General features: G+C 45.4%; 49 protein-coding genes, 1 pseudogene and 2 other annotated features. Of the genes and pseudogenes, 43 read left to right on the top strand and 7 right to left on the bottom strand.

Going from position 1 to position 57,671, the window contains the following annotated elements; all coding sequences use genetic code 11:
- Positions 1-147: 147 nt before the first annotated feature.
- The 3 genes from gltB (at position 148) to IFO66_RS08450 (ending at position 6,546) form a co-directional block, all read left to right on the top strand.
- Positions 148-4,746: a glutamate synthase large subunit gene (gene gltB, locus IFO66_RS08460; protein ID WP_192024734.1), complete on the top strand. Its 4,599-nt coding sequence runs from the start codon at positions 148-150 to the stop codon at positions 4,744-4,746.
- Positions 4,747-4,888: 142 nt separating this feature from the next.
- Entirely contained in the window at positions 4,889-6,193 is a 1,305-nt protein-coding gene (locus tag IFO66_RS08455) for an MFS transporter (RefSeq protein WP_337912728.1), read from the top strand.
- A 173-nt stretch (positions 6,194-6,366) separates the two neighbouring features.
- A complete protein-coding gene (locus IFO66_RS08450; RefSeq protein ID WP_192024733.1) occupies positions 6,367-6,546 on the top strand; it encodes a hypothetical protein in 180 nt (59 codons plus the stop codon).
- 70 nt (positions 6,547-6,616) lie between these two features.
- Here IFO66_RS08450 and IFO66_RS08445 read toward each other — a convergent pair whose 3' ends face one another.
- Positions 6,617-6,991, bottom strand: a complete 375-nt coding sequence (locus IFO66_RS08445) for a helix-turn-helix domain-containing protein (protein ID WP_192024732.1) — start codon at positions 6,989-6,991, stop codon at positions 6,617-6,619.
- Positions 6,992-7,262: 271 nt separating this feature from the next.
- Between IFO66_RS08445 and IFO66_RS08440 the strand changes: the two genes are divergently transcribed.
- The 23 genes from IFO66_RS08440 to IFO66_RS08330 all read left to right on the top strand — a co-directional run bounded on the left by IFO66_RS08440 (position 7,263) and on the right by IFO66_RS08330 (position 32,511).
- The gene (locus IFO66_RS08440; RefSeq protein WP_192024731.1) at positions 7,263-7,724 is read left to right on the top strand and encodes a PilZ domain-containing protein; all 462 of its coding nucleotides are present in this window, start codon (positions 7,263-7,265) and stop codon (positions 7,722-7,724) included.
- 337 nt (positions 7,725-8,061) lie between these two features.
- Positions 8,062-8,823, top strand: coding sequence for a YveK family protein (locus IFO66_RS08435; protein WP_192024730.1), 762 nt, complete (start codon positions 8,062-8,064; stop codon positions 8,821-8,823).
- A complete protein-coding gene (locus IFO66_RS08430; protein ID WP_192024729.1) occupies positions 8,807-9,532 on the top strand; it encodes a CpsD/CapB family tyrosine-protein kinase in 726 nt (241 codons plus the stop codon). The genes IFO66_RS08435 and IFO66_RS08430 overlap by 17 nt, the downstream gene beginning before the upstream one ends.
- 256 nt (positions 9,533-9,788) lie before the next feature.
- Positions 9,789-11,729 (top strand): polysaccharide biosynthesis protein, encoded by a 1,941-nt coding sequence (locus tag IFO66_RS08425; RefSeq protein WP_192024728.1) that lies wholly within the window; start codon positions 9,789-9,791, stop codon positions 11,727-11,729.
- Between the two features lie 18 nt (positions 11,730-11,747).
- Positions 11,748-13,082: an MATE family efflux transporter gene (locus IFO66_RS08420; protein ID WP_192024727.1), complete on the top strand. Its 1,335-nt coding sequence runs from the start codon at positions 11,748-11,750 to the stop codon at positions 13,080-13,082.
- 3 nt (positions 13,083-13,085) lie between these two features.
- On the top strand, positions 13,086-14,540 hold the full coding sequence (gene wzy / locus IFO66_RS08415; RefSeq protein ID WP_192024726.1) for an O-antigen polysaccharide polymerase Wzy: 1,455 nt from the start codon (positions 13,086-13,088) through the stop codon (positions 14,538-14,540).
- Between the two features lie 23 nt (positions 14,541-14,563).
- On the top strand, positions 14,564-15,904 hold the full coding sequence (locus IFO66_RS08410; RefSeq protein WP_192024725.1) for a glycosyltransferase: 1,341 nt from the start codon (positions 14,564-14,566) through the stop codon (positions 15,902-15,904).
- 40 nt (positions 15,905-15,944) lie between these two features.
- Complete coding sequence (locus IFO66_RS08405; RefSeq protein WP_192024724.1) at positions 15,945-17,156, top strand: glycosyltransferase; 1,212 nt, start codon at positions 15,945-15,947, stop codon at positions 17,154-17,156.
- Positions 17,153-18,199 (top strand): NAD-dependent epimerase, encoded by a 1,047-nt coding sequence (locus IFO66_RS08400; RefSeq protein WP_192024723.1) that lies wholly within the window; start codon positions 17,153-17,155, stop codon positions 18,197-18,199. The genes IFO66_RS08405 and IFO66_RS08400 overlap by 4 nt, the downstream gene beginning before the upstream one ends.
- Before the next feature lie 56 nt (positions 18,200-18,255).
- Positions 18,256-18,912 carry a sugar transferase gene (locus IFO66_RS08395; protein ID WP_192024722.1) on the top strand — a complete coding sequence of 219 codons (657 nt, stop codon included), beginning with the start codon at positions 18,256-18,258 and terminating at the stop codon, positions 18,910-18,912.
- 29 nt (positions 18,913-18,941) lie between these two features.
- Positions 18,942-20,288: a glycosyltransferase family 4 protein gene (locus IFO66_RS08390; RefSeq protein ID WP_192024721.1), complete on the top strand. Its 1,347-nt coding sequence runs from the start codon at positions 18,942-18,944 to the stop codon at positions 20,286-20,288.
- Complete coding sequence (locus tag IFO66_RS08385) at positions 20,285-21,232, top strand: NAD-dependent epimerase/dehydratase family protein (protein ID WP_192024720.1); 948 nt, start codon at positions 20,285-20,287, stop codon at positions 21,230-21,232. Before IFO66_RS08390 ends, IFO66_RS08385 begins: the two co-directional genes overlap by 4 nt.
- 52 nt (positions 21,233-21,284) lie before the next feature.
- Entirely contained in the window at positions 21,285-22,229 is a 945-nt protein-coding gene (galU, locus tag IFO66_RS08380) for a UTP--glucose-1-phosphate uridylyltransferase GalU (RefSeq protein ID WP_051217153.1), read from the top strand.
- A 1-nt stretch (position 22,230) separates the two neighbouring features.
- The gene (locus IFO66_RS08375) at positions 22,231-23,574 is read left to right on the top strand and encodes a UDP-glucose dehydrogenase family protein (protein ID WP_192024719.1); all 1,344 of its coding nucleotides are present in this window, start codon (positions 22,231-22,233) and stop codon (positions 23,572-23,574) included.
- A 19-nt stretch (positions 23,575-23,593) separates the two neighbouring features.
- Positions 23,594-24,757 (top strand): aminotransferase class I/II-fold pyridoxal phosphate-dependent enzyme, encoded by a 1,164-nt coding sequence (locus IFO66_RS08370; RefSeq protein ID WP_273015211.1) that lies wholly within the window; start codon positions 23,594-23,596, stop codon positions 24,755-24,757.
- 85 nt (positions 24,758-24,842) lie between these two features.
- Positions 24,843-25,460: a sugar transferase gene (locus IFO66_RS08365; protein WP_192024718.1), complete on the top strand. Its 618-nt coding sequence runs from the start codon at positions 24,843-24,845 to the stop codon at positions 25,458-25,460.
- Positions 25,461-25,496: 36 nt separating this feature from the next.
- Complete coding sequence (locus IFO66_RS08360) at positions 25,497-26,258, top strand: formyl transferase (protein ID WP_192024717.1); 762 nt, start codon at positions 25,497-25,499, stop codon at positions 26,256-26,258.
- A gap of 22 nt (positions 26,259-26,280) precedes the next feature.
- Positions 26,281-27,402, top strand: a complete 1,122-nt coding sequence (locus IFO66_RS08355) for a lipid II:glycine glycyltransferase FemX (protein WP_192024716.1) — start codon at positions 26,281-26,283, stop codon at positions 27,400-27,402.
- Positions 27,403-27,547: 145 nt separating this feature from the next.
- A complete protein-coding gene (locus IFO66_RS08350) occupies positions 27,548-29,401 on the top strand; it encodes a glycosyl hydrolase family 28-related protein (protein WP_192024715.1) in 1,854 nt (617 codons plus the stop codon).
- A 194-nt stretch (positions 29,402-29,595) separates the two neighbouring features.
- On the top strand, positions 29,596-30,474 hold the full coding sequence (rfbD, locus tag IFO66_RS08345; RefSeq protein WP_225445608.1) for a dTDP-4-dehydrorhamnose reductase: 879 nt from the start codon (positions 29,596-29,598) through the stop codon (positions 30,472-30,474).
- Positions 30,475-30,501: 27 nt separating this feature from the next.
- On the top strand, positions 30,502-31,161 hold the full coding sequence (locus IFO66_RS08340; protein WP_192024714.1) for a hypothetical protein: 660 nt from the start codon (positions 30,502-30,504) through the stop codon (positions 31,159-31,161).
- Between the two features lies 1 nt (position 31,162).
- Entirely contained in the window at positions 31,163-32,197 is a 1,035-nt protein-coding gene (locus IFO66_RS08335; protein ID WP_192024713.1) for an LCP family glycopolymer transferase, read from the top strand.
- Positions 32,198-32,298: 101 nt separating this feature from the next.
- A complete protein-coding gene (locus IFO66_RS08330; protein ID WP_192024712.1) occupies positions 32,299-32,511 on the top strand; it encodes a diaminopimelate decarboxylase in 213 nt (70 codons plus the stop codon).
- Between the two features lie 85 nt (positions 32,512-32,596).
- Here the strand turns inward: IFO66_RS08330 and IFO66_RS08325 are convergent, their stop codons facing one another.
- Entirely contained in the window at positions 32,597-33,118 is a 522-nt protein-coding gene (locus tag IFO66_RS08325; RefSeq protein ID WP_192024711.1) for a polymer-forming cytoskeletal protein, read from the bottom strand.
- A 29-nt stretch (positions 33,119-33,147) separates the two neighbouring features.
- Entirely contained in the window at positions 33,148-34,191 is a 1,044-nt protein-coding gene (locus IFO66_RS08320) for a M23 family metallopeptidase (protein ID WP_192024710.1), read from the bottom strand.
- A gap of 337 nt (positions 34,192-34,528) precedes the next feature.
- Between IFO66_RS08320 and cls the strand changes: the two genes are divergently transcribed.
- A complete protein-coding gene (cls, locus tag IFO66_RS08315) occupies positions 34,529-35,950 on the top strand; it encodes a cardiolipin synthase (RefSeq protein ID WP_192024709.1) in 1,422 nt (473 codons plus the stop codon).
- Here the strand turns inward: cls and ligD are convergent.
- From ligD to ku, 3 genes and pseudogenes are all read right to left on the bottom strand, one after another.
- A complete protein-coding gene (gene ligD, locus IFO66_RS08310) occupies positions 35,936-36,823 on the bottom strand; it encodes a non-homologous end-joining DNA ligase (RefSeq protein ID WP_192024708.1) in 888 nt (295 codons plus the stop codon). The genes cls and ligD overlap by 15 nt on opposite strands.
- A 178-nt stretch (positions 36,824-37,001) precedes the next feature.
- The gene (locus IFO66_RS08305; RefSeq protein WP_192024707.1) at positions 37,002-38,150 is read right to left on the bottom strand and encodes an ATP-dependent DNA ligase; all 1,149 of its coding nucleotides are present in this window, start codon (positions 38,148-38,150) and stop codon (positions 37,002-37,004) included.
- A 598-nt stretch (positions 38,151-38,748) separates the two neighbouring features.
- Positions 38,749-39,693: pseudogene (gene ku, locus IFO66_RS23775) on the bottom strand (non-homologous end joining protein Ku); the annotation flags it as partial.
- 315 nt (positions 39,694-40,008) lie between these two features.
- On the opposite strand from ku, the gene IFO66_RS08295 reads away from it, so the two are divergent.
- From IFO66_RS08295 to IFO66_RS08260, 8 genes are all read left to right on the top strand, one after another.
- A complete protein-coding gene (locus IFO66_RS08295) occupies positions 40,009-40,200 on the top strand; it encodes an H-type small acid-soluble spore protein (RefSeq protein WP_192024705.1) in 192 nt (63 codons plus the stop codon).
- A gap of 377 nt (positions 40,201-40,577) precedes the next feature.
- Positions 40,578-41,054, top strand: coding sequence for a tRNA (adenosine(37)-N6)-threonylcarbamoyltransferase complex ATPase subunit type 1 TsaE (tsaE, locus tag IFO66_RS08290; RefSeq protein WP_192024704.1), 477 nt, complete (start codon positions 40,578-40,580; stop codon positions 41,052-41,054).
- A gap of 4 nt (positions 41,055-41,058) precedes the next feature.
- Positions 41,059-41,922: a tRNA (adenosine(37)-N6)-threonylcarbamoyltransferase complex dimerization subunit type 1 TsaB gene (gene tsaB, locus IFO66_RS08285; protein WP_192024703.1), complete on the top strand. Its 864-nt coding sequence runs from the start codon at positions 41,059-41,061 to the stop codon at positions 41,920-41,922.
- Positions 41,923-42,011: 89 nt separating this feature from the next.
- On the top strand, positions 42,012-42,503 hold the full coding sequence (gene rimI, locus IFO66_RS08280) for a ribosomal protein S18-alanine N-acetyltransferase (RefSeq protein WP_420488658.1): 492 nt from the start codon (positions 42,012-42,014) through the stop codon (positions 42,501-42,503).
- An 82-nt stretch (positions 42,504-42,585) separates the two neighbouring features.
- A complete protein-coding gene (tsaD, locus tag IFO66_RS08275; RefSeq protein WP_192024908.1) occupies positions 42,586-43,614 on the top strand; it encodes a tRNA (adenosine(37)-N6)-threonylcarbamoyltransferase complex transferase subunit TsaD in 1,029 nt (342 codons plus the stop codon).
- 235 nt (positions 43,615-43,849) lie between these two features.
- Positions 43,850-44,473, top strand: a complete 624-nt coding sequence (locus IFO66_RS08270; RefSeq protein ID WP_192024702.1) for a TetR/AcrR family transcriptional regulator — start codon at positions 43,850-43,852, stop codon at positions 44,471-44,473.
- Positions 44,470-45,735, top strand: a complete 1,266-nt coding sequence (locus IFO66_RS08265) for a glycosyltransferase (protein ID WP_192024701.1) — start codon at positions 44,470-44,472, stop codon at positions 45,733-45,735. The genes IFO66_RS08270 and IFO66_RS08265 overlap by 4 nt, the downstream gene beginning before the upstream one ends.
- 115 nt (positions 45,736-45,850) lie before the next feature.
- Positions 45,851-46,233, top strand: a binding site (T-box leader).
- 628 nt (positions 46,234-46,861) lie between these two features.
- Positions 46,862-47,118: a binding site (T-box leader), on the top strand.
- Between the two features lie 102 nt (positions 47,119-47,220).
- Complete coding sequence (locus IFO66_RS08260) at positions 47,221-48,831, top strand: 2-isopropylmalate synthase (RefSeq protein ID WP_225445607.1); 1,611 nt, start codon at positions 47,221-47,223, stop codon at positions 48,829-48,831.
- Positions 48,832-49,373: 542 nt separating this feature from the next.
- On the opposite strand, the gene IFO66_RS08255 is transcribed toward IFO66_RS08260, so the two are convergent.
- Positions 49,374-51,359, bottom strand: a complete 1,986-nt coding sequence (locus IFO66_RS08255) for an ABC-F family ATP-binding cassette domain-containing protein (RefSeq protein ID WP_192024700.1) — start codon at positions 51,357-51,359, stop codon at positions 49,374-49,376.
- Between the two features lie 229 nt (positions 51,360-51,588).
- Between IFO66_RS08255 and IFO66_RS08250 the strand changes: the two genes are divergently transcribed.
- From IFO66_RS08250 to IFO66_RS08215, 8 genes are all read left to right on the top strand, one after another.
- A complete protein-coding gene (locus IFO66_RS08250) occupies positions 51,589-52,263 on the top strand; it encodes a 5-formyltetrahydrofolate cyclo-ligase (protein ID WP_192024699.1) in 675 nt (224 codons plus the stop codon).
- A gap of 3 nt (positions 52,264-52,266) precedes the next feature.
- Positions 52,267-52,749, top strand: coding sequence for a cyclic pyranopterin monophosphate synthase MoaC (moaC, locus tag IFO66_RS08245; RefSeq protein WP_192024698.1), 483 nt, complete (start codon positions 52,267-52,269; stop codon positions 52,747-52,749).
- Positions 52,750-52,776: 27 nt separating this feature from the next.
- Positions 52,777-53,268 (top strand): MogA/MoaB family molybdenum cofactor biosynthesis protein, encoded by a 492-nt coding sequence (locus IFO66_RS08240; protein ID WP_192024697.1) that lies wholly within the window; start codon positions 52,777-52,779, stop codon positions 53,266-53,268.
- 155 nt (positions 53,269-53,423) lie between these two features.
- Complete coding sequence (locus tag IFO66_RS08235; protein ID WP_036604299.1) at positions 53,424-53,723, top strand: twin-arginine translocase TatA/TatE family subunit; 300 nt, start codon at positions 53,424-53,426, stop codon at positions 53,721-53,723.
- Positions 53,724-53,792: 69 nt separating this feature from the next.
- Complete coding sequence (gene tatC / locus IFO66_RS08230; RefSeq protein WP_192024696.1) at positions 53,793-54,575, top strand: twin-arginine translocase subunit TatC; 783 nt, start codon at positions 53,793-53,795, stop codon at positions 54,573-54,575.
- Positions 54,576-54,901: 326 nt separating this feature from the next.
- Positions 54,902-55,183, top strand: coding sequence for a co-chaperone GroES (gene groES / locus IFO66_RS08225; RefSeq protein ID WP_028593286.1), 282 nt, complete (start codon positions 54,902-54,904; stop codon positions 55,181-55,183).
- 93 nt (positions 55,184-55,276) lie between these two features.
- Positions 55,277-56,905, top strand: a complete 1,629-nt coding sequence (groL, locus tag IFO66_RS08220) for a chaperonin GroEL (RefSeq protein WP_028593285.1) — start codon at positions 55,277-55,279, stop codon at positions 56,903-56,905.
- Positions 56,906-57,316: 411 nt separating this feature from the next.
- On the top strand, positions 57,317-57,583 hold the full coding sequence (locus IFO66_RS08215; protein WP_192024695.1) for a hypothetical protein: 267 nt from the start codon (positions 57,317-57,319) through the stop codon (positions 57,581-57,583).
- Positions 57,584-57,671: the final 88 nt, after the last annotated feature.

Raw genomic sequence — 57,671 nt, 5'->3', positions numbered from 1 at the left:
TTTTGTGTAAAACAAAAATTATCAAGCGCATAAAAAGTTTGAATTGCCTTCAATTTGGGGCGGTGATAAAATGATACAATAATTCAAATGAATAATTATAAATAAATGCATGAATACCTACATTAACATATAGAAAGGTTGCATCCTATGAAAGCATACGGCTTACCTCAGAAGCAGGGTCTATACGATCCACAGTACGAGAAAGATGCATGTGGTATGGGATTTGTCGCCCATATCAAAGGGCAGAAGTCCCATGACATCGTTCGCCAAGCGTTAACTGTCTTGGTTAGTATGGAGCATCGTGGCGGTCAAGGAAGCGAACCTAATACGGGGGATGGGGCAGGCATTATGCTGCAGCTGCCGCATCGTTTCTTTGCACAACAGATGCAAGAGCAAGGCGTGGAATTGCCGGAAGCGGGACGCTACGGCGTTGGTATGTTGTTTATGTCCCAAGACGTCCGCATCCGGGAGCGTCACGAGGCGGAGCTTCGTCGAATTGTAGAAGACGAAGGTCAAACCTTCCTAGGTTTCCGCACCGTGCCAACAAACGATGAAACATTAGGTCAGTCCGCTAAAGCCGTAAAGCCATACGTTCGTCAACTGTTCATCGGTCGCAGTGAAGCTATTAAGAGCGATCTGGCATTCGAACGAAAGCTTTATCTCATTCGTAAGCGTGCGGAGCAGGCAATCCGTTATACGAACGAGGAAGGTGCAGATACGTTCTATATTCCGAGCATGTCTTGCCGTAAGATCGTGTATAAAGGAATGCTTACAACGGAGCAGGTAGGTCATTTCTACTTGGATCTGCAAAATCCGACTTTAGAGACCGCGATTGCTCTTGTGCATTCGCGCTTTAGTACAAATACGTTCCCAAGCTGGGAGCGTGCCCATCCTTACCGCTTTATGATTCATAATGGAGAGATCAACACACTGCGTGGTAATGTGAACTGGATGAATGCTCGTCAAACGCTCTGTCAGTCCGAAGTATTTGATGCTGATCTAGAGAAGATCAAACCGGTTATTAATCCAGACGGTTCCGATACAGCGATGTTCGATAACACCTTTGAATTCCTCTATTTATCTGGACGTTCGCTGCCGCATGTGGCAATGATGATGGTGCCTGAGCCATGGTCCAATCACGATAGCATGGATCCTGCCAAACGCGCGTTCTATGAATACCACAGCTGTATGATGGAGCCATGGGATGGCCCTGCTGCAATGGCGTTCACAGATGGCGTGCAGATCGGTGCAATTTTGGACCGTAATGGTCTTCGACCATCCCGTTATTACGTCACAAAAGACGACTTGATCATTCTTAGTTCTGAAGCAGGTGTGTTGGATATTGCACCTGAACAAATATTGTATAAAGACCGCCTTCGCCCAGGTCGTATTTTACTCGTTGATACGGAGCAAGGTCGAATTATATCCGACGAGGAAGTTAAGCAGCAAATTGCTAACGAAAACCCCTATCAAGAGTGGCTTGATGAGCACTTGATTGGCCTTGATGATCTCCCAGAGGCACCAGAAGTACCGGAGCCGAAGCATGAGAATGTTCAACAACGACAACAGGCGTTTGGCTATACATTTGAAGAGCTGCGCAAAGTGCTTGAGCCGATGGCATCAAGTGGTGTTGAGCCGATTGGATCAATGGGTTATGACGCACCGCTCGCCGTACTTTCTGAGCGTCCTCAGCGCCTATACAACTATTTCAAGCAATTGTTCGCACAGGTTACGAATCCACCTATCGATGCAATTCGTGAGGAAATTGTTACGGCTACAGGAACAACGATTGGACCTGAGCGCAACTTGCTGCATCCAGAGCCAGAGAGCTGTCGTCATGTTCGATTAGATACACCAGTCTTATCGAATGAAGACTTTGCGAAGCTGCGTCATATTAGGCGCCCGGGATTCAAGTCCATTACAATTCCTATTCTGTTCTCAGCGAATGAAGGAGCAAATGGCTTGAGTGAGGCTTTACAGACAATGTGCGAAGCAGCAGATCGCGTTATAAGTAAAGGACATAACATTATTATTTTGTCCGACCGTGGCATTGACGCAGAAAATGCTGCAATTCCAGCTTTGCTGGCTGTATCTTACCTGCATCATCATTTGATTGAAACAGGCACGCGTACGAAGGTTGGATTGCTGCTTGAGTCTGGTGAGCCGCGTGAGGTTCATCATTACGCATTGCTGCTCGGTTACGGTGTTAGCGCGGTCAATCCATATTTGGCATTCGAGACATTGGATGATATGATTCGCCAAGGCTTAATTCGCAAAATATCGCATGATAAAGCAGTGAAGAACTATATTAAGGCAGCAACGAAAGGTGTTGTCAAAATTTTATCCAAAATGGGTATTTCTACGGTGCAGTCGTACCGCGGAGCTCAAATATTTGAAGCACTTGGCTTGGAACAGTCCTTTATTAATAAATATTTCAGATGGACACCTTCACGTATCGGTGGCATTGGTCTCGAAGAAGTAGCGCAAGAAGCGCTTGCACATCACAATCGTGCTTATGCTGTACAAGAGGGACGCGATACGGAGTTAGATTCCGGCGGTGATTATCAATGGCGCAAGAACGGGGAAGAACATCTGTTCAATCCGCAGACGATACACACATTGCAGGAAGCGTGCCGCAAAGGCGACTACAAATTGTACAAAAAGTATGCTGGTCTCGTACAAAAAGAGTATGGCCAAAACGGTACATTGCGCTCTCTATTTGAGCTTAAGCCAATTGGCGCACCAGTGCCTATAGAAGAAGTGGAATCGTTACAATCCATCTTCAAACGATTCAAGACAGGAGCGATGTCGTTCGGCTCTATCTCTAAGGAAGCGCATGAGACGCTAGCGATAGCGATGAATCGTATCGGCGGGAAGTCGAATTCCGGTGAAGGTGGAGAAGACCCGGCACGCTTTGTAAAGGACCCTAACGGCGACTGGCGCCGCAGCTCGATTAAGCAGGTGGCATCAGGACGCTTCGGTGTAACGTCTAACTATTTGGTTAATGCGGATGAAATTCAGATTAAGATGGCGCAAGGCGCGAAGCCAGGTGAAGGTGGACAGCTGCCAGGGCGTAAAGTGTACCCTTGGGTAGCGGAAGTTCGCGGTTCTACACCGGGTGTAGGTCTTATCTCACCGCCACCGCATCATGATATTTATTCGATTGAAGATTTGGCGGAACTTATTTATGACTTGAAAAATGCGAATCCACGTGCAGCGATTAACGTGAAGCTTGTATCTGAAGTCGGTGTCGGCACGATTGCTGCTGGTGTAGCAAAAGGTCGCGCAGACATTATTCTTGTCAGTGGTTATGATGGCGGAACAGGGGCATCCCCTCAAGGTTCGATTCGTCATGCGGGCCTCCCATGGGAGCTTGGATTGGCTGAGACGCATCAGACGCTAATTCTCAACAATTTGCGTGACCGTATTCGTCTTGAGACAGATGGAAAAATGATGACAGGTCGTGATCTTGCGATCGCAGCATTGCTCGGAGCTGAAGAATACGGCTTCTCTACAGCACCGCTCGTTGTAGTAGGCTGCATTATGATGCGTGTATGTCAGTTGGACACTTGTCCAGTTGGCGTAGCGACACAGAACCCAGACCTTCGTAAAAACTTCAAAGGCGACCCTGACCATGTTGTAAACTTCATGAGATTCGTTGCCGAAGAGCTGCGTGAATTAATGGCAGAGCTTGGATTCCGTACGTTGGACGATATGATTGGTCGTACAGAGTGCTTGAATGTGAAAGAAGTAAGTGACCACTGGAAAGCGAAGCATATCGATTTGTCTACAGTGCTGTATCAGCCAGAGCTTCCAGCAGGCTCTGCTCGCACGAAAGTTCGGGAGCAGAACCACGGTCTTGAAGAGACGTTGGATATGCTTCATCTAGTGCCTGCGGCTCAAGCGGCGTTGGAGCATGCGCAGCCGGTAACGGGAACATTCCCGATTACGAACGTGAATCGTGCAACAGGTACGATTCTAGGCAGTGAAGTCACTCGTAAGTACGGCGCACAAGGCTTGCCAGAAGACACGATTTCCTTCACTTTTACAGGTTCAGCAGGTCAAAGCTTCGGTGCATTCGTACCGAAGGGAATGACGCTAAAGGTGGAAGGCGACAGCAATGACTACGTCGGTAAAGGATTGTCCGGCGGTAAGTTGGTTGTGAAGCCGTCACCGCGCGCTACATTTGCAGCAGAAGAAAATATCATTATCGGCAATACCGCATTCTATGGAGCGACTAGCGGTCAAGCATATATAAATGGTATAGCAGGAGAGCGATTCGCTGTTCGTAACTCTGGTGTAAATGTCGTTGTTGAAGGCGTAGGCGATCACGGCTGTGAGTATATGACTGGTGGACGCGTAGTTGTGCTAGGTTCTACGGGCAGAAACTTTGCAGCAGGTATGTCGGGTGGTATTGCTTACGTACTTGATACAGACAATACATTCGTTCATAACTGCAACTTGGAAATGGTACTTTTGGAGCGTGTAGAGCTTGATAGCGAAATCGAGCAACTGCGCCATATGATTGAGAAGCACGTGCATTACACGGGCAGTTCAATTGGTAGTAAAGTACTGGACCAGTGGCAGGAGTTATTGCCTAAGTTCGTACGCGTTATCCCTAAAGACTATAAGCGCATGTTAGAGCTAATTGAGAAGGTTGAAGCAAAGGGCTTAGTGGGGGAAGCTGCTTTACTCGCGGCTTTCGAAGCGAATATGCGTGAGTTGTCCCGTGTTGGCGGCAACTAGTTAATAACTTTCGGATTCATATGATAACGATTTAGCTTGTATAACCTTAATCCATCATCTACCATTATATATGGTAGATAGGATTAAGGTTATTTTTGCTTCTATTACATAGGACGACGACAAAGACAGGAGTGACATCTAAGTGGAATCACCGTGGTCTATATTCAGACAGAATACTCGTGAAATGAATGTTTTTATTTGGGCCAGTATGATTCATTCGGCAGGATCGGCTCTGATGTGGCCGTTAACGACGATATTTGTCCATCAACAACTAGGGCGCAGCTTAGCAGAAGCAGGCTTTGTCATCACCATGCAATTTTTAGGAGGAATGATAGGACAAGTTGCTGGCGGTTCTTTTTATTATAGATGGGGAGTTAGGAACCTTTTAATTGGTTCATTAGCTGCATCGGCCATTCTTCAAGCTTCGCTCGTAGTGACAGCCTATACAAGCTGGTGGGGCTATATCATTACGATGTTTGCGATCGGTTTTACTTCTAACTTATCCATGCCGGCGATGCAATCGTTTATTGGATTCCGTTGGCCAGAGCGCAGAGATGAATTATTCAATTCTTTCTATGTAGCGAACAATATTGGTGTGGCTTTAGGAACAGCAGTGAGCGGTGTGCTGGCTGACATTTCTTTTAATTTGACTTTTTTAATGAATGCAGCAGCTTCAGTGGCTTTCGCAGTATTCTTTCACTTTTATATGAACAATGAACTTATTTCTAACCGCATGGCTACCATTTCTAGTGTGAGATCGAAGCCTGACAGCCGGGAGGTTGGAAATATCCAGTCGTCAGATAGCAGGGAGATAGGCGCGATGCCGCATCTTTCACTTTCGACCAAACTTCGCTCCATTCACATTTATTTGTTCATCGGCTGCGGATCTATGTTTATTTGGCTCGCGAACTCGATGTGGGGGACAGGTGTCGCTCCGCACTTGACCGATCAAGGAATGGAGATGAAGATGTACAGCTGGTTATGGACCATTAATGGCATTTTCATTTTTGCTGGACAACCACTTCTGAGTTGGTTGAAACGAACATGGGCAGCCAAATCTACTTCTCAGTTGACTTGGAGCGCGGCCTTGTACGGCGTTGCTTATTTAATGATCTGGATATGGCCAAGTTATATTGGATTCATATTTGCCATGATTGTAGCTACGTTGGGTGAAATGCTAGTATCACCTGCTGTTCCAGCTTATATAAGTAAAGTGGCAGGTAGAGAAGCTCCTTTTTACTTAGGGTTAGTAGGAGGAATCAGCTCCATAGGGCGAATGATTGGACCGCTAGCTCTAGGAATTGCTTACGATACAGGTGGATTAAACATGGTCGTCATTGTATCTATTATTGTAGCGGGCTTGTCTTTAAGCAGCTATATGTTGCACGCTTGGATGCAGCGCGGACGACAAGTTCATGACTCTAGTTCTATCACGTGTGACAGGTAATTACTCATTTCCCATACGATTCGACAAAAATAGAAGGGATAATTCGTATTCGACCCTCCATTGTCCGACAGTTTAAGCGTTTCTATATGGATATAATAGGGTTATCGTAACTGGATACTTTAATAGAGAGATACCATAAGTTGCGGGATTCTGAGAGAAACGAGGTTTGGTGAATGAAGGTAGGACACGATGTAACTGGTAAGACCCAGCGCACGGTAGCAGAACAAACCGAGGACAATCCGCTAACGATTACAGTAGATATTAAAGAGATCCTCAATCAACTAGAAATTCCTTTAGAACGATGGGATGAATATAATAAAAAGAATATAAAGGGGCCTCATCCTAACACATAGAAACAAGCGTGTAGACCGTACGAATGTACAGTGTCTGCACGCTTGTTCCGTGTTTAGCAACATGTTAAAATTAGCTGCCGCGCATTAAACGCTCAGCTCGTACAAAGGCGATGAATCGTCTCGCTTCCTCTTCGGTTAATTCATCCCCATCCACCGTTAATTTGAAACGTTGTAGTATCTCTTCTTCAGCCAATTCCAAATGCTCTGCAAAAGCCTGGACTTCTGGTGAAAGTTCCATTTGAGGAAGAGAAGTACGACCAACGAGATAATCAATCGATACCTCAAATAAGTCCGCTAATTGTGTAAGTGCCTCAAAGTCCGGTTTACGTCGATTTTTCTCATAATGAGACAATGCTGCTCTCGTAATACCTAACTTGTTGGAAAGTTCCTCTTGAGTCCACCCTTTTGACTCTCTTAACTGTGATATTCGATTCCCAGTTGTCATCTTGCTTCCTCCTCTGTGGCGGGTAACTGTTAACATTTTTATTCTTACGTGACGAAATGTATCGTTGAAGGCATGAATTAAAAAATAGAACTTAAAAAGGATTGACATGCTACATTATGTATCGTAAAGTAAAGAAGTGAAAAGTTACAAATCGTATCAAAATTAACCTTCTAATCCCAATAACATTCTACAAAATGTATCGCAATTTGCGCTCACCAACACTCATCATCGGCTCCGTGATTTATTTTTTCTCAGTAAAGGGGATACAACCATGTCGATAAATGGGTTTCCTCATCATCTAAGTCTAAGGCTTACATTAAAGCGTCCTGTATTAGCATCCATGGGCGTAGAGCTCGTCAACCAGAAACCGGTTAATTCTTCTCTTACATGTCCCGTCTTAGTCACCTCTGTAAGTCCTTATGGACTGTATCTGTTTTCACATCTAGATTTGCCGCTTCAGCATGAACGTGATTATGTTCTGAGCTTCACCCTTCGTTTACATGAACAGGAAATCGTGCTGTATGGCCGTGTAGTATGGTGTGATGCTAATCAACATTTATTCTGTTACGGGATTCGTCTTCAGCTTCAGTCTGAAGAACGTTCGCGCTTATTGCGTTTGCTTAATGATGAATTGGTTCGTATGATGCCAACACAAAAAGGCATTCATGAGATGTATCAACGAGCAAGCGATCAAGTACTGAGAACAATATATGATAGGGCATGGAAAATATAGATGTCCCAGTACATATTATACCATTTTTACAAATGAAATGTCATTGCATCCATCGTTAATTGTAACCACATCTTCTATTCGACATCAATAGGTTTGATTCCTTGTAAAAAAACGATGAACACGAAGCATTCCGCTTGTTTTCTATAGAGTCACGAAGTAAGGGGGAGGCATCGAATCATTTTATAGACGGCTTATTATATCATTACGGTTCTGTAAATGAAGTTACTTATGCAAGCATTTTAGCGAAATTTTAATAATTAGGCTATCGATGTAAGGAGAAAGTCTCTAAAAAAGACTAGCACTGTATTCATTAATCATAAGGAGGATAAGTCAACAGATGGAACTCGATCTTAAACATATGCTGCAGACGATATGGAAGCGAAAGGGGATAATAGCTTTCTTTGTAGTTATCGGCATAATTGCTTCATCTTATTACAGCTATTTGGTGCTAAAGCCTGTTTATCAAGCATCGACCAAATTTATTGTCAATAAGACGCAATTCGAAGAAGGGCAAGGAAGCATCAACATTAACGAGCTTAATGCAAACATTAAGTTGATACAAACTTACAAAGAGTTAATTCGTACGGATTGGATTTTAAAAGAGGTACTGCGTAAAAATCCGGACATCCCTTACACGACCGCTCAATTGCTCTCCATGATTAAGGTGTCTTCTACGAATGATACACAAGTGGTAACGATCTCCGTAGAAAATGAGTCCTACCAGATGGCAGCAAGGGTTGCCAATGAAGTTACGCTTCTGTTTATTGCCAAAATACCAAGTCTCATGCACGTCGACAATGTCACTTTATTAACCTCAGCGGATAAAAATGCGGAGCCAAGCCCCATTAAGCCAAATCGACTCATGAATGTCATTATCGCTGCTATCGCTGCATTTGCTGCAGGGATTAGTTTGGCACTTGTCATCTCTTTCTTCGACGACAGTGTGTACACCGAGGAAGATATTGAAATGGCAACGGGTCTTACGACATTGGCTGTTATTCCTAAGATGAATCGGAAGCATGTGCGCGCTAAGCATGATAGAGCGTCGAGACAAAGACAGACAACATCAGGAGGGGATGCTTATGTTACGACTCAGTGATAAGTATGCGCGGATTATGGAACGGCAGCCCTTTTCCCCCATTGCTGAATCTTACCGTTCTCTGTGTACGCAGCTTCAGTTCGTGCAGCGAGGTGAAGAGATGTGGGCACCGCGTGTAATTACCGTTACATCGTCACGTTTGAGTGAGGGAAAAACGACGACAGTATCCAATCTAGCTGTGGCCTTTGCTGCAGAAGGCAAAAAAGTGCTGCTTGTAGATGGGGATCTTCGAAGACCTCGTCTGCATGAAGTGTTTGGCATGGATGGTTCAAAGGGATTGCTGCAGTTATTGCAGACTTCAACTCCCCCGTCACAATTTGCGAAAGAAACATCGATTCACAACTTAGACCTCATCAGCGCGGGAGATCTCTTGGATGATCCAGGTAGAATTTTTGCCTCTTCTCAGTTTGATCAATTTATTGAACAAGCCCGTGAAGCCTATGACATCGTGCTGTTCGATGCGCCGCCAGTACTGCTTGTAAATGAAGCGAAACAAATTGCAGTCCGTTCAGATGGTGTGCTGCTCGTTGTCCAACCTGGCAAGACCAAATGGAAGGCACTGCAACAGGCGCAATCTCAATTGGAACGCGTTCACGCGCATATCCTTGGCACGGTACTGAATGCGAGTGAAGAACATATGGATAAGAAATGGATGAAAAAAGGGGCTCGACCCCAACAAGGGTTAAAGATGTCTGTGTTAAGCAAGTAGTTGGCTAATATCGCTTGTGATTATTTTCGCAGGTAAGGTAATATCTCCTACACCTATATCATTGGAGGTACTCGGTCGTGCTGTGGGCGAAATTTCGCCTTAGACGTATATCGTCGGTAGTGCGATGTGAGGAAGGGTTAAATGCCCTATGGCTCTTGTAAAAGAGAGAGTTGTGTCGTTTACGACCATGGTATGGCTTAAACGACATAGCTGTATCTTTTAATAGGTCAAAAGGGAAGAAAGGACGATTCATAGCATGAACAAAGCCAAGCGGTTATTCGTTCTGATGAGTCTGGATGCAGCAGTCGTCAGTAGTAGTATTGTTCTCGCTTTTTATTTGCAATACGGGAGCGAATGGAAAGAGCAGTTTATGCCGCACGGAATGCTGTTCGGAGGATTAACAGTCATCTTCTCGCTAGCAAGCTTATACATATGTAAGCTCTATCATCGAGTATGGCAATATGCAAGTGTAGGAGAACTATATTCCATTGTTAAGGCGCTCTGTACAAGTGTATTGATCGCCTTTTGTGTTACATGGTTGTGCTTGGGTGGCAATATGTCGGTTGGCATTATTCTATCCTTGTTGGAAACGATGCTGCTAGGAATTGGTGGAATTCGATTTATACGACGGTTGATCCAAGTGCGTACAGGTCGTGAACATTCCAATATGAAATCCGAACGAACGAGGACACTCGTTGTTGGAGCAGGAAGCTGCGGCAGTCTTATAACAAGAGAGATGCTTAAACAGAAATCTACTTTTCTGGAGCCGATGGAACCGATATGTATCGTAGATGATGACATTTCCAAGCTTCATTGTGAAATTCATGGGGTTCTAGTGGCTGGGATGCTGCGGGATATTCCCCAACTTGTGGAGGAGTATAACGTTGAAGTTATCGTCATTGCCATCCCATCGCTCTCCATGTCGCAGTTGAAGCCTATCGTAGATATTTGTATCGCAACGAAAGCAAGAGTGAGGATGATTCCGCTGTTGAATGATCTGATTCAAGGAAAAGTAACGATTAATAAAATTAGTGATGTCGATATTGAAGTGCTTCTTGGAAGAGAGCAGATCCGTCTTGATATGGGTCATATTTCTACGTATTTGCATGAGAAAACGGTGCTTGTTACCGGAGCAGGAGGTTCGATAGGCTCGGAGCTTTGTCGGCAAATTGCTCATTTTGAGCCGAATGCTTTGCTGCTGCTCGGACAAGGAGAGAACAGCATTTATGTCATCGAGCGCGAATTACGCTCCAAGTATCCTAGATTGAAATTGGAAACGGTCATTGCAGATGTGAAAGATGCAGCGCGGATAGATCGCATATTTGCTACGTATGAGCCGCAGGTTGTATTCCATGCAGCAGCTCATAAGCACGTGCCATTAATGGAGCGAAATCCATCGGAGGCAGTGAAAAACAATTTATTTGGTACGATCCATGTTGCACTGGCTGCTCACCGCTATGGTGCAGATCGCTTCGTCTTTATTTCTTCTGATAAAGCGGTCAATCCGACGAGCGTTATGGGAGCGACGAAGCGCGCAGCGGAAATGTATATTCAAAGTTTAAGCAAACAAAGCTCGACGGTGTTCGCCGCTGTTCGATTTGGCAATGTGTTAGGAAGTCGCGGTAGTGTCATTCCGTTGTTCAAAGAACAGATTCAACATGGAGGGCCTGTCACGGTTACACATCCTGATATGATTCGTTATTTTATGACCATACCTGAAGCAGTTCAGCTTGTTATGCAAGCCGGAGCTTATGCGGAGGGTGGGGAAGTGTTCGTACTCGACATGGGTGAGCCCGTTAAAATTGTAGATTTGGCAAGAGCGGTTATCCGCTTGTCCGGCTATGAGCCTGAGGTGGACATCCCTATTGTATTCACAGGTATACGGCCAGGTGAGAAGTTATTTGAAGAAATGCTAACAGCGGAAGAAGGTTTGAACGTAACGAAGCATTCGCGTATTTTTGTAGGACGGCCACCTATCGTACCGCAGCAAGTACTAGAAGAGGAAGTCGTTGCTATAAAAGAAATACTTAATGAAGAGAATCCGCCTATACGTGAAGCACTAAAGCGGCTTATCCCTACTTATATGCTGCCTAACGAAGATGGATTTACGAATCAGGTTGCAGCGACGGTATGCACGGATCAGGATGAGAAGCAAGCGGTTGTCGATTGGAGAGAGAAGAAGTTGTCTTTGGTTTAACGAAAAGGAGAGAAATGGATGGGAAGTCTTCTAAGTAGACGGGGCAAGCGCATCGCAGGGGCGGATCATAATGCGCACACACGAAGGACTTCCTTATGGCATCTGTTCTCGTGGACGCTTACAGGAAATGTGTTGTACGCTGCTTGTCAGTGGGCGTTGTTGATCATACTGGCACAACGTGGATCTGTGGAAGATGTAGGTGTATTTTCGTTAGCTTTGGCGATTAGCGCGCCTATTTTTTTATTTACCAATATGCAGCTTCGAGGAATACTAGCTACGGATACAGAGCAATTATACGCTAGTGGTGTTTATGTTCAGCTCCGTGTTATTAGTTCTTGCTTGGCGTTGATTGCTACACTTGGATGTGCGGCGATGTATATGTCAAGTTGGGAAACCTGTATCGCTATTGTATTAATCGGCATATCAAAATGGTTCGAATCGATTAGCGAATTATTGTATGGATGGTGGCAGCAGCATCATCGCATGGATTGGAGTGCACAGTCTCTCATCCTGCGGGGGCTGCTGTCTTTATCTTTATTTGGTGGGGCATATCTTTACACGCAAAGTTTGCTTGCTGCTTTGACGGTGTACGCGCTAACATGGGGCGGCATATTGATTGCCTTCGATATACCGAGAGCAAGGCGGCTCGAAGGTTTTACATGGAGTGGAAGTAGACGGGCAGGGCTGCAGTTATTGCAGCAATGTTGGCCGATGGGTATCGTTATGATGCTTGTATCTCTGCAAGCAAATGTGCCTCGCTATTTCATCTCGGATGCGTATGGAGAAGCTGCACTTGGCTATTTCTCTGCTCTTATGTATGTAATGGTGGCAGCTACTACAGTCGTCTCAGCCCTCGGGCAAAGCATTAGCCCACATCTTGCAAGAGCATGGTCAGCGGTTGATCGCCATGCGCTTCGTGCTGTACTTCGGAAGGCTACGTATATAATTGTTGCGATTGGAGTGGGCATGACCCTTGGAAGCTGGTTATTGGGTTCGTGGTTGTTAACGATGTTGTATGGAGCAAATTATGCACAGTATAGTGACTTGTTCCTGATCCTTACGATTTCAACCGCTTTTAGTTGTCTGGGGTCGTTGCTTGGATTTGCTTTAACCGCTGCAAGAGTGTTCCGGGCACAACTTGTTATTCATTTATGTACGGTGCTTATAACCGTTGTGCTGCAATATACAGTAACGGCTCTGAATATGCCGATGCAAAGTACAGGCTACACACTGCTTGCTTCCAATTTATTATCCTTGGTGCTGGCGGGAATTGCTTGGCGTAACTGTATGAAAGCACTGATGCGTCAAAAATTGAAAACTAACGTACTTCTTTCTGAAAAGACAGGTGGGTGACAAATGGGACGTACATGCAAACTAGCCATTGTAACGGTTCTATCCAGCCTCGTCATGCTGGCTATCATTTATGGTCTCTACCAGTGGCTGGACAAACAGCCCTTGCTATTTTATATCGTGTTGATTGTGTTTATGAATATATCATTTAGTATTTGGTATGGAAAACGCAATCACATTCGCTCTATGTTCAATAATTTGATTACGTTATTTTTGTTGTTTTTCACTCTTTATAGTATTACGTACCCGTTGGATCATCTGATTGGTTCGCTTCATGAAAGAACCGAAGAAGAACTCGTTCAGGTTATACAGCTGTATGTACTGGCGAATATTTGTATGTTGATCGGTATTACGGTTGCCTCGGTTATTCACTTGAAAAAAGGGCGTCCGAAATTTAGCAAACCGCTGTGGACACCTGAACTTATCGAGAAAAAAGAAGCAGAGCAGCGTCTCTTCCGACCGCTGCTGTTCTGGCCGGCGCTCATTGTGTTGCTTATAGGGATTGTGATTATGGCCTATGATCAATCACGATTAGGTGGATTCGCATCTTTAGGAGCTGCTAATCGAATTGAACGATTTAAAGCAATTAGTACGGTAGAAGGAATATCGCTGCCTTGGAAATCGATTATAACGAGTTCATTGCTGCTGTTGGCGATGTCGGTGCGCACGCGTGCCCAGCTGAAACTGTTTGGCTTTATTGTATTGCTGTTAACGTTCTTTTTCTTTTTCTTAATAGGTAGTCGGCTTTATGTTGTTATCGCTCTGCTGCCGAGCTTGGCGCTATTTATCGACCGTGGCTATATTCGAATAAGTCGTTTCCAGCATGTCGTCCTTATTTTAATTATGATGGTATTTATTTCGTCGCTGTTCAACAATGCAAGACTCAGTCTTATTGAAGATGTTCCGCTATCTTCTTTTCCTCCTGAGAGATGGGCGTTTTCTACCGGGGAGACAGGGGCGGGGTTTCTTGTTACATCAGATATTATACGTGTTGACCATTATCCAGAGGCGGATCCTTCTTATTTAACATCAGTGGCGTATATGCTGCCTTCTGTCATCTATCAATCTGTATTCGGGCATGGCAAACCAAAAACGTTGGGTGATTGGTATGTGTGGTATTTCTATCCGTACATCTTTAATGAAGGTGGAGGAAGAGGGTTCTCCCCGATAGCGCAAGCGTGGATGGTTGGTGGACACACAGGAGTTGTAATTCAATTTTTCGTTGTCGGTGTGTTGTTAGTGTGGATATCCCGAACTTCGATGCTCAAATATATTTGTTTGCCGCTAGCGATTATGTTCCAGCGAAGTCCGATGAACGTTGTCGTGATGGATATAGCCTATGCATTTCTATTCGTCATATTTATTGTTGTATTGGCGGCGATTATGAGACCGAAAGTGCTGGAGCAATTGATGAACAGGATTCCAGAGCGTCATAAAGCAAATACGTTGCGTGTTCGATGAAGTAGCTGAGTTGAGGTGAGAATATGATTGAGAAGACGGGCAAGAAACCGAAACCGCGTGTCGCGATGCTAATTACGTCATTAGCTGGCGGCGGGGCAGAGAAGGCTGTTAGTATGCTGCTTCAGGGATTTGATCCTGAGCGATATGAACTTCATCTTATCGTAAATCGGAAGGAGGGACCTTATATGTCCCTCCTTCCTTCTTATGTACAAGTATCAGAAATGAATGCTCCTCGACTTCGAAGTGCGTGGAAGGCTTATATGCGAACGCTGCGCCAAGTTCGTCCTGATGTCGTCATTTCGCATATGTGGGAAAACAATGTGTTGAATGTCATAGGACGTCGCTTATCAGGTTTGCGGTTTGCTACGGTACTGTGTGAGCACAGTTCCATTAGCCGTCATCGAGGTAAAGGTGTAAACATCATGAGACGCTGGTGTTATAAAAGAGCCGATGCGGTTGTTGGCTGCTCGCAGATGATGGGTGAGGAATTGAAGGACATTCTTCAGGTTCCTCGTTCGTTAGTGCATGTCATTTATAATGCGGTGCTGAATGAAAGCTTCTATAGTCGTGCTAATGAAAACGTTGAGCATTATTGGCTGCAGCAGGGGCCAGTGGAAGCTGGAGCAAGCAACGATAGCTGGGTTATAGAAGATGAGGTTCATATAGCTGATCGTGATGAAGTCGTGGCATCGAATATACCCGTATTATTAGGACTCGGCAGATTGTCGCCTGAGAAGCGATATGATTTGCTCATCGAGGCAGTACATCGCCTTCACCAGCGCGGGTGCAAAGTAAGAGCGCTTATTATCGGTGAAGGTGCGGAGCGTGAACGTCTAACCAAGCTTATCGCTGATAAAGCTTTAGAGTCATGGGTAGAACTTCCGGGATATGCCTCCAATCCACTGCCTTTTTTGCGTCAGGCGGATATTTATGTTCAGAGCTCGGATGTAGAGGGATTGCCTACAGCGCTCATCGAAGCGGTCGCTTTGGGCACAAGCATCGTCGCTACGCGTACAGCAACAGGTACAGAAGAAGTATTGGAAGGAATTCATTCTGCTTTACTGGTCCCTTGTGATGATGTGGAAGCAATGGCAAACGCGCTGGAAAAACAAGTGATGGACTTGGCTATCCGACGACAGCATAACGAAGAGCTGAATGTACCGAGTAAGCACATTGTTGACCATTTTATAGCACCTGAGTCCATTCGAGAAATTGCGGCTTCTTATGTAGATTCTTTGGATACTCAGTTTCAGCGCTTAAACAAATTTACGTTATCTTATGTTGTTGAACAGTACGAGTCGCTTATCCGCGATGTACTGAAGAAATATGGAATAGAAGAAAACGCCGTTTCCAGACAACTTTAGTCCGACTGAAATCATTATTAGTGAGGAAGGGAGTATCGCGATGAAGTTCGTTTTTGCCTATGATGTGCGTATTGAACAAGTAAGAGGTACAGAGCAGTACTATCATAATTATTTTGATTACACCGTATGGCAGCGGTACTTGGAAGTGTGTGAGAAACTAGCCATTGTAACGAGAGTGGTGGAGGTTGGCAAGGATGAACCACGCTTGAACCGTAAGTTGTCGAGCGGTCCTAACGTCAGTTTTCACCATGTGCCCTCGATAAGCAATCCTGTCTCACAGTTGACTAAGCGTAAAGAAGTCATTCGCATATTAGAGGAACAGCTGCAAGAAGCTGATGGATTGATTGCACGCTTGCCAAGTGAGATAGGGACGGTAGCGATTGGTGTTGCGAAGCGGCTAGGCAAGCCATGGGCTGTGGAAGTTGTCGGCCATGCTTGGGATGCACTGATGAATCATGGCTCATGGCAGGGCAAGTGCTATGCGCCGATTATGACGTGGCGAACGAAGAAAGCGGTGCGACAAGCTCCCTATGCGCTCTATGTAACCCGTGCGTTTCTACAGCATCATTATCCAAGCTGGGGATACCATATCAATTGTTCCAATGTCGAAGTTCCGCCAGTACCTCAACAGGTGCTCGATCTTCGTTTGCAGCGCTTGGATGAACATACAGATGGCTGGCAGACGGTAGGTATTGTTGGCTCATTGGCATCGAATAACAAAGGTGTTGATACTGCCATCGAAGCATTATCCATGTTAAAAGGGCAAATGCTCCGGCTTCGCGTGCTAGGTGAAGGGGATAAAGGAAAATGGGTCGAGCTAGCTGAACGTTGGGGGGTAGCGGATCGTGTGGAGTTCTGTGATCCTGTCCCGAGCGGTGAAGAAGTTTTCCGTTGGCTGGATGAGTTGGATTTCTACATGCAACCGAGCTTCCAGGAAGGGCTTCCTCGCGCGTTAATTGAGGCTATGAGTCGCGCCCTACCAGCTATTGGTTCTACCGCAGGAGGAATCCCAGAATTGCTGCCAGAGGAATGGATATTCCGAGCTGGTGATGCAACTGGGTTAGCGGAGAAGATGCAACTGATGACAAATAATCGTGACATAAAGCGGAATGCAGCAGCAGCAAACTTTGCGACTGCACAACAATATACAAAGGATGTCTTGGATAAAAGACGTACAGCTTTTTGGAAGTCTTTCAAGGAAGAAGCGGTGCGTCGTTCCATGTTAACCAATCCGGGGATGGTGAAAGGATGAATATTTGGATTACAGGTGCAGCTGGCTTCATCGGCTCGCATGTTGCGGCTCGCTGCTTGGAAGCGGGCTATCAAGTCGTCGGTATCGACAATATGAATGATTATTATGATGTGACATTGAAGGAACAGCGGCTGGAGCGTTTGCTGGCACAATCCAAATCATTGTTGCAAACAGGGGAATCAGCAACCGTTCCGCAGCAGCCGTTCCGCTTCTATCGCTTATCAATTGAAGAAGGGGATAGAATTCATGATTTAATGCGGGAGACGAAGCCAGATGTCATTGTTCACCTAGCAGCGCAGGCGGGTGTTCGCTACAGCTTAACTAACCCGCAAGCTTATATTCAATCGAATATCGTTGGGACAGCCAATATATTGGAGGCTGCCCGTTTACAAGGCGTAGGGCATCTGCTCTACGCCTCTTCTAGCTCTGTGTATGGAGCGAATAAGAAAATTCCATTTGCTGTAGAGGATCGAGTGGATCACCCTGTCAGTTTGTATGCTGCCACGAAGAAATCAAATGAGCTAATGGCGCATTCCTACAGTCATTTGTATGATTTGCCGACAACGGGGCTTCGCTTCTTCACGGTATATGGACCGTGGGGAAGGCCGGATATGGCTTACTTCTCATTTGCAGAACGAATCACGTCAGGCAAGCCCATCGATGTCTTTAACTTTGGCAATATGATGCGCGACTTCACTTACATTGACGACATAGTTGAAGGCATTATGAGGCTGCTTCCACGTGCTCCACAACGCGATGGGGAACAAGCTCCATACAAGCTGTACAACATTGGCAATCATCAGCCTGTTCCGTTGCTCGATTTCATTCGTGTATTGGAAAAGCATCTTGGCGTGCGAGCTGAGCTTGTGATGAAGGAGATGCAGCCTGGTGATGTCCCGCAAACGTATGCGGACATATCCAGTCTGCAGCAGGATATTGATTTCCGTCCAGATACAACGATTGAAGTGGGTATTCAACGCTTTGCTGAATGGTATTTGACCTATAAAGAACAGCGGACAGCAGAGCGTGTGCTTCACGTATAAATGAGGTTTAGGCTGATCATTCACTAGGATACCAGTTCTTCTGTGGGAGGTTCGTTATGGGTCAAATAACAGAACTCACGTTAAGCGAAAAGAGCTCGGAAACGGTTTATATTCAGCCCAAAGTGAACGATTCCATCCTATTTCTAATCGCTAAACGAATCATTGACTTTGTGCTTGCGACAGTGCTTCTCATGCTAACTGCGCCTATCGTAGTGGCAGTCATTGTATGCATTAAGATGGATTCCTCAGGTCCGGCTTTCTATGTGCAGGATCGGGTTGGTTATAGAGGTAGGGAATTTAAGCTTATTAAACTAAGGTCTATGGTCATGGACGCTGAAAAGGATGGTCCCCGGTGGGCGGCTGCGCATGATGAGCGTGTGACGAAAGTGGGGCAGTTCATTCGCAAGACAAGAGTAGATGAGCTTCCTCAACTGATCCATGTAATAAAAGGCGAGATGAGCCTTATCGGACCTCGCCCCGAACGAAATTCATTTATGCAGAAGTTTAATCAAGAAATACCCGGATTTATGAACCGCGTGCTCGTTAAGCCTGGTCTAACAGGCTGGGCACAAGTAAATGGTGGATATGATCTCACTCCGGAAGAGAAGTTTCAACATGATATGTACTACATAACCAATCCTTCTGTACGGATGGAGACGAAAATTTTTCTCAAGACGATTACGGTCGTTTTGACCGGAAAAGGAGCACGTTGAAATTTGAGTGTAAGGAGGATAGGGCCATTATGTCGAGGTTGGATAAGCGCGATTCAGCAGTTGCGATTGAGGAGAAACCATCATCAACAACTTTGCAGCATTCTGAAAACTCCTTAACACCACAAGTATCGGAAGTACCGAAAACATCGAAAGTAAATCATCGCATCCTATTCGCCGTTACTGCTGAGAGCGGAGTATCTTTTCTTGAGCGCCAGCTCAGTTACTTGCAGGAGCAGGGATATGAGGTGTTTGTTATGAGTGACGGCGCTCCTTCTTCGCAAACGTTAGAAGGAGCAACACATATTCAGCTCACCATAGAGCGCGAAATATCATTAACGAAAGATGTGGTGTCGCTATGGCATGCTATCCGATTGATACGGCGCATTAAGCCGAATATTGTGAATGCCGGAACGCCCAAGGCTGGCTTGCTCGTTAGTATAGCAGCTTGGATTTGCCGTGTGCCGGTTCGTATTTATACATGCCATGGTTTGCGGTTTGAAACGTTAAAGGGCTGGAAGCGCGCACTTATGGTGACGACTGAACGCCTGTCGGCAGCTTGTGCACATAAGGTAATAGCAGTTAGCCCAAGCTTGAAAGATGTTTTACATCGGAATCGCATATGTGCCCTTGAAAAGGTAGAAGTCCTTCACAATGGCAGCTGCAAAGGTGTAAAGGCGGAGCCGTTTATTTTAACAGATGAACGGCAGAAGCATTCAGAGGCATTGCGTCAATCCTTGGGGATTGCTCAGGATACACCGGTACTTGGCTTCATTGGTCGATTGACGAAGGATAAAGGGGTAGATATTCTTGTCGAAGCCTTTCATCTCGTTAAAAAAGTTATTCCTCATGCTGTATTACTATTGGTTGGAGAAAAGGAGCAAGGAGATCCGATCTCGGCTAAAACCGTTGAAGCGATTGAAAATGATGACAGCATCATTCATGTAGGGTTTCAACGGGAACTTGGTATGTTTTATGCAGCGATAGATTGTTTAGTACTGCCATCTTATCGTGAAGGGTTCGCCAATGTGTTGATTGAAGCTGCGGTGGCAGGTAAGCCAACGATAGCGACAAGAGCAACAGGAATGACGGATTCCGTGCTGGATGGAATTACGGGCTTGCTCATTGAGCCTGGTGATATACATGAACTGGCTGAACGGATGATATGGCTTATTAAGCATCCTGAAGAGTGTGTCCGTTTAGGGGTGAATGGACATATTCGGGCTTTGCGAGAATTTGATCCTGAAGATGTGGTTCAGGCACATGCTTATTTTTATCATTCGCTGCACAAGCAGCGAGTTAGTCGCGGTAAAGCCGCAACTCATCATCATGATCAGGCTTCTTATGCAAATAGCAGCAGGGAGGAGGGATTCCATTGAACATACTCGTTACCGGTGGAGCAGGGTTTATAGGATCACATGTCGTGGACCAATTGCTGCTGGCGAATCATAACGTCATTGTCATTGATGACGGCAGCAGCGGCAATGTGGCGAATGTATCGAGTGAAGCGAAGCTATATACGATGTCGATTATGGATGACCAATTGAATGAAGTGTTTGAACAAGAGCAACCCGATGCGATTATTCATATGGCTGCTCAAATCGACGTGCAGCGTTCGCTTCGTGAGCCCATATTTGACGCAGAGGTAAACATTGTAGGGACGATCCGTTTATTGCAGTGCTGCGAAAAATACCGTGTTAGTCGCTTTGTTTACTCTTCCTCGGCTGCTGCATACGGAAATCCGCAGTATTTAGCGATTGATGAGCGGCACCCGATAGCACCTATGTCCGCATACGGTATTTCTAAATATACGCCTGAAAGATATATCAAAATGTATCATGAGCAGCTGCCTGATTTGCAGTATTCGATTTTGCGCTATGCCAATGTATATGGAGAGCGGCAAGTTTCGAAAGGTGAAGGTGGCGTTGTATCCATTTTCGTTGATCATATGCTCGACAACAGACGTCCCATTATTTATGGAGATGGCAATCAGACGAGGGATTTTGTCCATGTTGAGGATGTTGCACGTTCGAATGTGCTTGCCTTGACGTCCGAGGGGAGCATGACGGTCAACATTAGCACAGCTGAACCTACAAGTGTTAATGAGTTGTATCGCCATCTGCAAGCACATACAGGAGTAGATGATCCGATCTATTTGGAATCTCGAATAGGGGATATTGAGCATAGTTATTTGGATAATACAAAGGCACGTAATCGCTTAGGTTGGGAGCCTACGATAGACTTACAGACTGGACTTGCACGTACGCTAACCTATACGAGAGATGCTGAGCGTCATTCATCGTCAGTCCTGAGCGGAGCTTAGGACTTATTGATATTTTTATGGGGCAGAGACAGAACTGGATGGAGGGAAAGAAATGAAAGTAAGAAAAGCAATTATTCCAGCTGCTGGCTTAGGTACGAGATTCCTTCCTGCAACGAAGGCACAGCCCAAGGAAATGCTGCCGATTGTAGATAAACCGACGATACAATATATCGTGGAAGAAGCGATCGCATCGGGCATCGAGGACATTATGATTATTAGCGGTCGTGGCAAGCGGGCGATTGAAGACCATTTCGACAAGTCCTTTGAGCTGGAGGAAAGCTTAGCAGCGAAGGGTAACTTAGAGGCGTTAGAAGAGATTCAACAGATTTCTAAGATGGCTAACATCCATTATATCCGTCAAAAAGAACCTAAAGGTTTAGGGCATGCCATTTTGTGCGCACGCACGTTCATTGGCAATGAGCCGTTTGCTGTCCTGCTTGGCGATGACATTGTACAGTCGGAAGTACCTTGTATTAAACAGTTGATGGATGTGTTTGATCGTTACCATAGTTCAGTTGTAGGCGTGCAATATGTTCCAGATGAGGATGTACGTAAGTATGGGATCATTGATCCGCTTGGTCCTTCTGTCGAGCCTTCCCTCATGCACACGAAGTCTCTAGTGGAGAAGCCTCCTGTAGGGCAAGCGCCATCGAACTACGCCATTATGGGACGCTATATTTTAAGACCTGAAATCTTCGAAGTGCTGGAGCATCAGCAGCCTGGGGCGGGCAATGAAATTCAGCTGACAGATGCCATTATGACGCTGAATCAATGGCAGGCGGTACTTGCCTATGAATTCCAAGGAACTCGATATGATGTCGGCGATAAGCTTGGCTTCTTGAAAGCGACGGTGGACTTTGCACTGAGGAGAGAGGAACTGTCTGATGACATGCTCGCCTATCTCATAGAGACTGTTGAGCAGCATCAGCTGTTGAACGGTACTGTTGCTGAAAGTAAACGTAATCAGTTGATGGAATATACGGCAGGAGGATCATAGGATGAAGAGCTATTCAATAGCGGTAATTGGCACGGGTTATGTTGGGCTCGTATCAGGCACTTGCTTCGCTCATGTGGGGCATCGAGTGATTTGTTGTGATGTGGATGCAACTAAAATAGAACGTTTGAAACGCTGCGAAATTCCTATTTATGAACCGGGGCTCGATAAGTTGGTAGCGGAAGGCATGGAGCAAGGAAGGCTCAGCTTTACGACGGATATCGCCACTGCTATTCAAGCAGCAGATGTTATTTTTATTGCAGTTGGGACACCCATGTCGCAGACCGGGGAAGCCAATCTGGATTATGTTCAGCAAGCTGCACGTATGATTGGAACGGTGATCAATGGCTACAAAGTCATTGTGACCAAAAGTACAGTTCCGGTTGGAACAGGGCGCTTGATCGAGCAGTGGATTGGAGAGTCGTCGCGTAATCAATATTCGTTTGATATTGTATCCAACCCTGAATTTTTACGAGAAGGCTCAGCGGTTTATGATTGCTTAAATATGGAACGGACAGTAATTGGTGCCGATCGGCCTGAAGCTGCAGCTATTATTGCAGAGCTTCATGAGCCGTTCGGCACTGTTGTTTTAAAGACCTCTATCGAAAGTGCGGAGCTTATTAAATACGCTTCTAACTGTTTCTTAGCTATGAAAATTTCCTATATCAATTCCATTGCTAATCTATGTGACCAGCTCGGCGCTGACGTAGATGAAGTGGCACAGGGAATGGGGCTCGACAGCAGAATCGGTCATCGATTTTTGCAGGCAGGAATCGGCTATGGAGGATCTTGCTTTCCGAAGGATACGTATGCGCTTCGCCATTTAACGCAAGAAGCGGGCTGTTCGTTCTCCATTCTTGAAGCGGTCATTGATACGAATGAAAAACAGCGTCTTATCGTCATAGATAAGTTGCAGCAGTCACTAGGTACGCTTGCAGGTAAACGAATTGCAGTGCTGGGCCTAGCTTTTAAGCCGAATACGAATGATGTAAGAGATGCACCTTCATTGACGATTATTCCCAAGCTGCTAGAAGCAGGTGCGATCGTTCGGGCCTATGATCCGGTTGCTACTGAAGAGGCTCGTCATGTACTAGGTGATCAAGTCGTATATATGCCTACTGTTCAGGATACCGTTACGTATTGCGATGCATGCCTTATTTTGACGGAGTGGGAACAGATCATTGAAGCCGATTGGGAGAAGCTGCATGGTTCAATGTCTAGACCGTTAGTGATTGATGGTCGAAATTGTTGGAGCGCAGAAAAAATGGCGGAACTAGGCTATGAATATATTTCAATGGGAAGACCGTTCATACCGCAGCGAGAGACATCATTGAGAGTACCAGTTTAATGATTAGAAGGTGAGAATGTTGAATATATCTGACCGTATATACTTATCTCCTCCACATATGAGCGGAGAAGAGCTGGCAAAAATTGCGGAAGCCTTTGCAAGCAACTGGATAGCGCCTTTGGGGCCTATGGTCGAGCAATTTGAACGTCAAATAAGCGAATTAGTAGGAATCGAAGGAACGGTAGCATTATGCTCCGGGACTGCAGCCATACATCTTGCACTCGAATTGGCAGGGGTTCAAGAAGGGGATATCGTATTTTGTTCTTCGCTTACGTTCGTTGCCAGTGTGAATCCGATCCGTTATTTAGGTGCAGAACCTGTATTTATAGATTCAGAGCCTACGACATGGAATATGTCTCCACGTGCACTTGAACGAGCTTTGTACGAGGCTAGCATACTTGGTCAGCTGCCCAAAGCAGTCATTGTTGTGCATTTATATGGCCAGTGCGCAGATATGGATGCCATTATGAAAATATGTCGGCAGTACGGCATATGTGTTATAGAAGATGCCGCCGAAGCACTTGGAGCGACATACAAGGGACAGATGGCAGGAACAATTGGAGACTACGGGATATACTCTTTTAACGGAAATAAGCTGATTACAACTTCAGCCGGTGGCGCGCTTGTGTCCAATTACAGCGACAAGTTGGAGTATGCACGTTATTTGTCAGCTCAAGCTAAGCTGCCTGCCTATCATTATGAGCATAATCAAGTTGGCTACAATTATCGGTTGAGCAACATTCTTGCTGCTATTGGATGCAGTCAATTGAATGTAATCGACGAGCGGATCGCATTGCGACGAGCTGTATTTGAAAGATACCAGCAGGCGCTTGGGGACAGACCAGGCATTTCATTTATGCCAGACCCATTATGGGGCAGTTCAACGCGTTGGCTCACGACCTTGACGCTAGATCCGCATCTTATTGAGGCTTCTCCGCTTGATGTAGTACAGGAGCTAGAAGTTATGAATATTGAATCTCGACGAGTATGGAAGCCGATGCATGCACAGCCGTTATTCGCTGGCTGCCGTTATTATCGTCACGAAGAAAATGAGAGTGTTAGCGACATGTTGTTCGAGAGAGGGATCTGTTTGCCATCAGGCTCAAGCTTGGCTATGGATGATCAAAACAGAGTCATAGACGGTGTACAGTCCGCCCTTCGACCCATCTACTCTTTATCTTGAATGATGCTCAAGTCTGAATAGTTAGATGCTAGGTGATACATGTGGTCGCTAGAGAACAACTCTTTTGAAATTAAAGGAGATCATTATGAAGCGTTTGTTTGACATTGTATTCTCTATCCTTTTAATTATTGTGCTTAGTCCGTTACTGCTTCTCATTGCGATGTATGTACGAATAACCATTGGCAAGCCCGTTATGTTCTACCAGGAGCGTACGGGCTTGCATATGAAGTCATTTAAATTATATAAGTTTCGAACGATGAGTGATGAAGTTCTGCCGAACGGAGAGCCGCTGCCTGATGAACAGCGCTTGACGAAAGCGGGCAATATTCTACGCATGAGTAGCTTGGATGAGCTACCACAGTTGTTCAATGTGTTAAAGGGAGATATGAGTTTAGTCGGCCCACGTCCACTGCCTAGCAAATATAATCCTTACTATTATGAAGCGGAGCGGGTTCGGTTTACTGTACGACCAGGCATTACAGGGCTAGCACAAATTTCGGGTCGCAACATGCTGTCGTGGCAAGCAAGATTTCAATGTGACCGCGACTATGTGGAGAGACAAAGTATGTGGCTGGACGTCGTTATTTTGTTCAAAACGGTTAATCAAGTTGTTGTGGGTAAGAACAACGCAGTATGTCCAACTATGTTTGTAGCGGAACTAGATCGAGAACGGCGTGTCAGCTTGAAATCAAAAACGATGTAAACTACCAACCACCTCTGCAAGGAGAGTAGAGATAAAATGAAGCGAATCATTGTATTCGGAAGTATGGGCGTAGCAGTCGACTGTTTGAGATGGCTGCTGCGTCAGTCGGGGGTAGAAGTGCTGGGGGTCGTATGCTCGACAGAGCCCTTATCTAAGTGGCGTCTCGTTCAGAAGGACGAAAATATGTACGATGAAGCAATGCGGTTAGGGGTTCCTGTACTGAAGCTTGAGCAGGTGTGTGAATTGGAGGCTGATCTAGGGATTAGTGTCCGCTATCACGAGCTGCTGCGTGCACGTCATCTAGAGCGTTTTACGTTAGGGGTCGTCAATCTTCATGGGGCTCCTCTCCCTGAAATGCGTGGTTCCATGTGCGACGCAGCTGCCATCATAGAAGGTCGAGAGGAATACGGAACGAGCATCCATTGGATGAATGAGAAGGTGGATGAGGGCTTACTTATCGGAGTAAAACGTTTCCCTATTAAGCCTGCTGACACGGTATATGAATTGTTTCAGCTGAGCAATCAGTATGGATTAGAGCTGTTAAAAGAGTGGCTGCCTCGCATATGGGAAGGGCGTGTGACGGGCGTTGACCAGCTAGCATTAGCTGAGGAATTACAGATTGAACCGAGAACCTATCGAGCACAAGAAGTGAGAATGTTGAAGCAGATTCCTGAGCACGCTGCTCCGCAATTCATTTATAATACGGCGCGTGCTTTTCAATTCCCTGGTCATGAACCTGCATACATGCAAACGGATCATGGAAAAGTATATGTTTCGATTGCTAGTGACAATACATGATGTGCGGAGGAATGGAGTATTCATGAATGCTTTCCTGCTTGATATGGCGAATCGTGAGAAATGGAATACATATACGCGAGCTGCACTTGATACAGACGTATACTTCTCGGCAGAGTACTGCCAGGTTTATGAAGACAATGGGGAAGGCAAGTCGCAGTTGTTTGTCTACCAGGAGGGAGACGAGTTTGTCTGCTATCCTTACCTATTGCGCGATGCGAGCCATCTCCCAGGGCTGCGTGAGCTAAATGTGACCAAGCCCATCTATGATATTACGACTCCGTACGGATATGGTGGACCGATATCGAACGTAGCCGATGCCGACAGGAGAGCGAGGTTGTTTCGCAAATTCGAGCATCAATTTGATGCATACTGTCGCGAGCAGCGTATTGTCTCGGAGTTCGTTCGCTTCCATCCATTGTTGAACAATTGGCGAGATTACGATGATGTGAGACCTGAGTTTGTGCGCAACACGGTGTTTGTTGATCTTACGTTGTCAGAAGAGGATATGTTAAAGACTTTCTCTCGAGATAATCGCAATCGCATTAGGCGTGCTCAAAGAGAAGGGTTCTACGTCACTATCGAGGAACCGACGAGGCTGGATAATCTTACTCGTCTGTACGACGCGACTATGTTAAAAAAGCAGGCAAGTGCATACTATTACTTTGATAGCAACTTTTTCCAAAATACAACGTCTTATTTAGAGGGATATGTGAAGCTAATAGAAGTTCATGCAGATGACAAGGTGATCGCTTCCTGTCTCTTTATGCATGAAGGTGATTATGCGCATTATCATCTTATGGGCTCTGATCAAGCATATTTAAAGGCTGCTCCAATTAATTTGCTCATCTATGAAGCAGCTTTATGGGCGAAGTCACAAGGGTGTAAGAAACTTCATTTAGGAGGAGGGGTAACGGGTAACGACAACTTGTTTCGATTTAAGCGTAGCTTCAACGAACGTGAATGGGCTGATTTCTATGTCGGCCGACGCATTCGGCATCAATCATTGTATGACGCTGCCGCGCTAATCTTGAATCAGCAGTACGGTATAGCTGGAGCTGAATCCGCCTATTTTCCAATGTATCGCAACCCATTGCTCTTTAATACTTCAACGGAATCAAGCTGTTCTGAGGTCTCATCTGGATAAGCGGAGCCTGACGTCCCCTAAGAAGGACAAGTGCAGAGGGTGCTTGACCATACGGACGAAGGGGATTCGGCATATGATGCATGAAGCTGATACCAAGAGGATATGAATGGTATAGAGCTATGCTGTCATTAAAGAGGTGGAAAGGATGGGGCATAAAACAAATATGTGTTTAAATCGATGTAAGAAATGGTTGCTTGTTATAGGTGTTATTTTTGTTATTGTGGGCATACAGTGGAACTCTTCTTCGGAGAATACAGCTGCAGCATTAGAGACCCCTGCGCCACAAGGTACCAATATTAAGTCACTTGGAGCAACGGGGAATGGAACGACAGATGATACCACAGCTTTGCGTAAAGCAAGTGAAATGTTGTCAGGCAAAATCTATTTTCCAACAGGAACCTATGTACTGAATGAGGATCTCGTATTTCGTAAAGAGCTGACCCTTGTATTCGGGCAAAATGCCAATATTAAAGTGGCTTCGGGCAAGACGTTGAAGTTGGATGGCGGATTGCAAGGTGGTCTGTATACGCTCTTTACTGGAGATGGAAGCGTTGTCGCCACAGGTACAATTAAGAAAGTATATCCAGAGTGGTTCGGCGCACTAGGAAATGCGATTCAAGATGATAGGCCTTTTATTCAAGAGGCAGTGAACTTTGCAAGCACCTTAAAGAAGGGAGCAGCGGTTCATTTCACTCAAAATCGCAGCTATGTGCTCGGTACGATGACGGTACCTCAACAGACAATTATTAGTATGCCAGGGCATGTCTCTCTTGAAGGCCGTGGAACGTTAAAAGTTAGAAATAATATGGGCAAGTACAATACGGTGTTTGAATTTACGAAGCCGATCGATCATATATATGTTAGAGAATTGACTGTAGATGCAAATGCACAAAATAACCCGATTACGGAAAAGCCAAGCGATACGAACAATGCCATGCGCGTGTTTACACTTTACACAGGAAAGGGAGCTCAGTTCCAAGGTGTTACCGTTAGGAACAGCTTATCCATTCAAAGTGTGATGGCAAATGTAGTCGATGATTTAGTCGTGCAAGATTGTCAGTTTCTTAACATGGGAGTAGGCGCTCCGTTCTTCTTTGATACCTCTACGATTTACTCTGTCGGCAACAATGCCATTATTACACGAAACTATTTTGAAGCCGGAGGCGCTGGCAGTAATACGGCGATTGAAGTACACGGCTTCGGCAAAGTCGTAAGTTATAACGTAACTAAGAAATTCCGCACAGGCATTCTTTATGCATCTACATCCAACAGAGACTACAAGAACGAGAACAACCTCATTACAAACAACCGCATAGAAGATGCTGTATTCGGTATGAGCTTATGGGCTACTCGCGGAGATGTGAAGCAGCTAACGATAACGAACAATAGCATTATCGTAAATGCTCGTGGCGGTGGATTTTTATCTACCAATGCAGAATCAGCAGGTATTCAATTCCATCATCCTAGCGGTGACGCGTGGATCAATATTGCTATAACAGACAACTTCATTGATTTCAAACATCCTGGCGGCAACTATATGACGCTTGCTCCCCACGCTGCCGGCATCGACTTATCCTTACAAGGTAGTGGCACCAAAGTAGAAGGTCTTCTTATTAAAGGAAACATTATACGCAATGCGTACACCAACGGCATCACTTGGAACATTGAAGGGGTACAGAATAACGTCGTTGTTGAGGAAAATACAATCGTTAACCCTGGCGCGTTATATAGTGGTAAAGAAGGATACAGTTCGGGTATTGCGTTATATGAGAATCCACTCTTCTCTAACTGCTTCGTGCGAAATAATGTCGTCGTAGAAGATCGTACGACGTCTAAAATGTACACGGGGCTATTGCTTAGAAGTTTAGGTGTAGCAGACCGCGCGCATCAACAGTTGTCTTGGATTAACAATACGATCGTGTCTGAAATGACTCCCTTGAGTGGAGAAAAGACAGTAGCAATCGGAAATACACCAATTATCGTACAGACACCATTTTAATAGGTAAAACGTACAATGACGTGAAGGGGCGGACGGAATGAGCACCGCCTCTTCTTCTGTTACTTAACCCTGCGTAATAAGTTCGTTTCTACTCACTTCATGGCAATTTGCACCCACTATTCAATCTACCTGATCTTGCAGCAATCGCTCACAAGCCGTGAATGTGCATCCAGATGAGAAATGGTGGTGAATGTATGAGTGGAATAGAAATGCAGATGAACAGACCGTTATTAGTTACAGGTGCGTCAGGGCAGCTTGGTACAGACATTATGGAGCTGCTGGAAAAACATAATGTGCCTGCGATAGGGTGTACTCGTGCGAATTTAGACATTACCGATAGTGAGCAAGTTCATGAAGTAATTGGCCGAATAAAGCCTTGGGGTATTATTCACGCAGCTGCCTATACGAAGGTGGACCAAGCAGAAAATGAGCGTGATGAAGCGTATCGCGTGAACGTGTATGGTTCGCGCAATGTTGCTGCCGCTGCTGAATCAGTTGATGCGAAAATACTGATGCTCAGCACGGACTATGTATTCGACGGACGAAGTACGAGACCCTATGATGAATTTGCTACGCCAAGACCGATAAATGTGTACGGTTCTTCTAAGCGGGAAGCGGAAAAAATCGTATGTCAATTGAACCGCCGTGCGTTTATCGTTCGTACTTCATGGGTTTTTGGCAGGCATGGATCTAATTTTGTAAAGACGATGTTGGAACTGGGCAAAATCAATCATGAACTAAAAGTGGTTCATGATCAGATAGGTAGCCCCACTTATACGAAGGATTTAGCCGAATGCCTTCTTAAGTTGATTCACACAGATTGGTTCGGAACGTACCATGTTTCGAATTCTGGCAGTTGCTCTTGGTATCAATTCGCTTCCGCAATTATGGAAGAAGCAAATTTGAATGTCAAAGTAAGATCGGTGCCAACCTCACAATTTCCTCGCCCAGCTAGACGCCCAGCCTACTCAGTATTAGCAGGAAGAGCACTCACGCTTCATGGACTGCCTTCCCTACGACCATGGCGTGAGGCGTTGGCAGATTATATTCAAACGCTGGAAGTACGCAGCTAACAACTATCAATCATAGGAGGATAGGTGATGAGATGCGCTGTACTAGGTGGGGATCTCCAAGGCTTGTCGTTAGCCATTAGACTCGCTGGCTTGAAGCACGATGTATGGCTCGTAGCGAACAGCGCAGCATGTGCAGAACGATGGCGGCAGGAACTAGGAGATCGGCTGCTGTGTACGATCAATGATTCGTATGCAGTGAAGCGCTCAGATGTACTCTTTTTCGTCAATAGGAGCGCGTCTACTTCACTTGATCCACATTCGCTCGTGGAATGGCTGCTGCCTCATGTAGCTGAACATGCACTCGTTGTCATTGCGGCTGAAGTACAGCCTGGAACGACAACGACGATGCGGCAACAGCTGAATCAGTCTCAACGTTTCTCAGGGGAAGTTGTATATGTGCCTCCTGTATTGCTGCATCGTCCGTTTCCACTAGCTATAGGGACGGAGCATGGTGAACGATGTACAGCATTGGAGCAAGTGCTGGATGGTTGGCATCGCCTTCACTATACGATGAAGGACCAAGTAGCCGAATATGTACAGTGTGTTGCTGATAGGAGGCCATCTACGACTTCACTTTCGCCTCGTAATGGCAAGGAAGCAAGAGAAGCATATACATGGTGGCACAACATTCAATCGAGAACCATGCTTACTGGTTTGGAGCGAATAAGAGAAGCGGAGTGGTTCTAATATGTTGCAAATATGGCGTCGATGGCGAACGTGGCAGAAAATCGCTGTTTCTTGTTGCTTATTTATACTGATTGGAAGTTGTATTGCTGCACTTATTATTGGGATGACACTAAAGCATGCGGCGGATTCGATGTATGAGGAATTACCAGATCGCAAGGAGTTGCTTCGTTCGACCATTGAGCCGCTAGAGACGGATCTAATAAATCCAGTACATAATCGTAAAACCAATAGTAGTACCTCTGTTCCCATAATGGAGCCAGTGACAAAGGATTCACAACCGGATGTAGGCAAAAGCGAGCCGTTTACGATGCTGTTAATGGGCGTCGATGAACGAGCGCATGACAGTGGCCGTTCTGATAGCTTAATTATGGTTGCGGTTAATCCTAAGCAAGGTAGTGCCGTCATCGTACATATTCCGAGAGATACACGAACAGAGCTGGCAGGCTTGAAGAGGTTGGATAAAATCAATCATGCTTATGCCTATGGCGGAACTGCCATGACCGTCGCAACTGTTGAGCAGTTATTTGAGATCCCTATCCATTACTATATTAAGACCAATATGGAAGGGTTCAAGGCTGTCATTGACGAACTAGGCGGCATAGAAGTACATAACCCAATTCCATTTGAAACGGACGGGCATCGATTTGCAGTGGGGGATATTGAACTAAGTGGCGAGCAATCATTAGCATATGTACGCATGCGCAAACAAGATCCCAAGGGAGATTTCGGGCGTATGGATCGACAAAGTTTAGTACTTCGTGCATTGGCGCAAAGAGCCGCCTCTACAGATGGTGTTGTACGTTTAGGTGCAATTATTGATGTGCTGCAACAACATACACGAACCAATTTGGCATTCGAAGATTGGATTTCACTTGCTGCGATGCATGCTTCGTCTGTTAATCTAATTGAAAAAACAACATTAACAGGTGCTTCTGAGCGGATAGCAGGCATTTATTATTGGAAGGTATCCAAAAAGGAACGGCTGCGCATTCATAACTTGCTACGCAACAATTTGGATCCTAATCTTGACAAATAAAGCAGGAAGTCGTACATTTATGATACGAAATGTAGCAAAAATGTCGAATTTTAGTGATTAGATGGTCCTTTTTCAAGGATTATGAGGAGGCTCATATTGCCATGGATGTGTCGGATTCATCCCCCTCACTTGTTCACAACCCTGTATATTGTCTCGGCTGTCAAGAAAGGGTACCAGCGGAGCGTACGGTCATTCAATTCCGTACAGGCTTCTATAAAGCTCAAATACCACTGGGGAGCTGTGATCGCTGTACACCTAAGCATACAATATTGACTCAATTGTGGAATTCTTTGAAGACCGGACATTTCTTTTGAAAACGATAAAAAAATGCAAGGACGATGTGTGTGACGGTTAGTTCCCCTCCGTACTTCTCTTCGCAAAGAAAGAGAGAAGCAAGCTTTATCCCGCTTGCTTCTCTTTACGTTTTTTCTTCTTATTAGGATGATATCGGTTTGAATGATCTTGGGAAAATAAAACCTCTGTCTCTAGTTGTTGATTATCATCATTGGAAGTAGATGAGCCTTCTATGCTAGGGGAAGGAAGAGAGATAGAGGTGGGTATTTGTTCTGCTGATGATTCTGCCCCCTCCATTTTGCTAATGCCATTCAATGTACCGCCTTCTTCAATAATAAGTGATTGCGATACACAATTACCTACTAGATGCCCTGTCGATGTTATCGTTAGCTTTCCTGCGACTTTTAGTTCCCCATGGATCTTTCCAGCAATAATAATTTGCTTCGCCTCAATGTTTGCGTGAGTTTCCCCGTTATTTCCTATAATAACGGTCCCTTGGCATGTGATCGTGCCCTTGAATTGTCCGTCAATGCGTAAGTTGGATTGGCAATTCAGATGCCCCTCCATCTCAGTTCCATAACTGATAATCGTATCTGACATACTGGGGCGTGTACTTTTTCCAAACACTGAGCCTCAACTCCTTGTCGAATAATTAGCTAAGCGTCTATCTTTTTATGTGGCTTGTGTGAAGCAGGGAAGGAGGCTGAAGATCCGATATATGGAGATGGATTTGTTGCTTCTCCTTGCTGCATAACTTGAAAATGTAAATGCGGCCCTGTACTTCTTCCTGTATTTCCGAGTTCTCCTATCTTATCTCCCTTGGCTACTTGGTCTCCGACACGTACTTGGATGCTGTTAAGATGCATATACCACGTTTCTAATCCATTCACATGAGAAATAATGATATAGTTGCCTCTTGCATAATGAGATTCAGCAGTTGTAATGGTTCCTTCAGCAGCAGCATAAATCGGATCGCCTATATCGCCAGCAATATCAACACCGGCATGGAAAGAAGCCTGTCCTGTTATAGGATCTTTCCGGTAGCCAAAGCCAGAAGTCAGCTGCTGTGATTGTGTCGGCCATAGAGAGGGTGTGCCTTGAATAACCGCTTGTTTCCTTTTCGCTTGCTTTATCGATGTGGGGAGGGAACGTTCCATTTCGGTAATAAGTTTGTTTACTTCTTCAATATCGAACCGAGACTGTTGGGACAGCTTCAACAGCTGTTCATTCGTCAGAGCTTGAAGTTCGCCACCTTGCTGCTTGCTGTTAAGACGTGAAATAGGCAGCGTGCTGATACGGGACAAGCTGCGAGTAGGGGCATCCTTCGATTGATTTTTATTTCCTTGGACAAACTGTTCAAGCTGTCGTTCCCAATGACTAATTTTGGACACGCGCTGTTTCACATTTTCTGTCTCTTTGCTCAGACGGATGATCTCCTGTTGAAGCTTACTTACTGCTTGCTCCTTATTTTTCACGGTGACATCGAGTACTAGTGCCTGCTTAGCTATCTGACCTTCCAACTCCTGAATATGCTCAGCCGATTTCCATTGTAAATGTACAACAAATGCGGAAAGAGACATGACTGCTGCAATGGGTACGGAGACGATGAGCAACTTCGGGATTTTTACTTGCTTGACTGGTTGTTCCGCTTCTCGGATGACGAGTAGCGTTGTAGATTGTTTCCACCACCGCCGCTTCATAAGTTATCACCTCACTCTATTCAGTCTAGACTTGCAAGGCTAACGAGAGTTGAATAACACAGGATGGAATACCTAAACTATCTTGTACAAACTCTAATATAAATTTATTCGATAGTAGGACAGAACATGACTACAAGTTCCAAAGGGTTTGTCGTGATGTGGTAAATAAATAGATTTGTGCTGTAATTGCCTCGATATGATGATTTCAAAATGATGATTCAAATTGTGTGCATGTGTCTATTTCATATAGGAAGTGAAAACACATACATAAAATGGATGTTGGTCTTTGGACATAAACGTAATGCTTGGCTAGAACAATGTAGAGGGGGGAGTAGGGATGTTATGGGTCATTGCGATACTAGTCATTTACATAATCCAGTTGATTACGATTGTGTTTCTGGAGCATAAGCATCCTTCAAAGACCGTAGCATGGCTATTGATTTCCTTTTGCTTCCCGCTCATTGGTTTTGTGCTGTACTATTTTGTGGCTCAGGATTATACAGCGAGAAGGCGAGTAAGGCATAATCGTTATGAGGGCGATTTGTTAGGACGTATAAAGAGTATTACTAGAATTACGAACCTCAATAGTATGAATAATGTGTACATGAGAAAGCAGCCGCGCTTGTTTGGACTTGTATCTGCCTTGTCGGACAGCCCTATGACTGGGTGTAATCGAACGGTTATTTTAACGAATGGACAGGAAACTTATAACGCCTTAATAGAAGGATTGAAGTCAGCGACACATCATATCCATATGGAGTTCTATATTATTCGAGATGATGTGATCGGACGCATGATTCAGGAATTGCTTATTCAAAAAGCAAGTGAAGGTGTGCAGGTTCGTGTTATCGCTGATGGGATTGGCAGCTTGGAATTGAATCAAGCCTATGTGACGAAGTTGCGTAAGGCGGGGGTCGAATTTCATTTCTTTCTTCCACTTGCTGTTTCCCTATTTCGACGGCGACTAAATTATCGCAATCATCGAAAAATTGTTGTCGTCGATGGGCGAATCGGCTATGTTGGCGGTCTTAATATCGGAGATGAATATGCTGGTTACCATGAGAAACTTGGTTTTTGGCGCGATACCCATATGCAGATCGAGGGAGATGCTGTTTATGCGCTGCAAGCTGTATTTTTACATGATTGGTCGTTTGCTTCGGGACAGAAAGTTTGGCAGGAGGAGTTATTCCCACCGCATCAGTGTACAGGAGATGAACAAGTTAAAATGGTATCAAGTGGCCCTGATGCAGACCTTGCAGCAACACAAGAATTGTTCTTCGGAGCCCTTATAAGTGCACAAGAAAGAATATGGATGATGACTCCTTATTTCGTGCCCGATCTGAGTATTAGGCTAGCGCTTAAGACGGCGGGGATGAGTGGAGTCGACGTTCGTATTATTATTCCTCATCAATCCGATTCGAACATCGTTGATTGGGCGGCTCGTTCGTATTTAGAAGAGATGATGAAGGCAGGGGTCAAATTTTATGAATATCAACAAGGATTTTGTCATGCCAAAACGCTCATCATCGATAAGACATTAGCTTGTATAGGTACGGCAAATATGGATATGCGTAGTTTCTATTGTAACTTCGAACTTAACGCTATTCTATTTGATAGCAAGGCCATTTATCGTGTGGAGACCGATTTCCTTGAAGACTTCGAAGTGAGTAGAGAAATCGAATATCGACATTTTATGGAGCGATCACACAAACAGCGTGTGATGGAAGCTATTTCTCGAATGCTATCACCGTTGCTTTAGAGCGAGTAAGATAGGCTCCATGTGTTGTGGGGGCACTTGTGTTAATAGATTTCCGACTTGATTTAAGCGTTCTGCTGCGTTTAACAATGTGAATTGCTGCGGGCTTGGATTACGCGCTACTTCCTCCCATGTTAGAGGCGTGGAAACCGAGGCGTAGGGAGTGGCGCGTGGCGTATAAGCGGCAGCAATCGTACGGCCTGCATCATGCTGCGCATAATCGATATAAATACGGGTTCCACGATGTTTTTTTAATCGTTCGATTGTGAACAGATTAGGATGACGATCGCATAAATAGCGGGCAACAAATAGCCCTAGACCTTTCAGTTCATCGAAGGTAGGGCCTTTGGAAATAGGCACAATTATTTGAATACCTGTAGCGCCTGATGTTTTTGGGATGCTGTTGATGCCAAGCGAGGATAGCAGCTCGCCAACTAGCATTGCGGCTTCCATAATGCGCGGTTCAACCGTCACAGAAGGATCCAGATCGATAATCCACTGTTCTGGCAATGGATTATCGACGGTGTGTAAAGATGGATGAAACTCGATGCAAGCTAAGTTAGCCAGCCATAGCAGGGTGGCCGTATTATTCAGCAGCACATATCGAATGTCGCCATGCATGGCTCTTTCTACAAAGGCAGGGGCAGAATCAGGACAGTTTTTTTGATAAAAGGACTCTCCCGGTACCCCGCTTGGATAACGTATCGTTGTTAAGTAGCGATTAGCACAAGCAGGCAGCAAATAGGGAGCAAGCTGCAGCAGTTTCATCAAGTAATCTGCCTTCGTAATCTGAAGCGCGGGCCATAACAGTTTGTTTGGGTTAGATAATTTGACGTCATGACCTTCGACTTGCAGCATGATGAAGGGGGCTGTCATCCTCAATACACTCCTTATAATTACTGAGCTTTAGCTTTTTACAAGAATGTGAAAATTGAAATGGTTAAAGAGTAAACGTTGAACAAAACAAGTAGATAGCCCAATTCAGTTGGTGCTGAATGACTAGTGAGCGTATTTTCAGTTCATTTATCGCCCATCGAATGGTTACTGTTCATGCTTATTCAGACAAGTAAGGAAGTGCAAGTAATTTTGGATGTCGAAGCAGTCCTGATTCATTCATTTCTAATGCGGCTACGAGGCAGGGCAGAGGTGCATGAAACCATCGGATCGTTAGACGACGCAGTTGTTGTGGCAGCGATTTACTTGGACAAGGTGCTGGTTCGGCCATATATGCTTTGGTGGCATTGGCATGATCAGGATGCTGTGCCCACGTTTCTAGAAGCTCTCGATGCTGCTGCTGAAGACCGATGGCTACACGACCTAAATAGCTTCCTTCCTGAGAGAAAAGAATGAGGCTCGCTATGCGTCCTTCGTTTATGATTACGCCGTAGGCTAATGCTGTTAGCTCTAATTCCTTTTTGCATTTATAGGATGCCTGATGCTTCTTACCGCTGCTGTAGGGAGCATTTTTTCGTTTGCTCACAACCCCTTCCCATTGGTTCTCAACTACCCACGACCAAAGTGCTTGACCGTCTTCATAAACGTCCGTTACCTGAATAGAGACTTGTTTGGAAAGTGAATGGTTCTGTCCCTGTGAAGCAAATAAATTCAATAGTTGTTGATGCCGCGCTTCATAAGGCCATGTTCGCAAATCTTGACCATCTAAGGCGATAAGATCAAATAAAACGTATGATAATGGCCAACGCTGATGGGCGGCTATTTCGTTCTGTTTTGCAGTAGACGATCGCTGGCGCTGCAAAATAAGGCTAAAGGAAGGTCTGTGCAATCGTGGATCGATGACGACTGCTTCTCCATCCAATACGGCAGAACGACCTTGCAACGCAGGTAGCTGAGCAAGAGCTTGTTCGATTATCGTAAATGAGGAAGTTCGATCTAGCATTCGCTTCGTGTACAATTTTATGCTTGGTTGCTTACTAGTAAGATTGCAGTCAGCAATTAGGCGGATGCCATCCCATTTCAGCTGATGCAGCCACTGGGAGCCTTGCGGGACGGCATCAGCTAAAATGGGCGCCATCGGCACAAAGCTGTGCGGGTCGATGGCGCTTACACGCATTTTCGCTGGCTTTAGTGAAGCGGGAATATTGGTTAGGGCAGCAGCGTCAGTATCTGCTGCGATAAATGGAGCAGATGCCGCAGCCTGCTTCGCTTGCCCCGTAGCGGTGCGTGAGCGGGGCGCCCTAGGCATGCGCCTCGCTCTTGCGTCGCCGTGTGCGCCGCACAGGTTTAGCGGTTGCGCTCTCGGCAGCAGGAGCTGGGCTTACTGCTGTTTCGGGCGCAGCTTCTGCTGCTTGCATGCGCCGACGGCGCGTGCTGCGCGGCTTCGCGGCGCTGGCATCAACTGGGCCAGCGCTTGCAGCGTTCGCGCTGCGCACTGCCTTCGCTGAAGCGCCGCTATCAACGGCGGCAGCTCCAACTGTAAGCGCCTCAGGCGCAGCTTTCGCTGTGCGCCGGCGTCGACGTGCAGCACCATCAGCCGCAGCAGGTGCTGGGGCTGTCAAGCTCGCAGCCGCGCTAGCAGGCAACGCTGCACTCGCGGCGATATGCTCGCCGATCAAGCCAGCGGTGCCAGTTGCTCCCGCTGGGCTGGCTGCATCAACTGCCGCGGGCGCATTTGCTGTGCGCCTGCGACCACATCCGCTAGCCGCTGGTGCAGGGCTTGCCGTGACGGCACTTGCTGATTCTGCGCCTATGCTACTTGGCGCACCTCCTTGCGATGCACCGCCAACGCCTAACGGCGGTGTCGCCGCCTTTGCGCCGCGCATAGCGGGTGAACTTGCCCCCGCGGGCTTGTCCACTGGGGCAGCGCTGTTGCTCACTGGAGCTGCGCCTGTGCCAGACGCAGCCTTGCGCCGACGGGGTTTAGCCGCAGTGCTTGTGCTAGCATTAGCTGCGCCCCTTGGTTGCGCCCCCGCCGCCGTAATTCCTGCGTCTGTCGCTATCATGGCAGGTGCCATTCCCGGCATCGTAGCTTGGATGCTGGCCTGCAACGCAGCCATCAGGTCGACAATAGGTGTCTCCTGATGGAGCTGAGGAGCAGCTTTCACTTCTTTTCCAGCTATTTTTTGCTCAATGCGTGAGAGCAGTCGCTCACGATACTCATCCTTATATTGATGTGGTTCAAAAGAAGTGGATAATTGGCCGATTAGCAATTTTGCCATCTCCAACTCCTTGTCGTTAACTTGTACCTGTGCGGGTACATTTGGCACCGCGCTGGCTGCGCGTATTTCATCTGGAAAATGCATCGTCTCCATTACGAGGCAATTATCGATAACTCTTATGGCTGCTAAGCTGCTTTTGGCCCTCAGTGTTACACGGGCGATGCCGATTTTATTTGTAAGCCTAAGCGCTTCGCGAAGTAATTGATAAGCATTTGTTCCAGCTTGATCAGGTGATAAATAATAAGTCTTCTGATAATAAATGGGATCGATGTCCTGCAAGTCGACGAAGTCTTGAATCGCAATGGAACGGCTTGCTTCTTCTTGAAGTGCATCCAATTCTTCTTTATTAAACAGCACGAAATGACCTGACTCGTACTCGTATCCTTTAACAATGTCGCCCCAAGGCACCTCTGTATCGCATACTGGGCATTCACGTATATAGGATAGAGGGCTGCCGCATTTGTTATGAATCATGCGCAGCGAAATGTCCTTATCTTCTGTGGCCGTATGCATCTTAACTGGCACATGGACAAGGCCGAAGCTAATAGCCCCTTTCCACACCGTATGCATGTTGTTCCCTCCTTCTTATGCGATAGGCTCTAGAATGGGTATGAAAAGCGTGACTACACGTTAATGCTGTTAGTATGAGATTCGTGGAGGAAGTCAACACGGGTAAGTGTTGGATACAAGTACATGCCATGTAAGACCACGTTAAGATGCATGAACTTAAATGATTGGGAGACGTTATTAATGCTGGCAATAGAAGTGAACATAAGTGTAGTGTAGTTTGGTGTAGTCCCGTTTAACAGTAGACGTTAAAGCGACAAGGAAGCCTAAAAAGGTAACAACGATGCGTTTTCAGCAATACGAAGGAGGAAGCAGCCAATGAATGTTAATCGAGCAAAGGAAATTTACGATTCTTCAAGCAATTTCGTTGTACAGCTAGATGGGGAGCACTCTGTGTGGATTGAAAGTGTGGATGTTGCCAACGGGATGGCTACGGTTCAAGTTGGTACCAATCCTGCTGATACACAAACGGTATCCGTTGAACGATTGAAAGAAGAAAGTCATCAATAGTTTCTCTTGCCTTACTAGCACGCACTTGCGTGTATACGTGTATATACGTAAATATGTATGCGTATGTAGTCATGCAGTAAATTGACGCTAGTTAATTGTACAGATAAATATCACAGATGAAGGACAAAGTCGAAGCTGTACCTGATATACATTAGGGAGCCTAGGCAAAGTGAAATCCTTCATCTGTTTATTTGCGTTTATGAAATAAAGTCTACCTCAGGAAATTTCCTCCTTCATATTGCTACGTCTTCTGTAAATTCCTTGCGGCAACACTTTAAGCACCGATATAATATAGAAATACTATTGAACAGCCAGCTAATGAACAATTGGGAAAGGTACAGCTGACCGCTGTTCAGTAAACGTTTGGAGTGAACGCAATGCAATCAGTGGAAATGACCTATATATCAAATAGTGAAGCAGATACGGTAAAATTGGCAGAGCATTTGGCTAAAAAATGCCGACCAGGTGCTGTTATTGCGCTTGACGGGGATTTGGGAGCAGGCAAAACACGCTTTTCGCAGGCGTTTGCCAAGGCCTTGGGCGTGAATGAGGTCGTGAACAGCCCAACATTTACGATTATTAAAGAATACGAAGGCAGCGAGATGCCTTTTTATCATATGGACGTTTATCGTGTTGGCATGGCCGAGGCGGATGAACTTGGCTTGGATGAATATTTCTATGGCGATGGAGTAACGATTGTGGAATGGTCAAGCATTATTACACCATTGCTGCCACCTCAATATTTGCACCTATTCATTCAATATGAAGGCGAGCAGAGCCGCACTATGCGTCTGACGGCATACGGTGAGCCATTTGCGACACAGCTGAACGAGATAAAGTGGAGAGGAATTTAATCTAATGCATACAAAAAAAATGTTGGCCTTCGATACGTCGACAGCTACGATGGCAGCTGCGCTGTTGGAAGGGACGAGCATTATAAATACAATCCAGTCTTCAGAGGAACGTAATCATTCGATTAGACTCAATCCAACGATGCAGGCTATGTTGACGGAACAAGGTTGGACAGGTAGCCAAGTCGATGGAATTGCGGTTGGTATTGGACCAGGCTCTTATACAGGTGTGCGTATCTCAGTGACCGCAGCTAAAACGCTGGCATGGGCTTGGCGTAAACCGGTTGTTGGCGTATCTAGCTTACATGCACTTGCATTGAGCGGATTGGCTGCTGCTGCGCAAGGAGAGGAAATAAGCACGCTTGTAGCGGAAAATATAAATACAAATGACTCAGATTTCTCTATTGCTTGCAGTGCACCTGTGCGCATTTATCCGATTATGGACGCACGTCGTGGTCAAGTATATACAGCTGCATTTGATATCAATGGACAACCTTTGATAAAGCATGTAATAACGGGCAGCTTATCGATACAGGAAGCGTGTACTCGTCAATCAGCAGATGGCATTCGTATGTTAGTGGATATTGTGGATGAAGCAACACAAGCATTGGAGAACAATCCAGAGCTGCATATTATTTTCGCTGGAGATGTCGATCAGCACCGTGCCAAGTTGGAGGAGTTGCAGACTGCATTTGGTCACCGTGTTCATCTAGAATCATCACCTATGGATGCTGCATGGGTAGGGATACTCGGTCTTGCGCGACTACTCGCAGAGGATACAGATGAAGTTCATCGCTTGGAGCCGAACTATACTCAATTGACGGAAGCAGAAACAAAGCTGAAGCAGCAACAGCAACAACAAGGTCAATAAAACGGGATAACCGATTTGAAATACTAATGTGATCAACTATCTAAGTAGGATTAGAATCGAATAAATGCTAGATAAGGAGCGTGAACTCAGTGGAACAAGCAAGCCTTCATGCTGAGCCTGCACGAGTAAGGCCGATGACGGTCGCAGATATTGAGGCTGTACAGATTGTGGAGCAAGCTTCGTTCACGCTGCCATGGACGAATGATGCCTTTTACAATGAGCTGACAAACAATATATTTGCTCATTATTGGGTCATTGAAGAAAATAGTACAATCATTGCTTATGCAGGCATGTGGACAGTAATCGATGAAGCACATGTTACAAACATTGCGGTGCATCCTGACAGCAGAGGGCGTAGGTTTGGTGAGAAGCTTATGCAGACGCTCATCACAGAAGCAGCCGCACATGGTATGAATAAGATGACACTTGAAGTACGTGTAACAAACGAAGTAGCTCAGCGATTGTATCGCAAATATGATTTTGAACCTGCTGGTGTTCGTAAAGGCTATTATTCTGATAATAACGAAGATGCGCTTATTATGTGGACGAATATCGATCAATTACGTGCAAGCAGTTACTAGCTTAAAGAGCTTAAAGGTGGGAAAGCAAACGGTGAATGAGAAGGATACAGGTAGTACCGTGAACGGCAACAATGATATAAGCATGTCAACGCCGTCGGACAAGCCTATTTATATATTAGCAATTGAGACAAGTTGTGATGAGACTTCTGTAGCCATCGTGCGCGATGGGCATGCAGTATTGTCGAATATGATTTCGAGTCAAATCGATGTGCATCGTCGTTTTGGTGGTGTGGTGCCAGAGATTGCTTCGCGTAAGCATGTGGAAACTATCACTGTGATGATCGAGCAGGCTATTGAGGAAGCTGCGATTTCGCTGGAAGATGTGTCCGCTATCGCTGTTACGCAAGGTCCTGGCTTAGTTGGTGCTTTACTTGTTGGGATCGTAGCAGCCAAGTCGCTTGCCATGGCACTTAACATTCCGCTTATCGGGACTCATCATATCGCAGGTCATATTTATGCGAACCAACTTACTGCAAAGATAGAATATCCTTGTATGGCTCTTGTGGTATCAGGTGGTCATACAGAGCTTGTCCATATTGAGAGTGAAGGTCAATTCAAGCTGATCGGACGTACGCGTGATGATGCAGTAGGAGAAGCCTATGACAAAGTCGCTCGTGCGGCTAATCTCCCATACCCAGGTGGCCCGCATATCGACAAGCTTGCTTTTGAAGCAGACGAAGTGGTGCAGATGCCTCGCTCTTGGTTGGAAGCAGACAGCTATGATTTCAGCTTTAGTGGCTTGAAGTCAGCCGTGCTTAACGTTGTGAACCAGTCGAAAATGAAAGGCAATGAGCCTAACTATTCGGCTATCGCTCGCGGCTTCCAAGAGTCTGTCATCGACGTACTTGTTGGCAAGGCAATGCGTGCTGTTAAGGAATATGATGCTAAGCAGCTTCTACTGTGCGGTGGCGTAGCTGCGAACAAAGGCCTGCGCGCTGAACTGACAGCTCGCTGCGAAGCGGAAGGTGTGCCATTGCTCGTACCGCCAATGGAATATTGTACAGATAATGCGGCTATGATTGGTGCTGCTGGATATTTGAAATGGAAACAGCAACAATTCACGTCACTCGACTTTAATGCGCATCCAACATTTTCGTTGGAAGGCTGGTAATGGTTTAAGTAGTTTAAATCATTTAAATAGAGTGAGCAGTTTCAAGCATAGGCAACAATTATAACCTGTGGCTAGAAGGGAATGGACTCCATTCGCTTTCCTTCTAGCCACAGGTTTTTTATATGTGCATGGTTGGTTAAATAATAAAATAGACCACGTGGTCTAGTTGTAATATAATGTAAAACAAATCATTGACCATATGGTCAATGCAATGATGAAGGTGGTGTGCTTAACGATGCCAGCAGCTCAAGTAGATAAAAAACAAGCTATATTGGAGGCAGCACTAGAAGAGTTTCGCCAAAAAGGATATGAAGCAGCATCTACAAATCAAATAACGAAGGCTGCTAAGGTTTCAAAAGGAATCTTGTTTCATTATTTTTCGGACAAAAAAACGTTGTATCTAACATTAGTTGAGGAGTGTATAGAACGTTATTATGGTGCAATGACATCGAATCTGTCAGAGCTTCCTGCTGATCTTTTTGCAGCGCTGGAGCAGCTTGCAAATACAAAAATTGAAGTATTTAAAAGCGATCCTGTACGATATGGATTCATTTCTAACGTGTTTATAAATATTCCAGAACCATTAAAAGCTGAACTGGAAGTAAAGCAACAGCAAATGCAATATCATTTCATTCCTCTCCTCGCAAATAGGCTTGATCCTAATCAGTTTCGCAACGGGATTGATGCTGCACAAGCAATTGAATTTGTACTGCTATCTTTGGAGGCATTAATTACGAAGCGTTTGTCCATGATGAAAGACAAAGAATGGAACGTAGATGAAATAGCAGAAGCTATAGATACAAGTCCTTACATAGAGATGTTAAAATACGGAATCTATAGGAAGGATGAGCATGTATGAGAATCATCATGCTAACGATTGGGACACGTGGTGATGTCCAGCCATTCGTGGCCTTGGGGGTTGGTCTTCAGAAGCGTGGATATGAAGTGGTAATCGCTACTTCTTCACATTTTGAAAGTTTTGTTCTGAAGCAAGGGATCGGATTCAGTCCGATACGTGCTGATTATATGAAATTAACGGAATCGGAAGAAGGCAAGCGAATGCTTGGTAACAATCCCTTGGAAATATTGAAGCAAATGAAAAAGCTTATCTATCCGATGATCACACAAATGCTAGAAGATATATGGGCAGCTTCACAGCATGCGGATGTACTTATTTATCATCCAAAAGTTATAGGTGGGTACGATATTGCTCAGAAACGGGGTATTCCTGCTTTTATAGCTCATCCAACTCCTATCATTGCACCTACTGGAGATTTTACGAATCCGATACTGCCAATATCCATATCAAATCGTTGGTTAAATGAAAAAAGTTATGTGCTGAATCGGCTCTTTCTATTATCTTTTATGGGCATTATGAACAAGTGGAGACGAGAGACGCTGAACTTGCCCGCCCGCAGTATTTTTACGAATGATCTGAGCATAGAAGGAAGAGCTGTTCCAATTCTTTATGGTTGCAGCCCGGCAACGGTCCCGTACAACCCAAAATGGGGTGAGCAAGTATGTATGGAGGGGTATTGGTTGCTGCAGGGCGAGGACGATTGGAAGCCATCGCGGGCACTAGTATCATTTTTAGAGAATGGTTCTGCTCCTATTGTTATAAGCTTTAGCAGCATGCCTCTAAAACAGCCGGATAACGTATTGTCAATGCTTAAGCAAGCTTTAAAGCAAACGGGACAGCGTGCAATCATTTTGACAGGTTCAAGCGGTATGCAAAACCACGCTAATGACATGGACGAGAACATCCTATACGTTCAAGAGGCTCCTCATTCGTGGTTGTTTCCATTATCCGCAGGAGTTATTCATCATGGCGGAGCTGGAACAACGGCCGCTGCCGTGAAGGCCGGCAAGCCAATGACGATTTGTCCATTTTCAGGCGATCAGCCTTTTTGGGCTAGACGTATGCATGAGTTAGGTGTATCTACGCCGACGCTGCTTGAGAAGCAAATGACGGCTGAGCGATTTGCGGAGGCGATATATTCGCTAGTCAACAGCCTTGAACTGAACAATAAAGCAGCATCTTTATCCGAAAAAGTAAATCAAGAAAGGGGAGTAGAACGCACGATTGATTTTGTAGACAGACACTTGAAAAAATCGAAATGAAACAGCTGCGGCATTTTGTTTATAGAGCGTTATTTTAAAAAAGGTTATTGACGAGCGGTATTTTGGGAACTATAATAAGCACAAACCTTTTCCGAATAATTGGAAAAATAATAATTCAAACGCTATGACAAGGAACAGTAGAAGTGTGAAGCCTTCAGAGAGCCGCAGTAAGGTGCGATGCGGTAGGTGGATGACTTTGAACTCGCCTTTGAGCGGAGCGAGCGAAGAATTGGGCGATTAGGATCATGCTGAATAAGTAAGCTGGATAGGGATAGATGCATGCTTGATTGCAAGCTTGCAGGCACCTAATACAGCAGCAGTATGATGCACCTGAGTCTTGTTAGTAGTTCGTTACGGAAGCCTCCGTCATCAGGTACGCGCACGGTCGATGTCCGGACATGGGACGTGTGCGGTGGAGCGGGTGAAGTTCGTCTTTTCGCGAAAGGCGGTTCACCAATGAGAGTGGTACCACGGCAGCAGCAGCCTGTCGTCTCTTTAGGAGACGGCGGGCTTTTTTGTATGCACTAGGCACCAGGGTGGAGCTAGAATCTGAGGTAAATGTAAATCAAAACATACACTAAAACTAAACACGCAAACACATAAACACACAAACACACAAACACACAAACACATAAACACATAAACACATAAACACATAAACACATAAACCATAGTACAAAATCTAAATCTAAATCTAAAATAGAGATTCTTGGCTGAATCGGCTAGGGAATGTACTTATCACGTGGACAATGTGTGGAAATGTCCATACAAAGGTGGACACCAGGCAATACATGGTTGATAGCTGCTCCAAATAAAATGACTGCTGTATATGGTGTTTTCCATCAAAGTAGGCACTATATATGGTACATCACAAATTTGAGCAGACTACTTCTTTAACGAAAATAGTGTCCATTATTTGAAAGACATTTATTATCAAAAATCCATCATAAGTGGACAGTTCTAAAAAGTAGACAAATAAATAGCAACAACCGAATAATACGTACTTACAATTTCAGTATGACAAGATAACTTATAACACAGCTTATATGCAGCAACTTAGAAGACACGTAATCCACATCAATCCATATCAAATTTAACAAGATACAATTACAATCACATACCTTGAATACATGCAATGAACAGGAGTAGTAGAACGATATCGCCTTTTCAGAGAGCTGCGGGACGGTGCAACGCAGTAGGGAGACGTTCGAACTCGCTTGGGAGCAAGAGTGGCTGATTTTCATCCGCTGTCGCGCAATGCGACAAGTTGAAGTAGGTCGTTCCGGAACCTCGCCGTTATGAGGATAAGGGGGAATACGAGGCTGATACAGCCAACACGTGTTCCAACAAGAGTGGTACCGCGGCAGGTCTGTCGTCTCTTAGGAGATGGCAGGCCTGTTTTTTGTACTTGCGGCATTCGTTTCACTAACGATAAATTCTGTATTCCAATCAAAATCCATATACACGAAAGCGAGGAGCATGAACATGTCGAACACTAATTTTACGGGTAAAGGTCAAGTAATGAACGAGGTAAAGAGACACATTTCGATTTTTGATACGACGTTGAGAGACGGGGAACAAGCGCCAGGCGCAGCACTACAATTCGAGCAGAAGCTGCTGCTCGCAGATAAGTTGGTGCGCTTGGGTGTAGATGTGTTGGAGCCTGGGTTCCCTGTTTCCAGCCCAGGGGAATTTGAGGCGGTGCAGCGTATATCCCGCCTTTATCCGCAGGTCGAAGTTTGCGGATTCGCGCGTGCCGTGCGCGGAGATATCGACGCGGCAGTAAAAGCAACTGCGGATGCAGCAAAGCGCCGCATTCACTTGTTCATCTCCGCGTCTGACATTCATCTCACGCATCAGCTGCGCATGACGCGTGCCGAAGTCAAGCAGCGCACGCGCGAAATGGTCGCTTATGCGCGCCAATTCGTCGACTGCGTCGAGTTCAGCGCGATGGATGCTACGCGTGCTGAACAGAGCTACTTGGCGGAGCTAGTAGAAGCCGCCATCGAGGAAGGCGCCGGCATTATCAACTTGCCCGACACGGTCGGGTATGCCATGCCGCATGAATTCGGCGAAATGTTCCGTTTCGTTCGCCGGGAAGCACGTGGCGCTGAGAACGTATGCTTCAGCGCGCACTGCCATAATGACCTTGGCCTTGCCGTGGCGAACAGCCTTGCTGCGATTGAAGCTGGCGCGAACCAAATCGAAGTAACCGTCAACGGTGTCGGCGAGCGTACGGGCAACTGTGCATTGGAAGAGCTGGTCATGGCACTTGATACGCGTAAAGATTATTGGCAGCTTGAAACGAATGTCCGGATGGAGCATTTGTACGAAGTTTCTCGCAGCGTAAGTCGCATGATGCATATGCCAATTGCATTTAACAAGCCAGTCGTCGGTCGTAATGCGTTCCAGCATGAGTCTGGTATCCATCAGGACGGACTGTTAAAGAACCGCAACACGTATGAAATTATGGACCCTGTCCGTCTTGGCATTCCGCATGAGCTGATCGTACTGGGCAAGCATTCAGGACGACATGCGATCAAGCACAAAGTAAGCCAGTATGGTATTGAACTAAATGCGGATCAACTTAATGATGTGTATGATCGTTTCAAGCAATTTGCTGACAACCAAAAAGTAGTGACCGATCAACAATTGTTGACCTGCGTAGGTGAAGCGCTTGATCAAGAGTGGGGTCGTTACAAGCTCGTTGATGTGCAGGTAGTAGCAGGCACCTCCCGCGCAAGAGTGGCAAGCGTCACGATCTTCAATATTCATGAACAAAAGGAGTACACATATGCAGGGATCGGAGCAGGCCCTGTAGAGGCGTTGATTCGAGCGATGCAGCAGGCGCATGGCAATGAGATTGGCTTTGAGGATTTGGAGCTGCATTCCCTTACATCTGGTGAAGAGGCAGTGGGTGAAGCCGCAGTTACAGTACAGGTGAATGGTCATTCCTATCGTGGAACTGCTGCACATTGCGACATCATGCTTGCGATAGCAGAGGCTTATATGGCCGCATGCAATCAAGCTTGGAGCAGTGCTGGGTTGTTAGATAGTGAAGCAACGGATTCGCAAAAGTCTACGGTACAAGGATAGTTGGAGCTGGATGAAGTATATCTGCAGAAAGGGTGTACAACATGTTGTGCGAGGCTCATGTGCAAAAATGAACCGTCCAGTGGGCGCGAACATGCGAGAATAGAGTTAAAGCGACAAAGTGTGACATTTTTCATGTGGATAATAGTTATCCACATATTAGATATTTAATGGGGAAAAGTACCATGGAGCTAACTTCCATAAGGAGTTGGATACGAAGAAAATAGGGGATCATTTTTTCACAAAGTATTTTCAAGATTGTGGATAGTGTGCATAAAACGGTGGATAAGATTGGATATCTTATTGTAAATGCTGGTATTAAGCGAGTTTGGAAGCTCTCGATTATGAATGGAATGTAAATACATCCATTTTATGTTGTGAATAAGATTTTCTATCCACAATTTTCCTCTTCAGATGGTGGAAAATGAAAAATAGAGAGCCCACTGTATTTTCGTAGCGTACGATTACAGTCGGCTCTCTATTTATTTACGACATTTTCCGAGGGTCATGTCAATTGCACAAGGACATACGATATAGATGTCAGATTACATACAAGCTTCCCAGTCTGCATATTGCTGTTCCAACTGAGATTTCTTTTGCTGCAATTGTTCTTGAATCTCTTGCACTCGAACATAGTCGTTATAAACTTCAGGATCAGCCAATTCCGTTTCCAACTGTTCGATTTCCGACTCCAGCTCTGCAATTTTTGCTTCCAGCTGTTCCGCTTTGCGCTGGCGAGCGCGCTCTTCGCGCTGCTTCTGCTTGTCCAACTCGTATTGGGCTGCACCAGAACGTCCTGCTGTATCTCCAGCAGCATCACTACTAGCAGATGAGTTAGAGGCAGGAGAAGTTGACGTGTGGACAGTAGCAGGAGGCGTCTTTCCACGCTGCTCCAGCTCCGAAGCATCTTCTTCCAGCTCCTGCTTCTTCGTTATATAATCATCGTAGTTACCGAAGTATGAAGTGGCACCCTGTGGTGTCAATTCGACAACGCGTTCTGCCATTTTATTTAAGAAATAACGGTCGTGTGAAATGAACAGTAATGTGCCTTCGTAGTCCATTAAGGCAGCTTCTAGCACTTCCTTACTGAATAAATCAAGATGGTTCGTCGGCTCATCTAGAATGAGCATGTTGGCTTGCAGCAGCATTAGCTTGGCTAAAGCTACACGAGCCTTCTCGCCGCCACTTAGCGAGCCAACCAGCTTGAGCACATCATCTCCGCTAAATAAGAAGCTACCAAGCACTGTACGAATTCGCACTTCATCTAGGTGTGGAAATGAACTCCACACTTCCTCTAGAGCAGTATTGTTTGGGTTCAGTGCTTCTTGTTCTTGATCATAGTAGCCAATGGATACATGAGTCCCCCATTGGAACTGTCCTTTATCCAACTTATGTTTGCCGATAAGGCTCTTAAGCAATGTTGATTTACCAATCCCGTTAGGTCCGATCAAGGCTACCGTTTCACCACGATCGAGATTGAGATCGACATCTTTGAATAACGGCTTGTTAGGTTCATAAGAAACCGATGCATCTTTCAAGCGCAGTACGTCACGTCCACTCGTTCGTGTAATCTCAAAGGAGAACGAAGCTCGCTTCAGATCGCCTAATGGCTTGTCGATACGATCCATACGCTCCAATGCTTTTCGGCGGCTTTGAGCACGTTTCGTTGTTGAAGCGCGAACAATATTGCGCTGTACGAATGCTTCCATTTTCGCAATATCTTCTTGCTGCTTCTCGTATTGTTTCAACTCTTGCTCGTATTCAGCAGCTTTCAATTCCATATATCTACTGTAATTACCCGTGTAGCGCTTCGCATGATTGCGCTCAATCTGCACGATACCCGTCACCATAGCATCTAAGAAGTAGCGGTCGTGAGATACGACGAGTACAGCACTCGGATAGGAGCGAAGGTATTGCTCCAACCATGTTAGCGTATCGATGTCCAAGTGGTTCGTAGGCTCATCCAGCAACAGGATATCTGGCTGCTGCAGCAGCATGCGCGCCAAGGCAAGTCGTGTCTTTTGCCCGCCGCTTAATGTATGAATGAGCGTGTTCGGGTCCATGGAACCGAAGCCCATGCCGTGAAGAATGCCGCGAACGCGAGCTTCCATAGCATAGCCATTCTGTTCTCGGAACCAATCGGATCGTTCTGAATAGCGGTGCATCGTTTCTTCATAACGAGCAGCATCTTGAGCTAGCTCTGGATCGGCAATTTGCTTCTCCAATTCGCGCAGTTCAGCCTCAGCTTCGATTAGATGCTGGAATACGCTGATCATTTCATCCCAGATGGACAAATTGGATTGCAATCCGCTATTTTGAGCCAAGTAACCGATTGTCGTTTCCTTGGCTTTGTACACATGCCCTGAATCGGGAGACAGCTCATCGGCAATAATTTTAAGCAGGGTAGACTTGCCTGCGCCGTTGACTCCAACTAAACCCATTCTTTCACGGGCTTGAATATGAAAAGATATATCGGTTAACACAGGCGTAATGCCGTAGTATTTCGTAACTTTGTTTACTTGAAGCAGCATACTAATTCTCCTCCGTATCACTAGCTGATTATAGTGTACATGAATTATTGGAAAACGACCACAAACGTTCGTACATTGCTAGCCGTAGCGACGGAAGGGTGATACACTTAAAGAAGAAAATTAGTAACGTGCTTATAGAAGTGTTCATAAATAAACATATAAACATAAACCAATGACTTCATGTGCTGCGAAAGATAGCTATGTTTAACTTGGCAGGAGGTATGAGCTATTGGTAGAGCTTAATGAAGATGAGCGTCAACTTGCTTCTTCTACTTCTTCGAAACATGCGCTTCGTGTTCAGCTAAAGTCGCGTCGATCAGCAGTGACGGTTCAAGAACGTAAGCAAGCAAGTGCTGAAGCCTGTATGCATGCTGAACGCTGGCTCAGGCAGTTACGGCAGGATGCCAATAGACCGCTGCGGGTGCTTGCCTATATGCCATTTGGACAAGAGCTGGATATCGTGCCTTTGCTTGCAGTGCTTGCTCAAGAGGGAAATGAGGTCTACGTCCCTATTACACATCAAGCAAACCGCGAGATGAGCTGGCATGCTTGGCACCCTGAAGGCAAGATGCAGACGGGATTGTATGGCATCCAAGAGCCGGAACATACGGTTCCTGCACTAAGAGCTGAACAACTCGTTGATGTCGATGCTGTGCTCGTGCCAGGGTTAGGATTCGACCTAGCTGGGGGCAGAATTGGCATGGGGGCGGGCTATTATGACCGCTTCTTAGCGAAGCTGCAGCACAAACGGGAGGAACTACCTTATATCGCTGCGCTTATTTATGAGTGGCAGCAGGTAGCCAACGTACCGATGGAGAACCATGATGTGCCTGTACATCTCATAATTTGCCCAGATGGTGTACAATGGACTTATGCAGGCATAGCTTGTGGGAAGGATCGGTGAAAGATGGACGTGTTGACGCATTTTAACGAGCAAGGCCATGCGAAGATGGTTGATATTACGAGCAAAGATGTTACGAAGCGCATAGCTACAGCTCGCACGACCGTTCGTATGAACCCAGTGACGCTCCAGCGTATTAAGCAAGGTCAGATAGAAAAAGGGGACGTGCTGGCGGTTGCGCAAGTAGCTGGTATTATGGCTGGCAAACAGACAGCGCAATGGATTCCAATGTGCCATCCTCTTATGCTTACAGGTATGAATATTACGTTCTCAGACAACGATGAAGATACATTGACTATAGAAGCGGAAGTGAAGACGACAGGTAAGACTGGCGTCGAAATGGAAGCGCTGACGGCGGTTTCCGCAGCTGCGCTTACGGTATATGATATGTGCAAAGCTCTCCAAAAAGATATCGTCATAGGACCGACTTACCTCGTTGAGAAGTCAGGTGGAAAGAATGGCGACTATCGGGTTGAGGACGAGCAGTAAGGTTAACGGTCGGGAGGAGGATTGGTTATGAATTGGAAAGTAGCGCTATTGACCGCAAGCGATAAAGGATCACGCGGTGAACGGGAAGATACGAGCGCACAGGTGATTCGTGAATTGGTAGAAGAGGAGTTGGGCGGTGTTATCGTGGACTATCGCATCGTGCCAGATGAGATGAATGATATTTCAGCCTCCTTAATTGAAATGGCGGATTATTATAAAGCAGATTTGATTCTGACCACAGGCGGTACAGGTCTTGCTCCCCGAGATGTGACACCTGAAGCGACACTTAAGGTAATAGATCGGATCGTGCCCGGCATAGCAGAAGCAATGCGATTTACGTCTATGCAGAAGACGCGCAGAGCTATGCTGTCTCGCGGTGTGTGCGGCATTCGCAATCGCACGCTCATCCTCAATCTGCCAGGAAGCCCAAAAGGCGTCCACGATAACTTAATGGCCGTTATTGATCAACTGCCTCATGCCCTAGAAGTAGCGAGCGGACGTTACCATGATCATGACTAAATCACCCCTGCCAATTTCATTTACGTGCAAGTGATGGCTATAAAATGATTTCTTTTGCTCATCTACAATAAAAGTTGGTATTTTATAGGCGAATGTTGTGGTATGATGATTACAGCATTTGTATGTAGACATGGGTGAAAGGAGTCGATCCAGGTATGCCATCCGGTATAGGTATTCCAGGACTTATTCTCATTTTGATCTTGGCTTTACTGCTGTTCGGACCTAACAAGCTGCCTGAACTTGGCCGTGCATTCGGTCGGACACTTCGTGAATTCAAGGCTGGCGCACGTGATGTTATGCGAGACGATGAGGATAACAAGGGTACGGAGCGCAAGGAAGTTTCATCCGAATCCACAGTGCTGTCTTCATCTGCTAACGTTTCGAATGGACAAGCCGCATCACTGTCCAGCGAACCGCCAAGTCAGCCCAGCACATCACGTCGCCTGCCAGAATAATTGGACTTGGACATCATGGCGTGAAGCAGCGTTGTGCGGAATACGGCAAGAACAGGTTGGTGTGTAAGCATGTCGCAAGATACTGAACAACAGTTATCTGTTATCGAGCATATTACGGAGCTACGCAGACGAATTATGTATATTGTGGCTGTGCTAATCGCCGGACTAATCGGCGGTTTCTTTTTGGCGGAACCGCTATTCCAATACGTGATTAGCCGACCTCCGGCTGATACCTACACGTTCAAGAGTTTTTCACCTTGGGACGGTGTAGGTATTTATATGAAGTTTGCATTTCTCGTCGCCTTATCGTTAACGCTTCCTTTCATCATGTACCAGCTCTGGGCATTCGTTAGTCCGGGCTTAAGGAAGCATGAGCAAAGGGCAACGTTGAAGTACATACCTTTCGTATTTGTATTATTTATTGCAGGGATGTGCTTCGCTTACTATATTGTTGCACCGATGGCGTTTCAGTTCACAGCGAATGTGAATCAACAGCTAGGGTTGCAAGAGCTGTATGGGATTACACATTACTTAACGTTCTTGTTTAATCTTGTACTGCCGATGGCTTTACTGTTTGAGCTGCCCTTGGTAATTATGTTTTTGACGGCTATACGGATCTTGAATCCGCTGCGGCTGCGCAAAATGCGGCGGTTTGCTTACTTCGGATTGGTGCTTATCGGGGTGTCCATATCACCTCCAGATTTTATATCAGATTTTTTGATAACGATTCCACTTATATTGCTGTATGAATTCAGTGTGCTGTTATCTTCCTTTATCTATCGCAATCAGCTTGCTAGAGATAAGGCGTGGGAAGAAGAGTTTGAGGCAGGACATCCGCATTCTGCAACATAGACACGATCTCTCAGCTCAAGCCATAACAAGCGACATTGCTTACAAGTGGCTTGGGTTGTTTTTTTTCGTACGTTTTCGGGTATGATGGTGAAGGTGTTTGTAAGTAGTGTCGGAACGTGACGGATAGGCTCGCAAGGCATTTTTATTATAAAAAATGCTGGCTTACTACTTGCAAACTAGACATAAAATCAGTATCATAGAGATTGTTATTAGCACTAACCGATTACGAGTGCTAATAATGACAAAGTGGTTTACTGGAGCGCGCTGCTTAATGTAGCTGTTGCTCTAACTATATAACCTTTTCAGTTAGAAGGAGGCTATTTTTCATGATCAAACCTTTAGGTGAACGCGTATTGATCGAAGCAATCGCGAAAGAAGAAACGACTGCATTTGGTATCGTATTGCCAGATACAGCTAAGGAAAAGCCGCAAGAAGGCCGTGTAGTAGCAGTAGGTAGCGGTGCAATCAAAGACGGTCAACGTATTCCGCTTGAAGTACAAGAAGGCGATCGTGTCATCTTCTCTAAATATGCTGGCACAGAGATCAAATTCGAAGGCAAAGAGTATTTGATTATGAAAGAAAGCGACATTCACGCTATTCTTGGGTAACTGCTCGCACATACTTACTTGTAAATGAGACCGTCGGGAGCGGCGGGATAAATATAGCACGACCAATTTGAACGATTCAGGGAGGGTTTCCTAATGGCTAAAGAAATCAAGTTCTCAGAAGACGCACGCCGTGCGATGCTTCGTGGTGTAGATACACTTGCTAACGCTGTTAAAGTTACACTTGGACCTAAAGGCCGCAACGTGGTATTGGAGAAGAAATTCGGATCTCCGCTTATCACGAATGACGGTGTAACAATCGCTAAAGAAATCGAGCTTGAAGATGCATTCGAGAACATGGGTGCTCAACTCGTTAAAGAAGTAGCTACTAAGACTAACGATGTTGCTGGTGACGGTACAACTACAGCGACAGTTCTTGCTCAAGCGATGATTCGCGAAGGCTTGAAGAACGTTACTGCTGGCGCGAACCCTATGGTTCTTCGCAAAGGTATCGAGAAAGCAGTTAAAGCTGCAGTAGAAGAGTTGAAGTCTATTGCGAAGCCTATCCAAGGCAAGCAAAGCATCGCTCAAGTAGCTGCAATTTCCGCTGCTGACGACGAAGTTGGCCAATTGATCGCTGAAGCGATGGAGAAAGTCGGCAAAGACGGCGTTATTACAGTAGAAGAGTCCAAAGGCTTCTCTACGGAGCTAGAAGTAGTTGAAGGTATGCAGTTCGACCGCGGCTACATCTCTCCTTACATGATTACAGACACAGACAAGATGGAAGCGGTTCTTGACAATGCATACATCTTGATTACAGATAAGAAGATCTCCAACATTCAAGAGATTCTTCCTGTTCTTGAGAAAGTGGTTCAACAAGGTAAGCAGCTTGTTATCATCGCTGAAGATCTTGAAGGCGAAGCACTTGCTACGCTTGTTGTGAACAAACTTCGTGGAACATTCACTTGCGTAGCTGTTAAAGCTCCAGGCTTCGGCGATCGTCGTAAAGCAATGTTGCAAGACATCGCTGCATTGACTGGTGGTCAAGTGATTACAGAAGAGCTTGGTCTTGAGTTGAAATCTACAACTGTGGAGCAACTTGGTTCCGCGCGTCAAATCCGCGTGACTAAAGAGAACACAATTATCGTAGACGGTAACGGTGAGAAATCCGATATCGACGCTCGCGTTAAGCAAATCCGTACGCAATTGGAAGAAACAACTTCCGAGTTCGACAAAGAGAAATTGCAAGAGCGCTTGGCTAAATTGGCTGGCGGCGTAGCAGTTATCAAAGTCGGCGCAGCTACTGAAACAGAATTGAAAGAGCGCAAGCTCCGCATCGAAGATGCTCTTAACGCAACTCGCGCAGCAGTTGAAGAGGGTATCGTAGCTGGTGGTGGTACTGCACTCTTGAACGTATACAATGCAGTTAATGCAGTTCAAGTTGGTGGCGACGAGCAAACAGGTGTTAACCTTGTATTGCGTGCTCTTGAAGCACCAGTTCGCACAATTGCTGAAAATGCTGGTCAAGAAGGCTCCGTTATCGTTGAGCGCTTGAAGAACGAGAAAGTTGGCATTGGTTACAATGCAGCTACAGGCGAGTGGGTTAACATGCTTGACACAGGTATCGTAGACCCTGCAAAAGTAACTCGTTCTGCATTGCAGCACGCTGCTTCCGTTGCAGCTATGTTCTTGACGACTGAAGCGGTAATCGCTGACAAGCCAGAAGAGAACAAACCAGGCATGCCTGATATGGGCGGCATGGGTGGAATGGGCGGCATGATGTAATAGGGACTTCTAGTCCTTGTATCATGTACCTAGCAGAGTGAATTTTCGTTTAAATTGAACGAGAGTTTATGCAGCAGTCACTGTTACATTTTATAAATGATGAAAGACCACTTCTTAATAATCTTATTAAGGGGTGGTCTTTTTTTAAATGTTCGCATTTCAAGATATCTTGATGATCGTATGATTTGAAAGAAAGACCAAGGTGAATATCAGAAGCTATAAAGTTATCAAATTATGCTAATATGAATGGTTAGTATTGCACAGAAGTTCTAGGTAAACATTCGTTTGTTGTAATAGAGACAGTATAACTTAGTGATTTTTTGAATACTGTATATGAAAATATTTGCGAAATTCGTTAATAAGACGTTATGTGAAAGGACTGAAAAATCTATATTGAAAGGAATTAGAAAGATGGGATTGGGAACTTCTCAAGTAGATAAATACCTTGAATTACTGAATTATTCCAAATTGAAGAGGAAAAACCTTAAGGAATCTAATGAGTATTTGCAGGTGGTTGAGAGAAACATAAATAAATTTAGTACTAAAGAATTGACGGTAATGAGAACAGAACTTACAGCTTTAGTAGAAACTTATAAACTAAGTTCAATAGTAACTTCAATGATTTCGACATTAGTTGCAATAGTGGATAGGCTACACTTAGTTGGACAGAAAAAATAAGGGCTAGTAGAATAAACACATCATAACTAGGAGCGGATCTACTATGCCAAGACAAAGACGTACATTTACTGCTGAATTTAAGAGACAA

The organism is Paenibacillus arenosi (assembly GCF_014841135.1).
In the GTDB taxonomy this organism is placed as follows: domain Bacteria; phylum Bacillota; class Bacilli; order Paenibacillales; family Paenibacillaceae; genus Paenibacillus_B; species Paenibacillus_B arenosi.
The sequence above is the reverse complement of the archived record's forward strand: the minus strand, read 5'-3'. Positions and strand labels throughout refer to the sequence as shown.

Coding starts and splice junctions, on each gene's coding strand:
- gltB (WP_192024734.1), top strand. CDS start 148: ATGAAAGCATACGGCTTACCTCAGAAGCAGGGTCTATACGATCCACAG.
- IFO66_RS08450 (WP_192024733.1), top strand. CDS start 6,367: ATGAAGGTAGGACACGATGTAACTGGTAAGACCCAGCGCACGGTAGCA.
- IFO66_RS08445 (WP_192024732.1), bottom strand. CDS start 6,991: ATGACAACTGGGAATCGAATATCACAGTTAAGAGAGTCAAAAGGGTGG.
- IFO66_RS08440 (WP_192024731.1), top strand. CDS start 7,263: ATGTCGATAAATGGGTTTCCTCATCATCTAAGTCTAAGGCTTACATTA.
- IFO66_RS08435 (WP_192024730.1), top strand. CDS start 8,062: ATGGAACTCGATCTTAAACATATGCTGCAGACGATATGGAAGCGAAAG.
- IFO66_RS08430 (WP_192024729.1), top strand. CDS start 8,807: ATGTTACGACTCAGTGATAAGTATGCGCGGATTATGGAACGGCAGCCC.
- IFO66_RS08425 (WP_192024728.1), top strand. CDS start 9,789: ATGAACAAAGCCAAGCGGTTATTCGTTCTGATGAGTCTGGATGCAGCA.
- IFO66_RS08420 (WP_192024727.1), top strand. CDS start 11,748: ATGGGAAGTCTTCTAAGTAGACGGGGCAAGCGCATCGCAGGGGCGGAT.
- wzy (WP_192024726.1), top strand. CDS start 13,086: ATGGGACGTACATGCAAACTAGCCATTGTAACGGTTCTATCCAGCCTC.
- IFO66_RS08410 (WP_192024725.1), top strand. CDS start 14,564: ATGATTGAGAAGACGGGCAAGAAACCGAAACCGCGTGTCGCGATGCTA.
- IFO66_RS08405 (WP_192024724.1), top strand. CDS start 15,945: ATGAAGTTCGTTTTTGCCTATGATGTGCGTATTGAACAAGTAAGAGGT.
- IFO66_RS08400 (WP_192024723.1), top strand. CDS start 17,153: ATGAATATTTGGATTACAGGTGCAGCTGGCTTCATCGGCTCGCATGTT.
- IFO66_RS08395 (WP_192024722.1), top strand. CDS start 18,256: ATGGGTCAAATAACAGAACTCACGTTAAGCGAAAAGAGCTCGGAAACG.
- IFO66_RS08390 (WP_192024721.1), top strand. CDS start 18,942: ATGTCGAGGTTGGATAAGCGCGATTCAGCAGTTGCGATTGAGGAGAAA.
- galU (WP_051217153.1), top strand. CDS start 21,285: ATGAAAGTAAGAAAAGCAATTATTCCAGCTGCTGGCTTAGGTACGAGA.
- IFO66_RS08375 (WP_192024719.1), top strand. CDS start 22,231: ATGAAGAGCTATTCAATAGCGGTAATTGGCACGGGTTATGTTGGGCTC.
- IFO66_RS08365 (WP_192024718.1), top strand. CDS start 24,843: ATGAAGCGTTTGTTTGACATTGTATTCTCTATCCTTTTAATTATTGTG.
- IFO66_RS08360 (WP_192024717.1), top strand. CDS start 25,497: ATGAAGCGAATCATTGTATTCGGAAGTATGGGCGTAGCAGTCGACTGT.
- IFO66_RS08355 (WP_192024716.1), top strand. CDS start 26,281: ATGAATGCTTTCCTGCTTGATATGGCGAATCGTGAGAAATGGAATACA.
- IFO66_RS08350 (WP_192024715.1), top strand. CDS start 27,548: ATGGGGCATAAAACAAATATGTGTTTAAATCGATGTAAGAAATGGTTG.
- rfbD (WP_225445608.1), top strand. CDS start 29,596: ATGAGTGGAATAGAAATGCAGATGAACAGACCGTTATTAGTTACAGGT.
- IFO66_RS08340 (WP_192024714.1), top strand. CDS start 30,502: ATGAGATGCGCTGTACTAGGTGGGGATCTCCAAGGCTTGTCGTTAGCC.
- IFO66_RS08335 (WP_192024713.1), top strand. CDS start 31,163: ATGTTGCAAATATGGCGTCGATGGCGAACGTGGCAGAAAATCGCTGTT.
- IFO66_RS08330 (WP_192024712.1), top strand. CDS start 32,299: ATGGATGTGTCGGATTCATCCCCCTCACTTGTTCACAACCCTGTATAT.
- IFO66_RS08320 (WP_192024710.1), bottom strand. CDS start 34,191: ATGAAGCGGCGGTGGTGGAAACAATCTACAACGCTACTCGTCATCCGA.
- cls (WP_192024709.1), top strand. CDS start 34,529: ATGTTATGGGTCATTGCGATACTAGTCATTTACATAATCCAGTTGATT.
- ligD (WP_192024708.1), bottom strand. CDS start 36,823: ATGACAGCCCCCTTCATCATGCTGCAAGTCGAAGGTCATGACGTCAAA.
- IFO66_RS08305 (WP_192024707.1), bottom strand. CDS start 38,150: ATGCCTAGGGCGCCCCGCTCACGCACCGCTACGGGGCAAGCGAAGCAG.
- IFO66_RS08295 (WP_192024705.1), top strand. CDS start 40,009: ATGAATGTTAATCGAGCAAAGGAAATTTACGATTCTTCAAGCAATTTC.
- tsaE (WP_192024704.1), top strand. CDS start 40,578: ATGCAATCAGTGGAAATGACCTATATATCAAATAGTGAAGCAGATACG.
- tsaB (WP_192024703.1), top strand. CDS start 41,059: ATGCATACAAAAAAAATGTTGGCCTTCGATACGTCGACAGCTACGATG.
- tsaD (WP_192024908.1), top strand. CDS start 42,586: ATGTCAACGCCGTCGGACAAGCCTATTTATATATTAGCAATTGAGACA.
- IFO66_RS08270 (WP_192024702.1), top strand. CDS start 43,850: ATGCCAGCAGCTCAAGTAGATAAAAAACAAGCTATATTGGAGGCAGCA.
- IFO66_RS08265 (WP_192024701.1), top strand. CDS start 44,470: ATGAGAATCATCATGCTAACGATTGGGACACGTGGTGATGTCCAGCCA.
- IFO66_RS08260 (WP_225445607.1), top strand. CDS start 47,221: ATGTCGAACACTAATTTTACGGGTAAAGGTCAAGTAATGAACGAGGTA.
- IFO66_RS08255 (WP_192024700.1), bottom strand. CDS start 51,359: ATGCTGCTTCAAGTAAACAAAGTTACGAAATACTACGGCATTACGCCT.
- moaC (WP_192024698.1), top strand. CDS start 52,267: ATGGACGTGTTGACGCATTTTAACGAGCAAGGCCATGCGAAGATGGTT.
- IFO66_RS08240 (WP_192024697.1), top strand. CDS start 52,777: ATGAATTGGAAAGTAGCGCTATTGACCGCAAGCGATAAAGGATCACGC.
- IFO66_RS08235 (WP_036604299.1), top strand. CDS start 53,424: ATGCCATCCGGTATAGGTATTCCAGGACTTATTCTCATTTTGATCTTG.
- tatC (WP_192024696.1), top strand. CDS start 53,793: ATGTCGCAAGATACTGAACAACAGTTATCTGTTATCGAGCATATTACG.
- groES (WP_028593286.1), top strand. CDS start 54,902: ATGATCAAACCTTTAGGTGAACGCGTATTGATCGAAGCAATCGCGAAA.
- groL (WP_028593285.1), top strand. CDS start 55,277: ATGGCTAAAGAAATCAAGTTCTCAGAAGACGCACGCCGTGCGATGCTT.
- IFO66_RS08215 (WP_192024695.1), top strand. CDS start 57,317: ATGGGATTGGGAACTTCTCAAGTAGATAAATACCTTGAATTACTGAAT.